Raw genomic sequence first — 57,671 nt, 5'->3', positions numbered from 1 at the left:
AAGGTAAACTGAAATATCATAGACATTGGGTTTCTGTGTACAAATGGTTTCAAATGTACAGCGACACCTTTCTATATCTGTTTCAGTTTAGCGCCTAGCTTTTCAATATTAATCTAGAATATATCTATTGAACGAAAGCTTTTAATACCAAATTCGATAATGATTATTTCATATCTTTAACTAATTTTTCGTACTCTCTTACAATGTCGAAATTTGAATCTTTCGTTTCTGTGTATCCTTCATGTGAATAAACTTCGCTAATAATTTTGTGACCTTCTTTTGATTTAGCAATGTCTATAAAAGCTTTTTTCAATTTTTCTTGGAAATCTTTATCCATATCTGGTCTTACAGAAATTGTGTCATTCGGAATAGCTTGTGTTAATTTTAAAATTCGTGTGTCTTTAAATACATTTGGTTGGTCTTTTTTCACAGTATTACGTGCATCGTTAAATACAGCCGCAGCATCTACATCTCCATTTAATAATGAGATAACTGCTTGGTCATGACCTTTAACATTCACAATTTTCATATCTTTAGTTGCATTAATACCTGCTTCGTTTTTTAACATCGCAAGTGGGAATGTATATCCAGCAGTTGATGTTACATCTTGTAAGGCAATTTTCTTACCTTTTAAATCTTTCAAGCTTTTAATTTTTGAGTCTTTTTTAACAAGAATTTCTGATTTATAACTATCTACAAGTTCTTTACTTGCTGAACCATCTTCTTTTACACCAAAACGTTGTGCTTGTAATAATAAATCAGCTGCTTTTTGATCATGTGCTAATGTGTATGCCGTTGGTGGTAAGAAACCAACATCAACTTTTTTAGACTTCATAGCTTCAACAATTGTATTGTAGTTAGTTGATACAGACACTTTAACTGGAATTCCTAATTCTTTAGATAGTAATTTTTCTAATGGTTTTGCTTTAGCCTCTAATGTTCCAGCATTTTGCGAAGGTACAAATTGTACTGTTAATTCTTTAGGTTTGTATCCTCCTGATTTAGAATCCGAATCATTACTAGCGTTCTTTTGATTATCTAAAGAACTTGAGTTTCCACATGCTGCTGCAAAAACAATGACTGCTAACATTAATACAAATAAACACTTAAAATTTTTCATTTGATAACTGTCCCCTTCACATTCTTAATCGTGTAATATGTATGCAATGAAATTACACTTATAGCGTACCACATTTAAATGTGAAAAAGTATTTTATAAAAATGAATTTTAATAACTTTCTTTAAGAGTTTGATAAGATTTTGTAAACTTTTCGTTAAATTGCTCATATGCAACGAATTTTTATCCTATAATTCAAGAACAAATTTATTTTAAAAGGAGCCTCACAAAATGAAAAAAATATATAAGTCATTAACTGTCTCTGCAATTGTTGCAACGGTATCATTAAGTGCTTTACCGCAATCTTTAGCTATAACGCATGAATCGCAACCTACAAAGCAACAGCGAACGGTATTATTCGATCGTTCTCATGGTCAAACAGCTGGTGCTGCAGATTGGGTTAGTGATGGTGCATTTTCAGATTATGCGGATTCAATACAAAAACAAGGTTATGACGTTAAAGCTATTGATGGTCATTCGAACATAACAGAAGCAAGTTTGAAAAGTTCCAAAATATTTGTAATTCCTGAGGCTAACATTCCTTTCAAAGAATCAGAACAGGCAGCAATTGTTAACTATGTGAAACAAGGTGGCAATGTTGTCTTTATTTCAGATCATTACAATGCTGACCGAAATTTAAATCGTATTGATTCATCGGAGGCAATGAATGGTTATCGACGTGGAGCATATGAAGATATGTCGAAAGGTATGAATGCAGAAGAAAAAAGTTCTACTGCAATGCAAGGTGTGAAAAGTTCAGATTGGTTATCTACAAACTTTGGCGTACGTTTTCGATATAATGCACTAGGTGATTTAAATACGAGCAATATTGTTTCTTCAAAAGAAAGTTTCGGTATTACTGAAGGTGTGAAATCTGTCTCTATGCATGCCGGATCGACATTAGCAATTACTAATCCAGAGAAAGCAAAAGGTATTGTGTATACACCAGAACAATTGCCAGCGAAAAGTAAATGGTCACATGCTGTAGATCAAGGTATTTATAATGGGGGCGGTAAAGCAGAAGGCCCCTATGTAGCAATTTCTAAAGTTGGAAAAGGTAAAGCAGCATTTATCGGTGATTCATCACTTGTGGAAGATAGTTCGCCCAAATATGTAAGAGAAGATAATGGAGAAAAGAAGAAAACATATGATGGTTTTAAAGAACAAGACAACGGTAAGCTATTAAATAATATAACGGCTTGGATGTCTAAAGATAATGATGGGAAATCACTTAAGGCGAGTGGCCTAACATTAGATACAAAGACTAAGTTGCTTGATTTTGAACGACCAGAGCGTTCAACTGAGCCTGAAAAAGAGCCATGGTCACAACCGCCGAGTGGTTATAAATGGTATGATCCAACAACATTTAAAGCAGGTAGTTATGGCAGCGAAAAAGGCGCAGATCCTCAGCCAAACACACCAGATGATCATACGCCACCAAATCAGAACGAAAAAGTAACATTTGATATCCCGCAAAATGTTTCTGTAAATGAGCCATTTGAAATGACAATACATTTAAAAGGATTTGAAGCAAATCAAACACTTGAAAATCTTAGAGTTGGTATTTACAAAGAAGGCGGACGTCAAATCGGACAATTTTCAAGTAAAGATAACGATTATAACCCACCAGGTTACAGTACTTTGCCAACAGTTAAAGCAGATGAAAACGGAAATGTCACAATTAAGGTCAATGCTAAAGTACTTGAAAGTATGGAAGGTTCAAAGATTCGTTTAAAACTCGGTGACAAAACCTTGATTACAACAGACTTCAAATAAATATATAATAGAAATAAGAAAGATGTTTGTGATTGAAGGAGTGAGTGAGGATGTCAAACATAGCATTTTATGTCGTGAGTGACGTACATGGTTATATTTTCCCAACAGATTTTACGAGTAGAAATCAATATCAACCTATGGGATTGTTACTAGCGAATCATGTTATAGAACAAGACAGAAGGCAGTATGACCAAAGTTTTAAAATAGATAATGGTGATTTTTTGCAAGGGTCACCATTTTGTAATTACTTAATCGCGCATAGCGGCAGTAGCCAGCTTTTAGTTGATTTTTATAATCGAATGGCATTCGACTTTGGTACGCTTGGTAATCATGAATTTAATTATGGATTGCCATACTTAAAAGACACTTTACGCAGACTCAATTATCCAGTTTTGTGCGCTAATATATATGAAAATGATAGTACATTGACTGATAACGGTGTGAAGTATTTTCAGGTTGGAGATCAAACGGTTGGTGTGATAGGTTTAACGACACAATTTATTCCCCATTGGGAACAACCAGAGCATATTCAGTCACTTACGTTTCATAGTGCTTTTGAAATACTTCAACAATACTTACCTGAAATGAAGCGACATGCAGATATCATTGTGGTTTGTTACCATGGTGGATTTGAAAAGGATTTAGAAAGTGGTACGCCGACCGAAGTATTAACGGGTGAAAATGAAGGATATGCCATGTTAGAAGCGTTTTCTAAAGATATAGATATCTTTATTACGGGTCACCAACATCGACAAATTGCTGAAAGATTTAAGCAAACGGCTGTGATTCAACCTGGTACGAGAGGTACAACTGTAGGCAAAGTTGTCTTGAGTACTGATGAATATGAAAATGTATCCGTTGAATCATGTGAATTACTTCCTGTTATAGATGATTCCACATTTACTATTGATGAAGATGACCAACATTTACGAAAGCAGTTAGAGGACTGGTTAGATTACGAAATTACTACATTGCCATATGATATGACGATTAATCATGCATTTGAGGCACGTGTGGCACCGCATCCTTTTACTAATTTTATGAATTACGCTTTTTTAGAAAAAAGTGGTGCAGATGTTGCCTGTACAGCTTTGTTTGATTCTGCTAGTGGTTTCAAGCAAGTCGTGACGATGCGAGATGTTATTAACAATTACCCATTTCCAAATACATTTAAAGTTTTAGCTGTAAGTGGTGCCAAACTTAAAGAAGCCATTGAACGATCAGCAGAATATTTTGACGTGAAAAATGATGAAGTAAGTGTGAGCGCAGACTTCCTTGAACCCAAACCACAACACTTTAATTATGATATATATGGTGGCGTAAGTTATACCATTCATGTTGGAAGACCAAAGGGACAACGTGTGAGCAATATGATGATACAAGGTCACGCAGTTGATTTAAAACAGACATATACAATTTGTGTAAATAATTATCGTGCAGTTGGCGGTGGTCAGTATGATATGTATATCGACGCGCCAGTTGTAAAAGATATTCAAGTTGAAGGCGCACAACTACTTATTGATTTTTTATCAAATAATAAATTGATGCGCATCCCGCAAGTTGTTGATTTTAAAGTTGAAAAGTGACGGATATATGTAAAACTTACTTGATTTTAATCGGGTAAGTTTTTGTTTTTATTTAAACTAATCACTCATAAACACCAATATACTTTAAGAAAAATGTTGATTTTACAAAAAACAAGGCTTATATTTTATATAACTTAATATTATGAAGTGATTAATTTGGAAACAATTAAACAAGAAGTAAGAGAATCTATTGTTAAAGGAATTATCGCGGGATATAAGGACTATGTTAATGAGAGAAATGAAGTCAAGAAACGTATGGTGATTAGTGATGCCTATGTGTACACCAAATCTAATCATATTGAAAATCAAGTTGCTAAGCATTTGGAAAATTTTGTTAAGTATATTAAAGAAAATGCTGGACCATCATGGAAGTATTTAAAGTTTATATTTAATAAGGATGAAGAGAAAAATAATATCATGTTTATATTGAAAAATGAAGATTACTTTGATGAAAAAAATGTAAGCGTAGGGAAGAGTTTAGTTGCTGATAAAAATCCAAAAAGTAAAAACTATCTAGAGGTACTTATGGCTAAGAATACGGATATTAATTTTGATACTGTTGGAGAAGATTTTGAAATTAGGCATCAAATGACTGCAGATAGTATATTATTTAATATAAAAGAAGGCAGTAATAGAGATATTAATTCTTATTTTTTAATTATTACATATCGTATTGATAAAGAATCAAAGCAATTAGCTGCAATCAAACAATGGTTGCCAAATCCAGAAACAAATTCTGCAATTATGGTTGATGATTTGACACCATTGTTAGATAAAGTAATAGTAGAAAGAGAAGATTATCATATTGACGAAGAAGAGTTAGAAGTACTTAAAAACGATGGAGAGTTAGAACTCATAGATGTGGAACATGCATTTGGTATCAGTATCGATGAAGGTAACGATATGATTGAAAGTGAAAGGTGAAGTTAATGTTTATTGGCAAGAATTTAGAATACGTGAGAAAGCTTAATGCTCTAAGTAGAAAAGAATTATCAGAAAAAATAAATGTGAGTGAACAAGCAATTTGGCAATATGAAACAAAAAATATGATGCCAGAAATTAGTAAAATTTATGATATGACATCTATTTTTAATGTTAAATCTAGCTACTTTATTAGCGAGCAGCCCGAAGAGCTCCTAATAAATTCTGTCGATAAACATAGTATAGCTTTTAGAGCAAAAAATTATAAAGTATCTACGAAACTATTAAATAAGCAATATTATCAAGCAATGTATTTATCTAATTTAACTAGCTACTTATTTTCTTTTGTAACGATACCGGATAATATTATTTTATCTTTAATAAATAATTTAGATGAATTGTTGAATGGCAATTTAGAATCACTAAATAAAAAAGAAAGCATAAAAGAAATTGCTAAAGTTGTGAGGGCTAAAATTCTTCAAGATGAAAGCAACGAAGCACTATTATTTATACTTGAAAAAGCGGGTATAGTTATATACGAAAAGCGAATTAATGATAGCATAGACGCATATAGTTTTTGGAGTAAAGATCAGACACCTTTTATTATACTGGGTACAAATAAGGGGGTAGCAGTTAGAAGGAATTTTGATCTTGCACATGAGCTGGGACATCTCGTTCTACATCGTCATATTCAATTCGACTTATTATCTCCTGAAGAATATAAGACAATTGAACATGAGGCAGATATTTTCGCCTCTGAATTTTTACTACCTGAAGAAGCGTTTAAAAAAGACTTTGATCAAATGACCAAAAAATCAAATCCTGACTATTTAGCTGTATTGAAAGAAAAATGGTATGTTTCTATACAAGCAATTGCAATGAGAGCGTATTATCTAGGCCTAATGTCTAGTACTCAGTACAGATATTTTTGGGCATCATTAAATAAAAAAGGCTATAAAAGTAAAGAGCCTTTAGACGACGTGATTGAAATGTCACGTCCTGTCAAAATGAATAGTTTATTAAAGTTGTATTTTGATAGAAATTTACTGACACCACAAAAATTATTGAATTATTTAAAAGTCGATGAAACATTTTTGAATCATCTAGCAGGTATTAATTTAAAACTCTTTAAGGATTATGTTAATGAAAATAGAGAATATAATATAACGAATCTATATAAATAAGGCACCAATATTTAAAACTCGAGCTGAAAAGATCATCATTTCAGTTCGAGTTTTTTTGTGTAACATCTGTTGATAGGTAGCGACAAGGACCTTTTAATGTTGTGTTTTGTGCGATATAACAAGCTTTTTAGGCTATTAAAGAATATTCAGAATTAAATATATAATTATGAATAAATTATGTCATTGAAAAAATTATGATTATAAAATCATTCTAAAAACACCGAAATAACAATGATTTCATGAAAACATTTATTTTAAAATTTGATATTTGTTCAAATAATATTCGAAATTAAACTTTTTTGTATAGAATTTTCTTTATATCCTGAGAGACATGTACTATAATGTTTGTGAAATAATTCACAAAGTATAAAGGAGTGGTTGTATATGTTAACTATACCTGAAAAAGAAAATCGTGGATCGAAAGAACAAGAAGTGGCAATTATGATTGATGCTCTAGCTGACAAAGGGAAAAAAGCATTAGAAGCATTATCTAAAAAGTCACAAGAAGAAATTGATCATATTGTTCATCAAATGAGCTTAGCAGCTGTTGATCAACATATGGTGCTAGCAAAATTAGCACATGAAGAAACTGGAAGAGGTATATACGAAGATAAAGCGATTAAAAATTTATACGCTTCTGAATATATATGGAATTCAATAAAAGACAATAAGACAGTAGGGATTATTGGTGAAGATAAAGAAAAAGGATTAACGTATGTAGCGGAACCAATTGGTGTTATTTGTGGTGTTACGCCAACAACAAATCCTACGTCGACAACTATTTTTAAAGCGATGATTGCAATTAAGACAGGAAATCCAATCATTTTTGCATTCCATCCAAGTGCACAAGAATCGTCGAAGCGTGCAGCAGAAGTTGTATTAGAAGCGGCAATGAAGGCAGGTGCACCTAAAGATATTATTCAATGGATTGAAGTGCCTTCTATCGAAGCAACAAAACAATTAATGAATCACAAAGGTATTGCATTAGTTCTAGCAACTGGTGGCTCCGGCATGGTTAAATCTGCATATTCAACTGGCAAACCGGCATTAGGTGTGGGACCAGGTAACGTGCCGTCTTACATTGAAAAAACAGCACACATTAAACGTGCAGTAAATGATATCATTGGTTCAAAAACATTTGATAATGGTATGATTTGTGCTTCTGAACAAGTTGTAGTCATTGATAAAGAAATTTATAAAGATGTTACTAATGAATTTAAAGCACATCAAGCATACTTTGTTAAAAAAGATGAATTACAACGCTTAGAAAATGCAATTATGAATGAACAAAAAACAGGTATTAAGACTGATATTGTCGGTAAATCTGCAGTTGAAATAGCTGAATTAGCAGGTATACCTGTCCCCGAAAATACAAAACTTATCATAGCCGAAATTAGCGGTGTAGGTTCAGACTATCCGTTATCTCGTGAAAAATTATCTCCAGTATTAGCCTTAGTAAAAGCCCAATCTACAAAACAAGCATTTCAAATTTGTGAAGACACACTACATTTTGGTGGATTAGGACACACAGCCGTTATCCATACAGAAGATGAAACATTACAAAAAGATTTTGGACTAAGAATGAAAGCTTGTCGTGTACTTGTAAATACACCATCAGCGGTTGGAGGTATTGGTGATATGTATAACGAATTGATTCCGTCTTTAACATTAGGTTGTGGTTCGTACGGTAGAAACTCAATTTCACATAATGTTAGTGCGACAGATTTATTAAACATTAAAACGATTGCTAAACGACGTAATAATACTCAAATTTTCAAGGTGCCTGCTCAAATTTATTTTGAAGAAAATGCAATCATGAGTCTAACAACAATGGACAAGATTGAAAAAGTGATGATTGTCTGTGACCCTGGTATGGTAGAATTCGGTTATACAAAAACAGTTGAGAATGTATTAAGACAAAGAACGGAACAGCCTCAAATTAAAATATTTAGCGAAGTCGAACCGAACCCATCAACTAATACAGTATATAAAGGTCTGGAAATGATGGTTGATTTCCAACCGGATACAATCATTGCACTTGGTGGTGGTTCAGCGATGGATGCTGCAAAAGCAATGTGGATGTTCTTTGAACACCCTGAGACATCATTCTTCGGTGCTAAACAAAAGTTCCTAGACATCGGTAAACGTACTTATAAAATAGGCATGCCTGAAAATGCGACGTTCATTTGTATCCCTACGACATCAGGTACAGGTTCAGAAGTAACACCATTTGCAGTTATCACAGATAGTGAAACAAATGTAAAATATCCGTTGGCTGATTTTGCTTTAACACCTGATGTTGCAATTATTGACCCTCAATTTGTGATGAGTGTGCCAAAAAGCGTTACAGCAGATACAGGAATGGATGTACTAACGCATGCAATGGAATCATATGTATCTGTAATGGCTTCAGACTACACAAGAGGTTTGAGTCTACAAGCGATTAAATTGACGTTCGAATATTTAAAATCATCTGTTGAAAAGGGTGATAAAGTTTCAAGAGAGAAAATGCATAACGCATCAACTTTGGCTGGTATGGCATTTGCAAATGCATTCTTAGGCATTGCACACTCAATTGCACATAAAATTGGTGGCGAATATGGTATTCCGCATGGTAGAGCGAATGCGATATTACTACCGCATATTATCCGTTATAATGCCAAAGACCCGCAAAAACATGCATTATTCCCTAAATATGAGTTCTTCAGAGCAGATACAGATTATGCAGATATTGCCAAATTCTTAGGATTAAAAGGTAATACGACAGAAGCACTCGTAGAATCATTAGCTAAAGCTGTCTACGAATTAGGTCAATCAGTCGGAATTGAAATGAATTTGAAATCACAAGGTGTGTCTGAAGAAGAATTAAATGAATCAATTGATAGAATGGCAGAGCTCGCATTTGAAGATCAATGTACAACTGCTAATCCTAAAGAAGCACTAATCAGTGAAATCAAAGATATCATTCAAACATCATATGATTATAAGCAATAATCTATCTGATAATAATCATATAACTCACCTGAAATTACAAAAGTAAAAAATGCCACATAAACTTTAAGTCGATAATCATTATACGGTTATCGGCTTTTATTTATTGCCAAATCTACAGAGAGATACAAACTAGACAATCATTTTTTTAAATAAAGAAAATATTAAGATTGATACTCATTTCACAAACTATTACTACTTTAGAGTATAATTATTTTTAATTTCATATAAATAAAAAGGCGAAAATAATGCGGTTTAAAAGTAATTAATTGTTTAAACGATATGTAATATGTAAATACTATATATATAATACCAATTTTAATGAAAATTTTTAAGGGAGGTAAATAATGGAAAGTACATTAGAATTAACAAAAATTAAAGAAGTATTACAAAAAAACTTGAAGATTTTAATTATTTTACCGCTATTATTTTTAATTATTAGCGCTATTGTTACATTTTTCGTCTTATCACCTAAATATCAAGCTAATACTCAAATCTTAGTGAATCAAACTAAGGGTGACAATCCTCAGTTTATGGCACAAGAGGTTCAAAGTAATATTCAACTTGTAAATACGTATAAAGAAATTGTTAAAAGTCCTAGAATTTTAGATGAGGTGTCAAAGGACTTAAATGATAAGTATTCACCATCTAAATTGTCGAGTATGTTGACAATTACAAACCAAGAAAATACGCAACTTATCAACATCCAAGTTAAAAGTGGTCATAAACAAGATTCGGAAAAAATTGCGAATAGCTTCGCTAAAGTTACAAGTAAACAAATTCCGAAGATTATGAGTGTGGATAACGTATCAATTTTATCTAAAGCAGACGGTACAGCAGTTAAAGTCGCACCAAAAACTGTAGTGAATCTAATCGGTGCATTCTTTTTAGGATTAGTTGTCGCGCTTATATATATCTTCTTCAAAGTAATTTTCGATAAGCGAATTAAAGATGAAGAAGATGTAGAGAAAGAATTAGGATTGCCTGTATTGGGTTCAATTCAAAAATTTAATTAAGGATGGTTGCTACTTATGTCAAAAAAGGAAAATACGACAACAACACTATTTGTATATGAAAAACCAAAATCAACAATTAGTGAAAAGTTTCGAGGTATACGTTCAAACATCATGTTTTCAAAAGCAAATGGTGAAGTAAAGCGCTTATTGGTTACTTCTGAAAAGCCTGGTGCAGGTAAAAGTACAGTTGTATCGAATGTAGCGATTACTTATGCACAAGCAGGCTATAAGACATTAGTTATTGATGGCGATATGCGTAAGCCAACACAAAACTATATTTTTAATGAGCAAAATAATAATGGACTATCAAGCTTAATCATTGGTCGAACGACTATGTCAGAAGCAATTACGTCGACAGAAATTGAAAATTTAGATTTGCTAACAGCTGGTCCCGTACCTCCTAACCCATCAGAACTAATAGCTTCAGAAAGGTTCAAAGAATTAGTTGATCTGTTTAATAAACGTTACGACATTATTATTGTCGATACACCGCCAGTTAATACTGTGACTGATGCACAACTATATGCGCGTGCTATTAAAGATAGTCTGTTAGTAATTGATAGTGAAAAAAATGATAAAAATGAAGTTAAAAAAGCAAAAGCACTTATGGAAAAAGCAGGCAGTAACATTCTAGGTGTCATTTTGAACAAGACAAAGGTCGATAAATCTTCTAGTTATTATCACTATTATGGAGATGAATAAGTATGATTGATATTCATAACCATATATTGCCTAATATCGATGACGGTCCGACAAATGAAACAGAGATGCTGGATCTTTTAAAACAAGCGACAACACAAGGTGTTACAGAAATCATTGTAACATCACATCACTTACATCCTCGATATACCACACCTATAGAAAAAGTGAAATCATGTTTAAACCATATTGAAAGCTTAGAGGAAGTACAAGCACTAAATCTAAAGTTTTATTATGGTCAGGAAATAAGAATTACCGATCAAATTCTTAATGATATTGATCGAAAAGTTATTACCGGTATTAATGATTCACGCTATTTACTAATAGAATTTCCATCAAATGAAGTTCCACACTATACTGATCAATTATTTTTCGAATTACAGAGTAAAGGCTTTGTACCGATTATTGCACATCCAGAGCGGAATAAAGCAATAAGTCAAAACCTTGACATACTATACGATTTAATTAACAAAGGTGCTTTAAGTCAAGTGACAACGGCGTCATTAGCGGGTATTTCCGGTAAAAAAATTAGAAAATTAGCAATTCAAATGATTGAAAACAATCTGACACATTTCATCGGTTCAGATGCGCATAACACAGAAATCAGACCGTTCTTAATGAAAGACTTATTTAATGATAAGAAATTACGTGATTATTATGAAGATATGAACGGATTTATTAGTAATGCGAAGTTAGTTGTTGATGATAAAAAAATTCCTAAACGAATGCCACAACAAGGTTATAAACAGAAAAGATGGTTTGGGTTATAAACAGCAAATGAGGGGTTTTATGGCACATTTATCTGTGAAATTGCGGCTTTTAATACTAGCATTAATCGATTCACTGATAGTGACATTTTCAGTATTCGTAAGTTATTACATTTTAGAACCGTATTTCAAAACATATTCTGTCAAATTATTAATATTGGCAGCTATATCACTATTCATATCGCATCATATTTCAGCATTTATTTTTAATATGTATCATCGAGCGTGGGAATATGCCAGTGTGAGTGAATTGATTTTAATTGTTAAAGCTGTGACGACATCTATCGTTATTACGATGGTGGTCGTGACAATTGTTACAGGCAATAGACCGTTTTTTAGATTGTATTTAATTACTTGGATGATGCACTTGATTTTAATAGGTGGCTCAAGGTTATTTTGGCGTATTTATCGGAAATACCTTGGAGGTAAGTCATTTAATAAGAAGCCAACTTTAGTTGTTGGTGCTGGTCAAGCAGGTTCAATGCTGATTAGACAAATGTTGAAAAGTGACGAAATGAAACTTGAACCGGTATTAGCAGTCGATGATGACGAACATAAACGCAATATCACAATTACTGAGGGTGTAAAAGTCCAAGGTAAAATTGCGGATATTCCAGAACTAGTGAGGAAATATAAGATTAAAAAAATCATCATTGCAATTCCAACTATTGGTCAAGAGCGTTTGAAAGAAATTAATAATATTTGCCATATGGATGGCGTTGAGTTATTGAAAATGCCAAATATAGAAGACGTCATGTCTGGTGAGTTAGAAGTGAACCAACTTAAAAAAGTTGAAGTAGAAGATTTACTAGGCAGAGATCCTGTTGAATTAGATATGGATATGATATCAAATGAATTGACGAATAAAACTATTTTAGTTACGGGTGCAGGTGGTTCAATAGGATCAGAAATTTGTAGACAAGTTTGTAATTTCTATCCAGAACGTATTATTCTACTTGGCCATGGTGAAAACAGTATTTATTTAATCAATCGTGAATTGCGAAATCGCTTCGGAAAAAATGTTGATATCGTTCCTATTATAGCGGATGTGCAAAATAGAGCGCGTATGTTTGAAATTATGGAAACGTATAAACCATACGCAGTTTATCATGCAGCAGCACACAAGCACGTGCCGTTAATGGAAGAGAACCCTGAAGAAGCAGTACGTAATAATATTTTAGGTACGAAAAATACTGCTGAAGCTGCTAAAAATGCAGAGGTAAAGAAATTCGTTATGATTTCTACGGATAAAGCCGTTAATCCGCCTAATGTCATGGGAGCTTCAAAGCGAATTGCAGAAATGATTATTCAAAGTTTAAATGATGAAACGCATCGAACAAATTTTGTTGCAGTGAGATTTGGTAATGTACTTGGATCGAGAGGATCTGTGATTCCACTTTTCAAAAGTCAAATTGAAGAAGGTGGGCCAGTTACTGTGACACATCCTGAAATGACACGTTACTTTATGACAATTCCTGAAGCTTCTAGACTAGTTTTGCAGGCAGGGGCATTAGCAGAAGGTGGCGAAGTATTTGTGCTAGATATGGGAGAACCAGTGAAAATTGTAGATTTGGCACGTAATTTAATTAAGCTAAGTGGTAAAAAAGAAGACGACATACGCATTACTTATACAGGGATTAGACCCGGCGAAAAAATGTTTGAAGAGCTTATGAATAAAGATGAGGTTCATCCTGAACAAGTATTTGAAAAAATATATCGTGGCAAAGTACAACATATGAAATGTAATGAAGTTGAAGCGATTATTCAAGACATCGTCAATGACTTTAGTAAAGAAAAAATTATTAACTATGCCAATGGCAAAAAGGGAGATAATTATGTTCGATGACAAAATTTTATTAATTACTGGGGGCACAGGATCATTCGGTAATGCTGTTATGAAACGGTTTTTAGATTCTAATATTAAAGAAATTCGTATTTTTTCACGCGATGAGAAAAAACAAGATGACATTCGAAAAAAATATAATAATTCAAAATTAAAGTTCTACATTGGTGATGTGCGTGATAGTCAAAGTGTAGAAACAGCAATGCGAGATGTTGATTACGTATTCCATGCAGCAGCTTTAAAACAAGTGCCGTCATGTGAATTCTTTCCAGTTGAGGCAGTGAAGACAAATGTTATTGGTACAGAAAATGTCTTACAAAGTGCTATTCATCAAAATGTTAAAAAAGTCATATGTTTATCTACAGATAAGGCAGCGTATCCTATTAATGCTATGGGTATTTCAAAAGCAATGATGGAAAAAGTATTCGTAGCCAAATCAAGAAATATTCGTAGTGAACAAACGCTGATTTGTGGTACAAGATACGGTAATGTGATGGCTTCAAGAGGATCAGTAATACCTTTGTTTATCGACAAAATCAAAGCTGGAGAACCTTTAACGATTACAGATCCTGATATGACAAGATTTTTAATGAGCTTAGAAGATGCGGTAGAACTAGTTGTTCATGCATTTAAGCATGCAGAGACAGGAGATATTATGGTTCAAAAAGCACCAAGCTCAACGGTAGGGGATCTTGCGACCGCATTATTAGAATTGTTTGAAGCTGATAATGCAATTGAAATCATTGGTACGCGACATGGAGAGAAAAAAGCAGAAACATTGTTGACGAGAGAAGAATACGCACAATGTGAAGATATGGGTGATTATTTTAGAGTGCCGGCAGACTCCAGAGATTTAAATTATAGTAATTATGTTGAAACCGGTAACGAAAAGATTACGCAATCTTATGAATATAACTCCGATAATACACATATTTTAACGGTGGAAGAGATAAAAGAAAAACTTTTAACACTAGAATATGTTAGAAACGAATTGAATGATTATAAAGCTTCAATGAGATAGGAGAGATTGACGTTGAATATTGTAATTACAGGAGCAAAAGGTTTTGTAGGAAAAAACTTGAAAGCAGATTTAACATCAACGACAGATCATCATATTTTCGAAGTACATCGACAAACTAAAGAGGAAGAATTAGAGGCGGCGTTGTTGAAAGCAGACTTTGTCGTGCATTTAGCGGGAGTTAATCGACCTGAACACGACAAAGAATTCAGCTTAGGAAACGTGAGTTATTTAGATCATGTACTTGATATATTAACTAGAAATACGAAAAAGCCGGCGATATTATTATCGTCTTCAATACAAGCAACACAAGATAATCCTTATGGTGAGAGTAAGTTGCAAGGGGAACAGCTATTAAGAGAGTATGCCGAAGAGTATGGCAATACGGTTTATATTTATCGATGGCCAAATTTATTCGGTAAGTGGTGTAAGCCAAATTATAACTCAGTGATTGCAACATTTTGTTACAAAATTGCACGTAACGAAGAGATTCAAGTTAATGATCGGAATGTTGAACTGACGCTAAACTACGTGGATGATATCGTCGCTGAAATAAAACGTGCTATTGAAGGAACTCCAACGATTGAAAATGGTGTACCTACAGTACCAAATGTATTTAAAGTGACATTGGGAGAAATTGTAGATTTATTATACAAGTTCAAACAGTCACGTCTCGATCGAACATTGCCGAAATTAGATAACTTATTTGAAAAAGATTTGTATAGTACGTATTTAAGCTATCTACCTAGTACAGACTTTAGTTATCCCTTACTTATGAATGTGGATGATAGGGGTTCTTTTACAGAATTTATAAAAACACCGGATCGTGGTCAAGTTTCTGTAAATATTTCTAAGCCAGGTATTACTAAAGGTAATCACTGGCATCATACTAAAAACGAAAAATTTCTAGTTGTATCAGGTAAAGGGGTAATTCGTTTTAGACATGTTAATGATGATGAAATCATTGAATATTATGTTTCTGGCGACAAATTAGAAGTTGTAGACATACCAGTAGGATACACACATAATATTGAAAATTTAGGCGACACAGATATGGTAACTATTATGTGGGTGAATGAAATGTTTGATCCAAATCAGCCAGATACGTATTTCTTGGAGGTATAGCGCATGGAAAAACTGAAATTAATGACAATAGTTGGTACAAGGCCTGAAATCATTCGTTTATCATCAACGATTAAAGCATGTGATCAATATTTTAATCAGATATTAGTACACACTGGTCAAAATTATGATTATACATTGAATCAAATTTTCTTTGATGATTTGGAATTAAGACAACCGGACCACTACTTAGAGGCAGTTGGAAGTAACCTTGGAGAAACGATGGGGAATATTATTGCGAAGACATATGACGTTTTATTACGCGAACAACCAGATGCACTTTTAATTCTTGGTGATACAAATAGTTGTTTAGCAGCAGTATCTGCTAAACGATTAAAGATTCCTGTTTTCCACATGGAAGCGGGTAATAGATGCTTTGATCAGAATGTACCTGAAGAAATCAATCGTAAAATTGTAGACCATGTCAGTGATGTGAATCTACCTTATACGGAACATAGCAGACGTTATTTATTAGATGAAGGCTTCAATAAAGCGAATATCTTTGTGACAGGATCACCGATGACAGAAGTGATAGAAGCGCATCGAGATAAAATTAATCACAGTGACGTTTTAAATAAACTAGGATTAGAACCGCAACAATACATTTTAGTATCTGCGCATAGAGAAGAGAATATCGATAATGAAAAGAATTTTAAATCATTAATGAATGCGATAAATGATATTGCCAAAAAGTATAAAATGCCTGTGATTTATTCAACGCATCCAAGAAGTTGGAAGAAAATTGAAGAAAGTAAATTTGAATTTGATCCATTAGTTAAACAGTTAAAGCCATTTGGTTTCTTTGATTATAATGCATTGCAAAAAGATGCATTTGTTGTGCTATCAGATAGTGGAACATTGTCAGAAGAGTCGTCTATTTTGAAGTTCCCTGGTGTCCTTATTCGAACTTCCACAGAAAGACCGGAAGTACTAGATAAAGGTACGGTTATTGTAGGTGGTATTACCTATAACAATCTAATCCAATCCGTTGAACTAGCAAGAGAGATGCAAAACAATAACGAACCGATGATTGATGCTATTGATTATAAAGACACTAACGTTTCGACAAAGGTAGTTAAAATTATTCAAAGCTATAAAGATATTATCAATCGAAATACTTGGAGGAAATGACGATGAGGATAGCGATTGAAAAGATAATTGGTTTGCTGAAAAACCAGTCCTCTAAAGAATCGAATGTTAAGATTCATCGCTTGGCGTATATTACAAACTCAAAATTTGATGGCAATAACTATATAGATAGATGGTGTAAAATCAGGAATTCTCACATTGGTGAATACAGTTATATTGGATTTGGTAGTGATTTTAATAATGTAGAAGTAGGAAGATATTGTTCGATATCTTCGGATGTAAAAATTGGGTTAGGAAAACATCCTACACACTTTTTTAGCTCATCACCGATTTTTTATTCTAATAATAATCCATTTAACATAAAGCAAAAGTTTATAGACTTTAATGACCAACCAAGCCGTACAACAATTAAAAATGATGTGTGGATTGGTGCAAATGTAATTATTATGGATGGATTAACAATAAATACTGGTGCAGTCATAGCAGCCGGCTCAGTTGTTACTAAAAATGTAGGAGCATATGAGGTTGTTGGTGGGGTTCCTGCAAAAGTGATTAAGAAGCGATTTGACAATAAAACAATTGAAAAACTTTTGGAAAGCAAGTGGTGGGAGAAAACGCCTGACAAACTAAAAGGATTTTCGGTTGAATATTTAAATAAAAAGGATACTTAATGATATGAGAATTTTAAATATTGTATCGAGTAATATTGTTCAAGACCCAAGGGTACTTAAACAAATAGAAACAATTAAAGGCGTTACGAATGATTATAAAATTGTTGGAATGAATAATTCACAAGCTACTAATAAGCGATTGGAAAATTTAGATTGTAATTATCGTTTGTTAGGTAGCAAGGTAGATCCAAAAAATATTCTTTCTAAATTAATTAAGCGTATAAGATTTGCAACAGGTGTTATCCGAGAAATTAAAGCTTTTAAACCTGACGTGATTCATGCAAATGATTTCGACGTATTATTAATGGTCTATTTAAGCAATTATAAAAAAGCTAGTATTGTTTATGATGCGCATGAAATATATGCGAAAAATGCCTTTATTAATAAAGTTCCACTTATTTCAAAGTTTGTAGAAAGTATAGAAAAACACATAGTAAAACATCGTGTTAATGCCTTCGTAACAGTAAGTCATGCAGCAAAAGAATATTATCAATCTAAAGGATATAAGAAGGAAGCGAATGTTATTACGAATGCACCTATTTTAAATGATAGCAGAGAATTTAAAGAAATCGAAAACTTTAAAGAAATCGTATATCAAGGTCAAATTGTAATGGACAGAGGATATGAAGAGTTTATTATTGCTTCATCAGCTTTTAAACAAAATGCTCCTTCATTCATAATTCGAGGGTTTGGTCCGCATGAAGAAGTGATAAAAGAACTGATTAGTTATAACTCGGAAAATATTAGGTTGGATAAACCAGTTGAAGTAAGAGAATTGGTTGATAAGTTAGCAGAAAGTAATGTTGGTGTTGTCTTGACGAAACCTGTATCTATTAATTTTGAATATACAGTATCTAATAAAATTTTTGAATGTATACATGCTGGTTTACCAGTAATTTTATCGCCTGTAAAAGAGCATATTTATCTCAATGAAAAATATAAATTTGGCATTGTTCTAAAGGAAGTTACGCCGTTAGAAATTGAAAAGGCGGTTAGAAAATTAAGAGATAATCACGATTTGTTTAATCATTTACGTCAAAATGCAATTAAGGCGTCTAAAATTTTGAATTGGCAAATAGAAAGTGAACGATTAGTAGAATTATATAAATTTTAAAGAGAGGTAAACTATGAAATTTTTTGTACTTTGTGCAATTATCAGCATGAACATATTTATAGTAATCTCTACATTTACTAAAGAAGTATTAGGGTTCCCTATAGAGCCGGTGTATTACTCAACCATGGTTGGTATAGCATTAATTACCACGGTGTTTGCTATTTATAAGATAATTGTCACGCAAGAAATTCCGCGAGGGTTAATATTATTAATTGCTATATGTTTGCTTTATCTAGCTTTTTATTATTTTTCACCAGATAAGGAAGAGAAACTAGCTAAAAATAATATTCTATTCTTTTTAACATGGGCAGTTCCAGCGGCAATTAGTGGTATTTATATTAAATATATAAACAAGGCTACGGTAGAAAGATTTTTTAAATTAGTATTTTTCATATTTTCTGTTTCATTTATTTTTGTAATTTTAATACCAAAACTTACAGGTGAGATACCTAGCTATATCAATTTTGGACTTATGAACTATCAAAACGCTTCGTACCTTTCAGCATTTACTGCCGGATTAGGCATTTATTTCATTATGAAAGGTTCAGTGAAACATAAGTGGATATATGTTCTATTTACAATAATTGATATCCCTATTGTGTTTATACCAGGAGGGCGTGGAGGTGCTATTTTATTAATTCTTTACGGCTTATTTGCATTTATACTTATTACGTTTAAAAGAGGAATACCTATTGCAGTAAAAAGCATTATGTATATTTTTGCATTAAGCATATCTAGTGTATTGATTTACTTTCTTTTTACAAAAGGTTCGAATACTAGAACATTTTCATATCTACAAGGTGGAACACTTAATTTAGAAGGTACTTCTGGAAGAGGACCGATTTATGAAAAAGGTATTTACTTTATTCAACAAAGTCCGTTATTAGGCTATGGGCCATTTAACTATTATAAACTAATCGGAAATATACCACATAACATCATTATTGAGTTGATTCTATCATTTGGCTTATTAGGGTTTTTTATCATAATGATTTGCATTTTGCTACTAATTTATAAAATGATTAGGAACTATGATCCAAACACTATAGATTTACTCGTTATGTTTATAGCAATCTATCCAATCACATTATTAATGTTTAGTTCAAATTATTTAGTTGTAAGTGAATTTTGGTTTGTGTTGTTCTATTTTATTACAAAAGGACGGCGTCATCATGGTTAAGAAAGTTTTTATTATGGATAGCGTAAAGACAATAATTGGTACGTTGCTTATAGCTTTAGGATTACAATTTTTAGCTTATCCAATTATTAATCAACGAGTAGGTAATGAAGCGTTTGGTTCTATTTTAACGATTTATACAATAATAACAATCACGAGTGTTGTATTAGGCAATACGCTTAACAATATACGATTGATTAATATGAATCTATACAAATCCAATCATTACTACTGGAAATTTGTGTCGATACTTTTAATTTCAATTCTGATTGAGAGTATAGCTTTAATTATTGTATTTCTTTACTTTTTTAATTTGAACACCATCGATATTATCTTTTTAATTCTACTTAATATTTTAATGTGTTTAAGGATTTATCTGAATGTATTTTTTAGGATGACTTTAAAATATAATCAGATTTTGTATATTGCTCTTATTCAATTTTTAGGTTTGCTGATAGGACTATTTCTATATTATTTAACCCAAAACTGGATTGTTTGTTTTATTACCAGTGAATTGTTTGCAACGATATATACATTGGTTAAATTACGGGGATTAACTATAGGCGAGTATCAAAGTGAAGATAATAATGTGGTCAAAGATTATGTGATGCTACTGAGTACAAATAGCCTTAATAATTTGAATCTCTACTTAGATAGATTAATCTTATTACCAATTATAGGTGGAACAGCTGTAACTATATCATTTCTCTCAACATTTATTGGGAAAATGTTAGCTACATTTCTGTATCCGATTAATAATGTAGTACTTTCATATATTTCTGTAAATGAAAGCGACAATATAAAGAAACAATATTTGAAAACTAATCTATTTGCTATAGCTGCCCTATGTTTAGTCATGATTATATGTTATCCAATTACAATAATTATTGTCTCTTTACTGTATAACATTGATTCAAGTTTATATTCGAAGTTTATTATTTTAGGTAATATAGGTGTTTTATTCAATGCAGTGAGTATTATGATCCAAACTTTAAATACAAAACACGCATCAATAACATTACAAGCGAATTATATGACGCTTCACACGATTACATTTATATTCATAACTATTTTAATGACAATTGCGTTTGGTCTAAATGGATTCTTTTGGACAACGCTGTTCAGCAACATTATTAAGTATGTGATTTTAAATATTATAGGTTTAAAGTCTAAATTCATTAATAAAAAGGACGTCGATTAGATGAGTGAAAAAAAGATTTTGATTTTATGTCAGTATTTTTATCCGGAATATGTATCTTCTGCGACGTTACCAACTCAATTGGCGGAAGATTTAATTGCGAATCACATTAATGTCGATGGCCATATGAATATAGTAATCATAAACAGGTTTCTAAAACCGAGATGCATCGTGGTATTCGCATTCGACGTCTCAAGTATTCGAGGTTTAATAACAAAAGTAAGGTTGGAAGGATCATCAATTTCTTTAGTTTATTTTCAAAATTCGTGATTAATATACCTAAAATGTTGAAATATGATCAGATTCTTGTTTACTCTAATCCACCAATCTTGCCATTAATACCAGACGTTCTGCACAGACTGCTTAAGAAAAAATATTCTTTTGTGGTGTATGATATAGCACCTGATAATGCGATTAAGACAGGTGCAACACGTCCAGGTAGCATGATTGATAAACTGATGCGTTACATTAATAGACATGTCTACAAGAATGCTGAAAATGTCATTGTCCTTGGTACGGAAATGAAAAACTACTTACTAAATCATCAAATTTCTAAAAATGCTGACAATATCCATGTGATTCCTAACTGGTATGACATGCGTCAATTACAAGACAATCGTATCTATAATGACACATTTAAAGCTTACCGTGAGCAATACGACAAAATTTTATTGTATAGCGGTAATATGGGGCAGTTACAGGATATGGAGACACTTATCTCATTTTTAAAATTAAATAAGGATCAGCCTCAAACGTTAACAATACTTTGTGGTCATGGTAAGAAATTTGCAGATGTCAAAACGGCAATAGAAGACCATCGTATTGAAAATGTTAAAATGTTTGAGTTTTTAACAGGTACAGACTATGCTGACGTATTAAAAATTGCGGATGTATGTATTGCATCGCTGATTAAAGAAGGCGTCGGTTTAGGCGTGCCGAGCAAGAATTATGGCTATCTTGCAGCTAAGAAAGCGTTGGTACTCATCATGGATAAGCAATCTGATATCGTTCAACATGTTGAACAATATGATGCGGGTATCCAAATTGATAATGGCGATGCACATGCCATTTATAACTTCATCAACACTCACTCGAGTAAGGAATTGCACGAGATGGGTGAGCGCGCACATCAACTGTTTAAAGATAAATATACGAGAGAAATTAATACTATGAAGTATTACAATCTGTTGAAGTGAGGAGATAATTATGAAGCGATTATTCGATGTAGTGAGTTCAATATATGGTTTAGTAGTTTTAAGTCCGATTCTGTTAATTACAGCATTACTAATTAAAATGGAATCACCTGGACCAGCCATTTTCAAACAAAAAAGACCGACGATTAATAATGAATTGTTTAATATTTATAAATTTAGATCAATGAAAATAGACACACCTAATGTTGCAACTGATTTAATGGATTCAACATCGTATATAACAAAGACAGGGAAGGTCATTCGTAAGACCTCTATTGATGAATTGCCACAATTATTGAATGTTTTAAAAGGAGAAATGTCAATTGTAGGTCCTAGACCAGCGCTTTATAATCAATACGAATTAATCGAAAAACGTACAAAAGCGAACGTGCATACGATTAGACCAGGTGTGACAGGACTAGCTCAAGTGATGGGGAGAGATGATATCACTGATGATCAAAAAGTAGCGTATGATCATTATTACTTAACACATCAATCTATGATGCTTGATATGTATATCATATATAAAACAATTAAAAATATCGTTACTTCAGAAGGTGTGCATCACTAATGAGAAAAAATATTTTAATTACAGGCGTACATGGATATATCGGTAATGCTTTAAAAGATAAGCTTATTGAACAAGGACATCAAGTAGATCAAATTAATGTTAGGAATCAATTATGGAAGTCGACCTCGTTCAAAGATTATGATGTTTTAATTCATACAGCAGCTTTGGTTCACAACAATTCACCTCAAGCAAGGCTATCTGATTATATGCAAGTGAATATGTTGCTGACGAAACAATTGGCACAAAAGGCTAAAGCTGAAGACGTTAAACAATTTATTTTTATGAGTACTATGGCAGTTTATGGAAAAGAAGGTCAGGTTGGTAAATCAGATCAAATTGATACACAAACACCAATGAACCCTACGACCAACTATGGTATTTCCAAAAAGTTCGCTGAACAAGCATTACAAGAGTTGATTAGTGATTCGTTTAAAGTAGCAATTGTGAGACCACCAATGATTTATGGTGCACATTGCCCAGGAAATTTCCAACGGTTAATGCAATTGTCAAAGCGACTGCCAATCATTCCCAATATTAACAATCAGCGCAGTGCATTATATATTAAACATCTGACAGCATTTATTGATCAATTAATATCATTAGAAGTGACAGGTGTGTACCATCCTCAAGATAGTTTTTACTTTGATACATCGTCAGTAATGTATGAAATACGTCGCCAATCACATCGTAAAACGGTATTGATCAACATGCCTTCAATGCTAAATAAGTATTTTAATAAGTTGTCGGTCTTTAGAAAATTATTCGGCAATTTAATATACAGCAATACGTTATATGAAAATAATAATGCACTTGAAGTTATTCCTGGAAAAATGTCACTTGTTATTGCGGACATCATGGATGAAACGACAACCAAAGATAAGGCATAAGTCATCTATTAAATAAAATCAACATACAAATCGTTTTATTTGGAGGTTATAGTATGAAGTTAACAGTAGTTGGCTTAGGTTATATTGGTTTACCAACATCAATTATGTTTGCAAAGCATGGCGTCGATGTGCTTGGTGTTGATATTAATCAGCAAACGATTGATAAGTTACAAAGTGGTCAAATTAGTATTGAAGAACCTGGATTACAAGAGATTTATGAAGAGGTTCTGTCATCGGGAAAATTGAAGGTATCTACAACGCCAGAAGCATCTGATGTTTTTATCATTGCCGTTCCGACGCCGAATAATGATGATCAGTACCGGTCATGTGACATTTCGCTAGTTATGCGTGCATTAGATAGTATTTTACCATTTTTAAAAAAAGGGAATACTATTATTGTAGAGTCGACAATTGCGCCTAAAACGATGGATGATTTTGTAAAACCAGTCATTGAAAATTTAGGGTTTACAATAGGTGAAGATATTTATTTAGTGCATTGTCCAGAACGTGTACTGCCAGGAAAAATTTTAGAAGAATTAGTTCATAACAATCGCATCATTGGCGGTGTGACTAAAGCTTGTATTGAAGCGGGTAAACGTGTCTATCGCACATTTGTTCAGGGAGAAATGATTGAAACAGATGCACGTACTGCTGAAATGAGTAAGCTAATGGAAAACACATATAGAGACGTGAACATTGCTTTAGCTAATGAATTAACAAAAATTTGCAACAACTTAAATATTAATGTATTAGATGTGATTGAAATGGCAAACAAACATCCGCGTGTTAATATCCATCAACCTGGTCCAGGTGTAGGCGGTCATTGTTTAGCTGTTGATCCGTACTTTATTATTGCTAAAGACCCTGAAAATGCAAAGTTAATTCAAACTGGACGTGAAATTAATAATTCAATGCCGGCCTATGTTGTTGATACAACGAAGCAAATCATCAAAGCGTTGAGCGGGAATAAAGTCACAGTCTTTGGTTTAACTTATAAAGGTGATGTTGATGATATAAGAGAATCACCAGCATTTGATATTTATGAGCTATTAAATCAAGAACCAGACATAGAAGTATGTGCTTATGATCCACATGTTGAATTAGATTTTGTGGAACATGATATGTCACATGCTGTCAAAGACGCATCGCTAGTATTGATTTTAAGTGACCACTCAGAATTTAAAAATTTATCGGACAGTCATTTTGATAAAATGAAGCATAAAGTGATTTTTGATACAAAAAATGTTGTGAAATCATCATTTGAAGATGTATCGTATTATAATTATGGCAATATATTTAATTTTATCGACAAATAAAATGTGTCAAACTAGGGCATACATGATTAAGGAAAGATAAGCTGTCATGTGTTTGAACTTCAGAGAGGATAATGTTATGAAAAAAATTATGGTTATTTTCGGTACGAGACCCGAAGCAATAAAAATGGCACCATTAGTAAAAGAAATTGATCATAATGGGAACTTTGAAGCGAACATTGTGATTACAGCACAACATAGAGATATGTTAGATAGTGTGTTAAGTATATTTGATATTCAAGCTGATCATGATTTAAATATTATGCAAGATCAACAAACGTTAGCGGGCCTTACGGCGAATGCGCTTGCTAAACTTGATAGCATCATTAATGAGGAACAGCCGGATATGATTTTAGTACATGGTGATACTACAACGACTTTTGTAGGAAGTTTGGCAGCATTTTATCATCAAATTCCGGTCGGACATGTAGAAGCTGGACTTCGAACACATCAGAAATACTCACCATTTCCTGAAGAGTTAAATCGAGTCATGGTAAGTAATATTGCTGAATTGAATTTTGCGCCAACAGTAATTGCAGCTAAAAATTTACTTTTTGAAAACAAAGACAAAGAGCGTATCTTAATTACTGGAAATACAGTTATTGACGCATTGTCAACAACAGTTCAAAATGATTTTGTTTCAACGATTATTAATAAACATAAAGGCAAGAAAGTTATTTTACTAACAGCGCATCGTCGTGAAAATATTGGGGAACCGATGCATCAGATTTTTAAAGCAGTAAGAGATTTGGCAGATGAATATAAAGATGTTGTCTTCATTTATCCAATGCATCGTAATCCAAAGGTAAGGGCGATTGCCGAAAAATATTTATCTGGGAGAAATCGGATTGAATTAATTGAGCCATTAGATGCGATTGAGTTCCATAATTTTACAAATCAATCGTACCTCGTGCTGACAGATTCTGGTGGTATTCAAGAGGAGGCTCCTACATTTGGAAAACCTGTGTTGGTATTAAGGAATCATACAGAGCGTCCCGAAGGCGTTGAGGCGGGAACATCGAGAGTAATTGGCACAGATTATGACAATATTGTTCGAAATGTGAAACAATTGATTGAGGATGATGAAGCGTATCAACGTATGAGTCAAGCGAATAACCCATATGGTGATGGACAAGCATCACGACGTATTTGTGAAGCAATAGAATATTATTTTGGATTGCGCTCAGACAAGCCGGATGAATTCGTACCTTTACGTCACAAATAATAAAAAACCCCTAATCATGAAGTTGGTTTAGACAACCAGCGGTGACTAGGGGTTTTTAATATGTTTATTTTTGATAGTGGTAGCCAATATCATATTTAAATACTTTATTTGATAATATTGGACTTTGCTGTCCATCGTCATCACTTTTTAAACGTACATTTTTATGAGCTTCTTTAAATACATCGGAATTCAACCAATTATTAAAGCTATCTTCAGATTCCCAAATAGTTAAGATTTTAACTTCGTCTGTATCCTCGGTATTTAATGTTTTAGTGACAAACATTTGTTGGAAGCCTTCAATAGTTTCAATACCTTGTCTATTGTAAAAACGTTCAATCGTTTCTTCCGCACTGCCTTTTTGTAATTGTAATCTATTTTCTGCCATAAACATGGGCAATCACTCCTCTATTTTATGATTTGATTTGGGTAATGTTTTTACAAATGTAAAGAGTACAGCGGTTTGTATGATAACCATTATGATTAATCCTACACGGACTGCAAGAACATCCACCATATAAATTGAAAAAGCTATTACAATGTATAAGCTAATTAAAATTTTAATTTTCTGTTGTAGCGTGTAGCCTCGATGTAAATAAAAGTTTTCTACATATTCTTTATAAATTTTTTGATTAATAAGCCAATTATAAAAGCGATCTGAACTTCGAGCAAAACAAAAAACTGCTACGAGTAAAAAAGGGGTCGTTGGCAGTAAAGGTAATACGGCACCTGCAATACCAAGCGCTGTAAATATTAAGCCAATGACGATTAAAATAAGTCGCATTGAAAAAACTCCATTCTAGTACTAATGCGCATGTAATATTGTTTTAGTAATATAACTCATGCTAAATATAATGTGTATGATAAGTGCAATGACTCAGTAAAATGAAACGTTGTTGAATTATTCTTGTCCCATTAACGCATTTTAAGCGCGACTTTCATAACAACCAAACTATTTAATGAGAATTATTCTCAAGTATTATAGTTATATTATGTGTTTTATTTTTGAAAAGTGCAATATGTTTTCGAAAATAAGATTATTTTTATGTGCAAAAACGACGCAAAAGTTTTAAAAATGAGACTTCTGTGAGCTGATTATTTTATAAAATGTAAACGCTTACTATATAATGTGAATCATATCGTTTAAAAGCATTATTAAATATGATGCTAAGAGATTTATATTATAGCCAATAAACAAAGGAGAGATAATATGGCAGTAAACGTTCGAGATTATATTGCAGAGAATTATGGTTTATTTATCAATGGGGAATTTGTTAAAGGTAGCAGTGACGAAACAATCGAAGTGACTAATCCAGCAACTGGAGAAACACTATCACATATTACAAGAGCAAAAGATAAAGATGTCGATCATGCAGTCAAAGTGGCGCAAGAGGCATTTGAATCATGGTCATTAACTTCTAAATCAGAACGTGCACAAATGTTGCGTGATATTGGTGATAAATTAATGGCACAAAAAGATAAAATTGCAATGATTGAAACATTAAATAATGGTAAACCGATTCGTGAGACAACAGCAATTGATATTCCATTTGCTGCAAGACATTTCCATTATTTCGCAAGTGTTATTGAAACAGAAGAAGGTACAGTGAATGATATCGATAAAGACACAATGAGTATCGTACGACATGAGCCGATTGGCGTCGTAGGTGCTGTTGTTGCTTGGAACTTCCCAATGCTATTAGCTGCATGGAAGATTGCGCCAGCCATTGCTGCAGGTAATACAATTGTGATTCAACCTTCGTCTTCAACACCATTAAGTTTATTGGAAGTTGCTAAAATTTTCCAAGAGGTATTACCTAAAGGTGTTGTCAATATACTAACGGGTAAAGGTTCAGAATCAGGTAATGCAATTTTCAATCATGATGGTGTAGATAAATTATCATTTACGGGCTCAACTGATGTAGGTTATCAAGTTGCCGAAGCTGCAGCAAAACATCTAGTACCCGCTACATTAGAGCTTGGTGGTAAAAGCGCCAATATCATATTAGATGATGCTAATTTAGACCTTGCAGTTGAAGGTATTCAGTTAGGTATTTTATTCAACCAAGGTGAAGTATGTAGTGCAGGTTCTCGATTATTAGTTCATGAAAAAATTTATGATCAATTGGTGCCACGTTTACAAGAGGCATTTTCAAATATTAAAGTTGGAGATCCACAAGATGAAGCTACACAAATGGGTAGTCAAACTGGTAAGGATCAATTAGATAAAATTCAATCATATATTGATGCAGCAAAAGAATCAGATGCACAAATTTTAGCAGGCGGTCATCGCTTAACTGAAAATGGATTAGATAAAGGGTTCTTCTTTGAGCCGACATTAATTGCTGTGCCAGACAATCATCACAAATTAGCACAAGAAGAAATATTTGGACCAGTGTTAACAGTTATTAAAGTGAAGGACGATAAAGAAGCAATTGATATAGCTAATGATTCTGAGTATGGTTTAGCAGGCGGTGTATTTTCTCAAAATATCACACGTGCATTAAATATTGCTAAAGCTGTACGTACAGGACGTATTTGGATTAACACTTACAACCAAGTACCAGAAGGCGCACCATTTGGTGGTTATAAAAAATCAGGTATCGGTCGAGAAACTTATAAAGGTGCGTTAAGTAACTATCAACAAGTTAAAAATATTTATATTGATACAAGCAATGCTTTAAAAGGTTTGTACTAGAATAAATATCGTTTCTGAAGCGTGTTTGTAGGCAGTCTAGCGGTAAGTCTTAGCATGTTTACGGCGTTGTTTAGATTTTAAGCGAAACAAAATATATAGGAACACGTATCATGATATTAGGATATAATGACTAAAATAATAGCAGTAGGATGGTTTTTAATTGCAAATCATCTTACTGCTGTTTTTAATTATGCTAATTTGCGATGCGGTTATTATAAGGACAGAGTTGTTTATTAATTATGGTGATTTAGAAATATGAAGTTCGATATGCAAAGTCATCGTTTGTTTTAATATGTGGAACAATCATTAAAGTTATTGTGATTTTTTGAACTTAATGAAACTAAACAATAAATTTGAGATACTTTTTTGTCATTTTTATGTAACTAACACAATAATCTCGTACATTATTAAAATTTTCTATATGATAGGGATAAAGCAAAGCGCGAGTGTGCTGTAAAAGTTTTTCCAAGGTGATATTACATAAAGATATAAAGGGTAAAGATTAATGAGTTGTCATGTAAATGACGATGATGTATAAATCATGGTTAATTACGGAAGCATTAATATTAACCTGAGAAGCTATAAAGAATTATTTTTAAAAGCGACAATATTAAATACGACGCATTTATTTAGGAGTGGCAAACGTATGAATGGGAAAAAGGCGAATACGATAAACAGATACAAATATTTTCATCATGTCAATCATCAAAAAATTCAACAAAGTTCTAAAAAGACGCTGTGGGCATCACTTATCATCACATTGTTATTTACGGTGATTGAATTTGTCGGAGGTTTAGTATCTAATTCATTGGCATTACTGTCAGATTCATTTCATATGCTTAGTGATGTATTAGCACTTGGTTTATCTATGTTGGCCATTTATTTTGCAAGTAAGAAGCCGACTGCACGATACACATTTGGATATTTAAGATTTGAGATATTAGCTGCATTTTTAAATGGTTTAGCATTAATTGTAATTTCAATCTGGATTTTATATGAAGCTATTGTACGTATTATTTATCCGCAACCAATTGAAAGTGGCATTATGTTTATGATTGCTAGTATTGGTTTACTCGTTAATATTATTTTGACAATTATCCTTGTAAGGTCTTTAAAACAAGAAGACAATATCAATATTCAAAGTGCATTATGGCATTTCATGGGAGACTTATTGAACTCTATTGGTGTCATCGTTGCAGTTGTATTGATTTACTTTACAGGATGGCGCATCATCGACCCAATCATTAGTATTGTAATTTCACTCATCATTTTACGTGGTGGTTATAAAATTACGCGTAATGCGTGGTTAATTTTAATGGAAAGTGTGCCTCAACATTTGGATACTGATCAAATTATGGCAGATATTAAAAACATAGATGGCATATTAGATGTACATGAATTTCATTTGTGGAGTATTACAACAGAGCATTATTCATTAAGTGCCCATGTTGTGTTAGATAAAAAATATGAGGGTGATGATTATCAAGCGATTGATCAAGTATCATCATTGTTGAAAGAAAAATATGGCATTGCACATTCAACGTTGCAAATTGAAAACTTGCAATTGAATCCATTAGATGAGCCATACTTCGACAAATTAACATAAATAAAACATTGTACAGGCTGGGACATAAATCAATGTTCTATGCTCTACGAAGTTATATTGGCAGTAGTTGACTGAACGAAAATGCGCTTGTAACAAGCTTTTTTCAATTCTAGTCAGGGGCCCCAACACAGAGAATTTCGAAAAGAAATTCTACAGGCAATGCAAGTTGGGGATGGGCCCCAACAAAGAGAAATTGGATTCCCAATTTCTACAGACAATGCAAGTTGGGGTGGGACAACGAAATAAATTTTGCGAAAATATCATTTCTGTCCCACTCCCACGTTTGTTTTGGATTATGTTGCATCATTTAAATGATTTTCGTCAATTTCTTTGATGCTATCTACATCTAACACGACATCTTTAGGTTTCAAAATATGAATATGTTTTTCATCATTTGTATGTAAAATGCGTTCTATGATGTATCTTTGACCGGCCATTGTTTCTACAGCAATCTTTTTGTTTCTAGCTAAACTTGCTACGACAGATTCTTTATCCATAATGATAGCCCCCTATATATATGTTTATTTACTTATACCCTAACATGATTTTTATACTCTTTGAAAATATATTTTACAGAATTTTATCTAAATATTTAAAAAAATCGCTCAATATCCTTGTAATCCGATAAGAATTATAGTAATATTTTTTCAACCATTGTTATAGGAGGTCTTATTAATGACATTATTTTTATTAGAAGCTAACAATCTTGATTTTGCATCAACGAAAGAAGAACTAGAAGCAAAGGCAGCATCACTATCTACGAAGACAATTCCAACATTAATTGAAGTACAAGCTACTGAAAATTTAACTCATGGTTATTTTATTGTGGAAGCAAATGACGAAGCAGAAGCTAAACAATTTTTAACAGAAGCAGATATTAGTATTCAATTAGTCAAAGAAGTACGCTTAGTTGGTAAAGATTTAGATGAAGTTAAAAATGGTGATGCACATGTTGATTACCTTGTAACTTGGAACATTCCGGAAGGCATTACGATGGATCAATATTTAGCACGTAAAAAGAAAAATTCTGTTCATTATGAAGAAGTGCCAGAAGTTGAATTTAAACGCACATATGTATGTGAAGATATGTCTAAATGTATTTGTTTATACAACGCACCTGATGAAGAAGCGGTACGTCGCGCGCGAAAAGCAGTTGATACACCGATTGATGGCATCGAAAAACTTTAATAAGACAACAAGTTGATGAGATATATGTATATAGGTTTGACGTGGATTTCGATTGCAGTTAATTAGAATAGCTCAATGCTATAAATGTAAGTAGTTGATATGAAGAAACTAATGAACTAAATGCAAGTATTTTCTAAAACAATCATTTTATTGAAATTTAGTAGAGCTGAAATTAATATAACGTCGTTAATTGAATAACGCTTATGTTATAAGAGCACTCATACCAAACCATAATCATCTATAGATATAACAATTCACGATATAAGGGCTGTGTTTGGCATAGCCCTTTAGATATACACTTAATTCCTATTAAAATAGTAGGGATTAAAAGGGGGCTTGTCATGATTAAAATTCAACAATTACAACATCACTTTGGATCACTTAAAGTAATTCATAACTTTAATTTGGACATTAGCAAGGGAGAAATAGTCACTTTCATAGGGAAAAGTGGTTGCGGAAAGTCTACTTTACTCAATATTATCGGTGGATTTATTCATCCATCGTCTGGTCGTGTCATTATTGATAACGAAATTAAACAACAGCCATCTCCAGATTGTTTAATGCTATTTCAACATCATAATTTGCTGCCATGGAAAACGATTAATGACAACATTAGGATTGGATTTCAACAGAAAATTAGTGATGAAGAGATTAACGCACAGCTTAAATTAGTTGATTTAGAAGGCAGGGGAAAGCATTTTCCCGAGCAACTGTCCGGGGGTATGAAACAACGTGTGGCACTATGTCGAGCGCATGTGCATAAGCCTAACGTTATATTGATGGATGAGCCATTAGGTGCATTAGATGCATTTACACGTTATAAACTTCAGGATCAACTAGTGCAACTAAAACATAAAACGCAATCAACTATTATTTTAGTGACGCATGACATTGATGAAGCTATTTATCTTTCCGACCGCATTGTTCTGTTAGGTGAAGGGTGCAATATTATTTCTCAATATGAAATTACAGCATCACATCCACGCAGTCGTAATGATAGCCACCTACTTAAGATTCGTAATGAAATTATGGAAACATTTGCATTGAATCATCATCAAGTTGAACCTGAATATTATTTATAAGGAGTGAGTGACGATGAAAAGGTTAAGCATAATCGTCATCATTGGAATCTTTATAATTATAGGATGTGATTGGCAAAGGACGTCTAAAGAACCGTCTAAAAATGCCCAAAATCAGCAAGTGATTAAAATTGGATATTTGCCGATTACACATTCAGCTAATTTGATGATGACTAAAAAATTATTATCACAATACAATCATCCGAAATATAAACTAGAATTAGTTAAATTCAATAATTGGCCAGATTTAATGGACGCATTAAACAGTGGTCGTATTGATGGTGCATCAACTTTAATAGAGCTAGCGATGAAATCAAAACAGAAGGGCTCAAATATAAAGGCTGTGGCATTGGGCCATCATGAAGGCAATGTCATTATGGGACAAAAAGGTATGCACTTAAATGAATTTAATAATAATGGCGATGATTACCATTTTGGTATACCACATCGTTATTCAACACATTATCTTTTACTTGAGGAATTACGTAAACAATTAAAGATTAAACCGGGGCATTTTAGCTATCATGAAATGTCGCCAGCAGAAATGCCAGCCGCATTGAGTGAACACAGAATTACAGGGTATTCTGTAGCCGAACCATTCGGTGCACTGGGTGAAAAGTTAGGCAAAGGTAAGACTTTGAAACATGGTGATGACGTTATACCTGATGCGTATTGCTGTGTGCTAGTACTGAGAGGGGAATTGCTTGATCAACACAAGGATGTAGCGCAAGCATTTGTACAAGATTATAAAAAGTCTGGCTTTAAAATGAATGATCGCAAGCAAAGTGTAGACATTATGACGCATCATTTTAAACAAAGTCGTGACGTTTTAACACAGTCAGCGGCATGGACATCCTATGGTGATTTAACAATTAAGCCATCCGGCTATCAAGAAATTACGACATTGGTAAAACAACATCATTTGTTTAATCCACCTGCATATGATGACTTTGTTGAACCGTCATTGTATAAGGAGGCATCGCGTTCATGACACGTCCCACAAATAACAAATTTATATTACCTATTATCACATTTATTATTTTCTTAGGCATTTGGGAAATGGTCATTATTATTGGGCATTACCAACCTGTATTGTTACCTGGTCCTGCTCTTGTAGGAAAAAGTATATGGACTTTCATTGTTACTGGAGAAATTTTCCAACATTTAGCAATTAGTTTATGGAGATTTGTAGCGGGCTTTGTTGTCGCATTGTTGGTTGCTATTCCATTGGGCTTCTTGCTTGGAAGGAATCGTTGGCTATACAACGCTATCGAACCGCTATTTCAATTGATTAGACCGATATCTCCGATAGCATGGGCACCATTTGTTGTTCTATGGTTTGGTATTGGTAGTTTGCCAGCGATTGCGATTATTTTTATCGCTGCTTTTTTCCCAATTGTGTTCAATACTATTAAAGGCGTTAGAGACATTGAACCTCAATATTTAAAAATAGCGGCAAATTTAAATTTAACTGGGTGGTCATTGTATCGCAATATATTATTTCCCGGGGCATTTAAACAAATCATGGCTGGGATACATATGGCGGTAGGAACAAGTTGGATATTTTTAGTTTCTGGTGAAATGATTGGTGCACAATCGGGATTAGGTTTTTTAATCGTTGATGCACGAAATATGTTGAACTTAGAAGATGTTTTAGCAGCAATATTCTTTATCGGATTATTTGGTTTTATTATTGATCGATTCATTAGTTATATTGAGCAGTTTATACTTAGAAGATTTGGTGAATAAGGAGAGATGATGATGACTTTAGAAACGCTTATCAAAGAACAATTAGATCCTCATTTAGTAGAAGTTGATGAAGGGACGTATTATCCGAGAACATTTATTCAACAATTATTTGTAGATGGTTATTTCGGTGAGGCGGCATTGAGAAAAAATGCTGAAGTAATCGAAGCTGTATCGCAGTCTTGTTTGACAACAGGATTTTGTTTATGGTGCCAATTAGCTTTTTCAACGTATTTAGAAAATGCCACGCAGCCACATTTAAATAATGACTTACAACAGCAATTGTTATCTGGAGAAATATTAGGTGCTACCGGATTGTCTAATCCGATGAAGTCATTTAATGATTTAGAAAAGTTGAACCTTGAACACACTTATGTTGATGGACAATTGGTTGTCAGTGGACGTATGCCAGCTGTAAGTAATATTCAAGAAGACCATTATTTTGGTGCGATTTCGAAACATGAATCATCAGATGAATTTGTCATGTTCATTCTACGTGCCAATCAAGATGGTATCACTCTCGTTGAAAAAACAAATTTTTTAGGGGTCAACGGGTCAGCAACGTATCAAATCACATTGAATCAAGTCGTAGTGCCACAATCACAAATCATCACGCATGATGCGAAGCAGTTTGCGGCAACTATTCGCCCGCAATTTATTGCTTACCAAATTCCAATAGGATTAGGCTCAATTAAAAGTTCTTTAGAGTTAATTGATGCATTTTCAAATGCGCAAAACGGAATAAATCAATATTTAGAGTATGATGTTGAAGCTTTTAAAAAACGTTATCGTCAACTTAGAGAGGAATATTATGCAATATTAGATGACGGTAACTTAACTTCACATTTAAGTGAATTAATATCATTGAAGAAGGACATTGGCTATTTATTGTTAGATGTAAATCAAGCTTCTGTTGTCAATGGTGGTTCAAGAGCGTACACACCATATTCGCCACAAGTTCGCAAGTTAAAAGAAGGATTCTTCTTCGCAGCATTAACGCCGACATTAAGACATTTAGGTAAACTTGAAGCAGAGTTGAAGGGGTAAGTGTGATAAGCTGATTTGTTGTTTAGATGCGTTTGTTGAAACATTTTTTAAAATAATATAAATCTTAGTTTATAAACATTTTCTGTTAATTTGTTATATCCTTTTAACTAGGAAAATATACATTTCGTAATAATAATAATCGTTATCATTGAAAAAGTGTTAATAAGGTGTATAATGAAAATGTGAACAATTAATGAACTTCTTATTTTAAAGAAGGTGAATACTATAGATACGCATACTAAAGAACAACAATTCTCGAATCTAGTAAGATCTTATCGTAAAGAATACGTGGGTAAAGGACCCAATAGTATTCGAGTGTCGTTTAAAGATAATTGGGCGATTGCACATATGACAGGTGTTTTGAGTAAAGTTGAGAGTTTTTACCTAAACGACAAACGCAATGAATCGATGCTCCATTATACACGCACAGAGAAGATTAAACAGATGTATAAAGAAATAGATGTAAATGAGATGGAAAGTCTTGTAGGCGCTAAGTTCGTAAAATTATTTACAGATATTGATTTGAATGATGATGAAGTCATTTCAATATTTGTTTTCGATAAGTCAATAGAATAAGTGTTGCTGGTGTAAGGTACACGGTGCTGTTTGCTAACTTCGCTTTGAATTTAACAATAATTCAAGGGGGTGGTATGTCAAACGGTGCCGTTTTTTTGTCATATTTTTAAAACAAGCAACATGCAACACGTACTTTAAGGAAGTCAAAATTTATCATTTAGGAGAGATGGATATGAAAATCGTAGCGTTATTTCCAGAAGCAGTAGAAGGTCAAGAAAATCAATTACTTAATACTAAAAAAGCATTAGGATTAAAAACATTTTTAGAGGAAAGAGGACATGAGTTCATTATATTAGCAGATAATGGTGAAGACTTAGATAAACATTTACCAGATATGGATGTGATTATTAGTGCGCCATTTTATCCTGCATATATGACTCGTGAACGTATTGAAAAAGCACCGAACTTGAAATTAGCAATTACAGCAGGTGTAGGATCTGACCATGTAGATTTAGCGGCAGCAAGTGAACACAATATTGGTGTCGTTGAAGTTACAGGAAGTAATACAGTTAGTGTGGCAGAACATGCGGTTATGGATTTATTAATACTTCTTAGAAACTATGAAGAAGGTCATCGTCAATCAGTAGAAGGTGAATGGAACTTGTCTCAAGTAGGTAATCATGCGCATGAATTACAACACAAAACAATTGGTATTTTTGGATTTGGTCGAATTGGACAACTTGTTGCTGAAAGATTAGCGCCATTTAATGTAACATTACAACACTATGATCCAATCAATCAACAAGACCATAAATTGTCTAAATTTGTAAGCTTTGATGAACTTGTTTCAACAAGTGATGCGATTACAATTCATGCACCATTAACACCAGAAACTGATAACTTATTTGATAAAGATGTTTTAAGTCGTATGAAAAAACACAGTTATTTAGTGAATACTGCACGTGGTAAAATTGTAAATCGCGATGCGTTAGTTGAAGCGTTAGCATCCGAGCATTTACAAGGATATGCTGGTGATGTTTGGTATCCACAACCTGCACCTGCTGATCATCCATGGAGAACAATGCCTAGAAATGCTATGACGGTTCACTATTCAGGTATGACTTTAGAAGCACAAAAACGTATTGAAGATGGAGTTAAAGATATTTTAGAGCGTTTCTTCAATCATGAACCTTTCCAAGATAAAGATATTATTGTTGCAAGTGGTCGTATTGCTAGTAAAAGTTATACAGCTAAATAGAATAAGGATGCTGGGCTAGCGATTAACGCTTTCAATTTTATATAAATGAATCATATAAGCACTACTGCTGTTGTAAAGATGGCAGTAGTTTTTTTATGATTACATCTAAGTATAGTCACGGCTATGTTAGGACAATGATTTAACATTTACGCACATATGTGTTCACTTACGCAATTATTGATAAATTTCATTCATTTGGAATAATATATAGTCATATAGTGCTAATTTTTTTGAGGCATTATATGCAAGATGCATTGTAAAGTCGATGCATTTGTTTGTTAAATAACTTTGTATAACTAAAAATTCTTTGTTTCAACGTATAATCTAATAATAGATTTTATATAAATGGTAGTGTGTATATATGTGGAAAGGGGTGTAGTTATTAATGAAACGCTTAAGTACGACTTTGAAAGTACGATTGATTAGCAATTTTTTACAGCTAATTATTACGACAGCATTTATACCGTTTATAGCACTATATTTAACAGATATGTTAAGTCAATCAATTGTCGGTATATATCTTGTTGGTTTAGTGGTTCTAAAATTTCCATTGTCCATTATATCTGGTTACCTTATTGAGATATTTCCGAAAAAGTTGCTAGTACTTATTTATCAAGCGACGATGGTGATAATGCTTGTGTTCATGGGCGTATTTGGGTCACATCAATTGTGGCAAATTATTGGTTTTTGTGTTGCATATGCCATATTTACAATCGTTTGGGGATTACAATTTCCAGTTATGGACACATTAATTATGGATGCAATTACCGAAGACGTGGAACATTATATTTACAAGATTAGCTATTGGATGACAAACTTATCGGTAGCTATTGGGGCATTGTTAGGTGGCTTGATGTATGGCTACAGTATGTTACTACTTTTCTTAATAGCAGCTTGTATATTTTTAATTGTACTCTTTATTTTATATATTTGGTTACCTCAAGACCGAAATCAAGTAAAGCAAAGTGATGACAAGAGGCATGCAAGTCGTTATCAAAAATTACAAATAATGAATATATTTCGCAGTTATAAATTAGTTTTGAAAGACCGTAATTATATGTTATTGATTTCGGGGTTCAGTATCATCATGATGGGTGAATTTTCAATCTCCTCATATATTGCTATTAGACTAAAGGATCAGTTTGAAACAATAAGTATAGGTTCATATGATATTACAGGTGCTAAGATGTTAGCAATCTTGCTAATGATTAATACGGTCGTCGTCATTTTACTCACGTATTCAATCTCGAAAGTTGTATTGAAAATAGATTTTAAAAAAGCTTTAATCACTGGTTTGCTGATTTATATTGTTGGCTATAGTGGTCTAACCTATCTTAATCAGTTTGGCTTATTAGTTGTTTTTATGATAATTGCGACTGTAGGTGAAATTATTTATTCGCCTATAGTTTCAGAACAACGCTTTAAAATTATTCCTAAAGCTAAAAGAGGAACATATAGTGCAGTTAATGCATTAGGTATTCATTTTTCAGAAACACTAGCTAGGTTAGGGATTGTGTTGGGTGTTTTCTTAACGTCATTACAAATGGGACTGTATATGTTTATCGTTTTAACAATTGGTGCTAGCATGCTTGTTGCTGGTGTATTTGGGGGACAAAAACAAGTGAATACAAATTGAATTTATTTAAATATTTATTTTATGCATCTTTTTATATGGAAAACCTATTAATTTGGTCGTAATTAAAATAGAGATAAATTTATTAAGAATTTGTTAAAATTTAAGGATAACAATTGTTTTATGCGAGTTGTTTGTTTAATATAAACTTGCTTCATGGATATTTTGTAACAACAATATTGAGTTTGCAATGAGATGTGAACAACAGAAAGTGATTAACGAGTTGTAGTGTGCTATTTATCGAAGATGTATGTAATTTACATTGAAAAATATACCAATTGTAACGATGATACAAGATGTATTTTAGGGTAGAATATATCGCTCATATGTTGCGAATGGTGTTTTATATTAATCATTACATAACGAGTTAATTAACATTTCGTCGGTTATCATATCATCATGCAATTTCAGTAAGTAATGAGTATTATGATATGAAAGAAGGACTTTTTATGATTATGGGTAATTTGAGATTTCAACAGGAATATTTTCGTATATACAAAAATAATACAGAATCAACGACACACCGTAATGCGTATTGGGTTAAACTCGCTAAAAATGTTGAAGCTACTAAAATGATGTATGCATTATCGACAATTGTGCAACAACATGCATCTATAAGACATTTTTTTGATGTTACTACCGATGACAATTTAACAATGATACTTCATGAATTTCTGCCTTTTATTGAGATAAAACAAGTTCCATCTTCTTCCGCAAACTATGATTTAGAAGCTTTTTTTAAGCAAGAATTAAGTACTTACCATTTTAATGATTCACCTTTATTCAAAGTTAAATTGTTTCAGTTCGCTGATGCTGCATATATACTATTAGATTTTCATGTGTCCATTTTCGATGATAGTCAAATTGATATTTTTCTTGATGATTTATGCAATGCATATCGTGGCAATACTGTTATTAACAATACTCGACAGCATGCACATATAAATAGAAATGATGATAAAGACAATCAAGATGCATCGCATATAGCATTAGACTCAAACTATTTTCGGTTAGAGAATAACTCTGACATCCATATTGATAGTTATTTTCCAATTAAGCATCCATTTGAACAAGCTTTATATCAAACGTATTTGATTGATGATATGACATCAATAGATATGGCATCGTTGGCTGTTAGTGTGTATTTAGCTAATCATATAATGAGTCAACAACATGATGTCACATTAGGTATACATGTACCATCACATTTACCAAATGATTTACACGGAAATATTGTGCCGTTAACGTTAACAATCGATGCAAAAGATGTATGTCAACGTTTTACAACAGATTTTAATAAATGTGTGTTGCAAAATATGTCGCAATTACAGTGCGCGAAGTCTTCGCTTTCACTAGAGACTATTTTTCATTGTTATCATCATATGATGTCTTGTTGTAATGATGTTATTGAGGATGTACATCAAATACATGATGCACATACATCTTTAGCGGATATTGAAATTTTTCCACATCAACACGGGTTCAAAATTATATATAACAGTGCAGCATATGATTTGCTCTCAATCGAGACGCTGAGTGACTTAGTTCGAAATATTTATTTGCAAATTACTGAAGAAAATGGAAATAAACGAACAACTGTAGATGAACTTAATTTGATGACAGAACGTGATATTCAATTATATGACGATATCAATTTAAGTTTGCCTGAGATAGATGATGCGCAAACAGTTGTTACCTTATTTGAGCAACAAGTTGAAGCAACGCCGAATCATGTCGCTGTGCAATTTGACGGAGTGTTTATAACATATCAAACATTGAATGCACGCGCGAATGATTTAGCACACCGTTTGAGAAACCAGTATGGTGTTGAACCTAATGATCGTGTCGCTGTCATAGCTGAAAAAAGTATTGAGATGATAATAGCGATGATAGGTGTGTTGAAAGCTGGTGGGGCTTACGTGCCAATTGATCCGAACTATCCAAGTGATCGTCAGGAGTACATTTTAAAAGATGTAACGCCTAAAGTTGTAATAACGTACCAAGCTTTATATGAAAATGGTAAACAAAATATTAATCACATTGATTTGAATAAGATAGCGTGGAAAAATATTGATAATCTTTCTAAATGTAACACGTTAGAAGATCATGCTTATGTTATTTACACGTCGGGGACAACTGGTAACCCTAAAGGGACACTAATTCCGCACCGAGGTATTGTTCGCTTGGTCCATCAAAATCATTATGTACCATTAAATGAAGAGACGACGATTTTGTTATCAGGAACTATAGCCTTTGATGCTGCAACATTTGAAATATATGGTGCATTGCTCAATGGTGGAAAGCTGATTGTTGCTAAAAAAGAACAATTATTAAATCCAATAGCGGTAGAACAATTAATCAATGAAAATGACGTTAATACTATGTGGTTAACCTCCTCATTATTTAATCAGATTGCTAGTGAACGAATAGAAGTATTGGTACCGTTAAAGTATTTATTAATTGGTGGAGAAGTATTGAATGCTAAGTGGGTGGATTTGCTTAATCAAAAACCGAAGCATCCTCAAATTATTAATGGTTATGGACCAACTGAAAATACAACATTTACAACGACGTATAATATACCTAACAAAGTTCCAAATCGTATTCCTATTGGTAAACCGATTCTGGGTACTCATGTTTATATCATGCAAGGCGAGCGTCGGTGTGGCGTTGGTATTCCTGGAGAATTATGTACAAGTGGCTTTGGGTTAGCTGCAGGTTATTTAAATCAGCCAGAATTGACAGCAGATAAATTTATCAAAGATTCAAATATAAATCAGCTGATGTATAGAAGTGGTGATATCGTTCGTTTGTTACCCGATGGCAACATAGATTATTTATATCGAAAGGACAAACAAGTTAAGATTCGAGGGTTTAGGATTGAGTTGTCAGAGGTTGAGCATGCGCTCGAGCGTATACAAGGTATTAATAAAGCAGTTGTTATTGTTCAAAATCATGATCAAGATCAGTATATCGTTGCTTATTATGAAGCGATGCATACATTATCACATAATAAGATTAAATCACAATTACGTATGACCTTACCGGAGTACATGATACCAGTTAATTTCATGCATATTGAGCAAATTCCTATTACTATTAATGGGAAATTAGATAAGAAGGCATTGCCTATCATGGACTATGTCGATACGGATGCCTATGTAGCACCGAGTACAGATACCGAACACTTGCTATGCCAAATTTTTGCAGATATTTTACATGTGAATCAAGTAGGTATTCATGATAATTTCTTTGAATTAGGTGGCCATTCATTAAAAGCAACGTTAGTGGTGAATCGGATAGAGGCATCTACTGGGAAACGATTACAAATTGGTGATTTATTACAAAAGCCAACTGTATTTGAACTAGCACAAGCGATTGCTAAGGTTCAAGAACAAAACTATGAAGTGATTCCAGAAACTATAGTTAAAGATGATTATGTGCTGAGCTCTGCACAAAAGCGTATGTATTTATTATGGAAATCAAACCATAAAGATACGGTGTATAACGTACCTTTTTTATGGCGGTTATCATCAGAACTTAATGTAGCTCAATTGCGACAAGCAGTGCAGCGTTTGATAGCGCGACATGAGATTTTACGAACACAATATATTGTTGTAGATGATGAGGTTCGACAACGTATTGTGGCAGATGTTGCAGTTGACTTTGAAGAAGTTAACACGCATTTTACGGATGAACAAGAAATCATGCGCCAATTTGTAGCACCTTTTAATTTGGAAAAGCCAAGTCAAATTAGAGTGAGATACATTAGAAGTCCCTTACATGCATACCTCTTTATAGATACGCATCATATCATTAATGACGGTATGAGTAATATACAATTAATGAATGATCTTAACGCACTTTATCAACATAAATTATTGTTACCACTTAAATTGCAATATAAAGACTATAGTGAGTGGATGTCGCATCGTGATATGACGAAACATAGACAATATTGGTTATCTCAATTCAAAGATGAAGTACCTATTTTAAGCTTACCGACAGACTATGTTAGACCAAATATTAAAACGACAAATGGAGCAATGATGTCATTTACAATGAATCAACAAATGAGACAGCTACTTCAAAAGTATGTAGAAAAGCATCAAATTACTGATTTTATGTTCTTTATGAGTGTGGTCATGACGTTGTTAAGCAGATATGCTCGAAAAGATGATGTTGTTGTCGGTAGTGTGATGAGTGCGCGTATGCATAAAGGCACGGAGCAAATGCTAGGCATGTTTGCTAATACGTTGGTATATAGAGGGCAACCGTCACCTGATAAAATGTGGACACAGTTTTTACAAGAGGTTAAGGAAATGAGTTTGGAGGCATACGAGCATCAAGAATACCCATTCGAATGTTTAGTAAATGACTTAGATCAATCACATGATGCCTCACGGAATCCATTATTTGATGTCATGTTAGTACTACAAAACAATGAAACGAATCATGCTCATTTTGGGCATAGTAAATTAACACACATTCAACCCAAATCAGTGACGGCGAAATTTGATTTATCTTTCATCATTGAAGAAGATCGCGATGACTATATAATCAATATCGAGTATAATACCGATTTATATCACTCAGAAACAGTTCGTCACATGGGTAATCAATGTATGATTATGATTGATTATATTTTGAAGCATCAAGATACACTACAAATTTGTGATATACCAAACGGCACGGAGGAACTTCTAAATTGGGTCAATACGCATGTTAACGATCGAATGCTTAATGTCCCGGGAAATAAATCTATCATAAGTTACTTTAATGAAGCTGTCTCACGACAAGGTAATCATGTTGCGCTAGTCATGAATGATTTGACAATTACGTATGAAACATTACGCAACTATGTGGATGCCATTGCGCACATGCTTCTATCAAATGGTGTGGGCAATGGTCAACGGGTTGCCTTGTTTACAGAACGTAGTTTTGAAATGATTGCGGCGATGTTGGCGACAGTTAAAGTAGGTGCATCTTATATACCTATCGATATTGATTTTCCGAAAAAGCGACAAGGCGCAATTTTGGAGGATGCTAAAGTAACTGCAGTCATGTCTTACGGCGTTGAAATTGAAACGACATTACCAGTCATTCAATTGGAAAATGCTAAAGGCTTTGTTGAATCAAAGGAAAATGAACAATATGATGATTTACATGGCAATCAACTTGAAAACACAGCGATGTTAGATAATGAGATGTATGCTATTTACACATCTGGTACGACCGGGATGCCTAAAGGGGTTGCCATACGACAACGAAATTTGTTGAATTTAGTGCATGCATGGTCAACTGAATTGCAATTAGGCGACAATGAAGTATTTTTGCAACATGCAAATATTGTTTTTGATGCATCAGTTATGGAGATTTATTGTTGTTTGTTAAATGGTCATACGCTTGTGATTCCAGATAGAGAGGAACGTGTTAATCCAGCACAGTTACAACAACTCATTAATAAGCATCGTGTGACGGTGGCGTCGATTCCGTTACAGATGTGTAGTGTTATGGAAGACTTTTATATTGAAAAGTTGATTACAGGCGGGGCAACTAGTACGGCATCCTTTGTTAAATATATTGAGAAGCATTGTGGCACGTATTTCAATGCCTATGGACCATCTGAGTCAACAGTCATCACATCGTATTGGTCACATCATTGTGGTGATTTGATACCTGAGACGATTCCAATTGGCAAACCCTTATCTAACATCCAAGTGTATATTATGTCAGATGGTTTGTTATGCGGTATTGGTATGCCAGGCGAGTTGTGTATTGCAGGTGATAGTTTAGCGATAGGATATATTAACCGTCCAGAATTAATGGCTGATAAATGGCAAAATAATCCATTTGGTAAAGGAAAGTTGTATCATAGTGGTGATTTAGCACGTTATACATCTGATGGTCAAATTGAATTTTTAGGAAGAATAGATAAACAAGTGAAAGTTAACGGGTACCGTATTGAACTTGATGAAATTGAAAATGCAATATTAGCTATTCGTGGTATATCTGATTGTGTTGTAACAGTAAGTCACTTTGATACGCATGATATATTGAATGCTTATTATGTCGGAGAGCAACAAATGGAGCAGGATTTGAAGCAATATTTAAATGATCATCTGCCTAAGTATATGATTCCTAAGACTATAACGCATATCGATTGTATGCCATTAACCACGAATGACAAGGTGGATACTACGCGTTTGCCAAATCCATCACCTATACAACAGTCTAATAAAGTGTATAGCGAACCATCTAATGAAATTGAGCAGACATTTGTTGATGTATTCGGAGAGGTATTGAAACAAAATGATGTCGGTGTTGACGATGATTTCTTTGAACTTGGTGGTAACTCATTAGAGGCGATGTTAGTTGTCTCGCATTTAAAACGATTTGGCCATCATATTTCAATGCAGACATTATACCAATATAAAACCGTGCGACAGATTGTTAATTATATGCACCAAAATCAACAATCATTAGTTGCATTACCGGATAATCTTTCGGAATTACAAAAGATTGTTATGTCTCGTTATAATTTGGGTGTTTTAGAGGATAGTCTAAGTTATCGACCTCTAGGAAATACACTATTGACTGGCGCTACAGGGTTTTTAGGTGCTTATCTGATTGAAGCACTACAAGGATACAGTCATCGCATTTATTGTTTCATACGTGCTGATAATGAGGAAATAGCATGGTATAAGTTGATGACGAATTTAAATGATTATTTTTCAGAAGAGACGGTTGAAATGATGTTATCAAACATTGAAGTCATTGTTGGTGATTTTGAGTGTATGGATGATGTTGTTTTACCAGAAAACATGGATACGATTATTCATGCAGGTGCTCGTACAGATCACTTTGGTGATGATGATGAATTTGAAAAAGTAAATGTTCAAGGTACTGTTGATGTCATACGTTTGGCACAACAACATCATGCAAGGTTAATATATGTGTCTACGATAAGTGTGGGAACTTATTTTGATATAGACACAGAAGATGTGACATTTTCAGAAGCGGATGTCTATAAAGGGCAACTACTAACATCACCATATACACGGAGCAAATTTTATAGTGAATTAAAAGTATTAGAAGCTGTAAATAATGGCTTAGATGGTCGGATTGTACGTGTTGGTAATTTGACGAGTCCTTACAATGGAAGATGGCATATGAGAAATATAAAGACTAACCGTTTTTCAATGGTAATGAATGATTTGTTACAACTGGATTGTATCGGGGTTAGCATGGCTGAAATGCCTGTAGATTTTTCTTTTGTGGATACGACTGCAAGACAAATTGTCGCATTAGCACAAGTCAACACACCACAAATCATTTACCATGTGCTATCACCTAATAAAATGCCGGTGAAATCTTTGTTAGAATGCGTTAAGCGCAAAGAAATTGAACTCGTCAGCGATGAATCATTTAATGAAATTTTACAGAAACAAGACATGTACGAAACGATTGGATTAACTAGTGTTGACCGTGAACAACAACTAGCAATGATAGATACAACATTAACATTAAAAATAATGAATCACATCAGTGAAAAATGGCCAACGATAACTAACAATTGGCTGTATCATTGGGCACAATATATCAAAACAATATTCAATAAGTAAGTAGGGAAAGTTATGACAGTATTTGTAATGCAATTACAGAGTAACTTGAAAAGTATTGAAGAATTAATATCACAAAGTCGTTGGTCATATAAAAAACCGCGTACAGTCAACTATAGATACAATCAAGATAAACTCATGCACAGATTGGGAGATATTTTAGTGCAATATGGAATTCAACATGACACAGGTTTATTACTACATGAATGGCATTATCACATTTCGCCACGAGGTAAGGCAGATATTGTTCAACACAATCGTGATGGACAGCCCATCTATGTGAGCTTATCATATAGTTATCCTTATATCGTGTGTGTTGTCGATAAAGAACCAGTTGGTATAGATATCGAAAAGATATCACAACGTTTAGACTGGCGTACGTTAGTGACGTGTTTCTCTACAAACGAAGCACATCAAATATGTAGTTTAAATGATTTTTATCAAATATGGACACAAAAAGAAAGTTTTACAAAATTGATTGGTGAAGGTTTAATCAAAGGATTGGACATTTATGATATGACACAATCACACTTTTATCAATCACGTGAAGTGAAGTTCAAACAATTTATTTTTGATCAGTTTATGCTACAGGTATGTTTCTTAGGACAGGCACCCTGGGGTTATAAAAAAGTGTCTGTATTTCAGTTATTGAGTAGTTAATATGACGTCTGACAGTATCATTGCGCAGTGATTTTAAACTATACTGCCTAAATGTTTACTGTTAGATGTTTTTTTATTGGAAAAATGAAAGGTGAATACACGATGGCATCATTCAAAATCATGACGAGATTAAAGTAAGTGATAAGGTGAAAATATACTGAGCAATATTGAAATTGCCAAAAATAATAGTTTGTTACGACGCATTTGAGACTTTAATGCTCACGTAAGTTGGCTGGAATCATATCATGTCAGTTAATAAAATAACGTGAGCATCAATCATCATACTCAAACGATGATTTAAAACTCACGTTAATGTTAGTCAGTGTATTAATTTAATTTATAGCGATAGACAAAATGTTGTCGCACTAATTCAATTGTCATCATCCAGACGATATGGCCAAAGAATTCTGACAGATGCTCTTGGAATGGTTGATCCCACACAGCAGGTACAGTATGCATGATTGGCATAATGATAAGGTGGAATAATACCCAAATAGCAATACCAAAAACAGCACCTTGTCCCATTGCTAAGTAAGCGTATTTTTTAACTAATATGCAGTAAATAATTGCAATGACGATAGAAAAACTAAAGTGGACAATAAAGCTTACCCAAGGCAATTCCATATTTGAAAATGTATATGTTTGATGCGTAAACTCACTACTAAATCCTAATTGTTGCAATAACTCTTGAGGTGGGTTCGTTGCATTACGTTCTGGTGTGCGAGGTGGAAACATGACCTCCCAACCTAATTTTACAATTCCAGATAACAAGCCACCGATAATTCCAGCATAAATGAATATACCCATTTGTCGTTTCGTCAACTTAAGGACTCCTCTCTATTTACTATCCTCATTATAGTATTTTGTGAAAATAATCACAATAAAAAGCTTTGCAAAACTTAAAATATTTTGATAAACAAATTTGTAAAAGGTTATTAGTTTTTTACATCTCATATTGTATCGTACTGTATTCAAAATTGTTAACGAGATGAACGGCAAATAAATGTTTTAGCGCAATGGATAATCGAACTGGAATCATCGCGTGTCAAAACTTGTTAGGTCTTAATTTCATAGTTATGAATTAAGGATTGTTGTGCCAACAAAATCATTATTGTAAATAGATTCAATGATATTTGGCTTGTTTCCTGATGCAATGATAACTTTAGGACAGCCATTTTCAATCGCATTTTTGGCATCTAGCACTTTGGGAATCATACCTCCATAAATATCACCATGTTCAATATATTGATGAATATCGACTAATGGCAATTGAGGTATAACAACATCATTGATGAGTACACCTGCAATATTACTTAATACATAAATAGGCGCTTTTAATGATGATGCAATAAAATAGGCAAGCGTGTCAGCATTAATATTGTAAAATTCTCCATCATGGTTATTGAAACCAATCGAATTGATGATAGGTACAAATTTAGTACATAAATACTGTAAAGCATCCTTATTTAAAGCGGTCGGAACACCGACATATCCATATTGTTGATCAAAAGATGTAATTTCAAACAGCTGTGCATCCAAACCACATAAGCCTATTGCAGAACATTGGTGCTGGTTAAATTGAGCTACTAATGCAGTGTTAACGTCTGCAATGAGCGTGTGTTTAGTAATGGTCATGGTTGCTTTATCAGTCACTCTTAGGCCATTAACAAAGTGTGGCTCGATTTGCTGGTTTGATAATGCATCATTAATAAATGGGCCACCGCCATGAACGATAATAGGGTAGATGTTGTTTAATCGTAAATGCTTAATATTGTTAATAATTGATGGATGCATGTCACTAAGTGTACTGCCACCAATTTTAATGACAATAAATTTCATCTAACCAACACCACCTTATGTTCGATATGATGCGTTGATACGCACATAATCATAGGATAAATCACAACCGTATGCAGTCGCTGCAGCGTTACCTAAACCAAGTTGAACGTCAATTGTGACATGTTCATGAGTTAATGTGTTCGACATAGCTTGCTCATCAAATAGTACAGCCATACCTTTATCAACGACAGGTATTTGGTTCAGTTGAACATATGTGCATTTAGGATCAATTTCACATCCGCTATAGCCAATAGCTGTAATGATTCGACCAAAATTGGCATCTTCGCCAAAAATAGCTGATTTTACTAGATTTGAACTTACGATAGTTTTACCGATTTTTCTTGCGTCTGATATTGACTTAGCGCCTGAAACATTGACACTGATTAACTTTGTTGCGCCTTCGCCATCTCTGGCTATAGCTTTAGCTAAAAATGTACAGACAAAATTGAATGCATCAACAAATGTTTCCCATTGTGGATGGTCTTGATTAAGTATTTGGTGTTCAACTTGGTGATTTGCCATGACTAATACCATGTCATTTGTACTTGTATCGCCATCAACAGTAATCATATTAAATGTATGGTCAGTCGAAGATTTTAATAATTGATGAAGTGTATTCGATTCAATCGATGCATCGGTTGTTATAAAAGCAAGCATGGTAGCCATATTTGGGTGAATCATACCTGAACCTTTGGCGCTACCACCAATTGTAACGGTTTTACCATCGATTTTTAGTGATACAGCGATATGTTTTGTACAGGTATCAGTTGTTAAAATTGCCTCGTTAAACGCACCTGGCGTTGCAAAATTAGCATCCTTAATATGTTCGGTCCCAGTCTTAATTTTATCCATAGGCAAATATTCACCAATGACCCCAGTTGAAGCAACAGCAACATGCTCAGATGGTATTTGAAGTTGTTGAGCAACCCATGTTTGTGTTTGTCGTGCATCATCGATACCTTGTTGACCGGTACAAGAATTTGCATTAGCTGAATTAACAACAAGTGCTTGTAATTTTCCTTTAGACTTTTGTAAAGTGTCTTCAGTGACAATAAGTGGTGCAGCTTTAAACTGATTTAAAGTATATACGGCAGCTGCACTTGCCAAAGACGATGAGTAAATCCACCCAAAGTCTTTTTTGTTAGCGCGTAAACCGATGTGCATACCACCAGCCGTGAAGCCTTGAGGTGTACTAATATCGCCATGTTTAATAATTGAAAAGTTATATTGTTGTGATGTCGTTTCTTGATGTTTCATTCTAACACCCCTTATGGATAAACTGGTGATTGATTTAGGCCAGTCGTCACTTCAAAATCATATAATATATTTAAATTTTGAATGGCTTGCCCACTTGCGCCTTTGACAAGGTTATCAATCACTGATACTAAAATTGCTGTTTGTGATGTTTCATCTACATAGATACCGATATCGCAGTAGTTACTACCGAGTACTTCTTTTGTGGTTGGAAAAGTCCCAATATCTCTAATTCTGACAAATGGCTGATTAGCATAATAAGAGGTCATTAATTTATGTAATGATTCAGTCGTATATTCAGATGAAAATTTGACATAAATTGTTGATAAAATACCTCGTGTCATTGGTACGAGATGTGGTGTAAATATGACTGATACATCTTGACCCGCAATGATAGATAAATATTGCTCGATTTCCGGTTTGTGTTTATGGTTTCCGATTGCATAAGCGCTTAGATTTTCATTCATTTCTGAAAAATGAACACGTTGTGATAATGAACGACCAGCACCTGACACGCCGGTCTTAGCATCAATAATAATAGATGACAAATCTACTATTTTTTCGCTAATAAGTGGATGTAATGCTAATAATGTTGCTGTAGGGAAACAGCCAGGATTAGAAATGAGCTTCGTTCCATTGTTATCAAACGATTGCCATTCTGAAATGCTGTAAATAGCATGATTCAAATCATCTTGTGCTGCAGCAGTTTCTTTGTAATATGCTTCATATATTTCACGATTCTTAATTCTAAATGCGCCAGATAAATCGATAACATGAATACCTTTTTCTACTAAGGGAGGGATACATGTTTTACTTACGGGTGCTGGTGTCGCAAAGAAAATCACATCACAGTCATTATTGTCCACTGTAAGTGCTTCGAAATGTTGCATAATATGTTGTAAATGTGGAAATGTTAATTTCAACGGTTCATCTACTTTTGAATGTGAGTAGATGTGTGCAATCGTTACATGAGGATGTGTTTGTAACAATCGAATTAATTCAATTGCGCCATAACCGCTACCGCCAACGATACCTACTTTAATCATCATGAATCCCTCCTATATCATATATAAATGATTAATTGTTAATTTTTAAAAACGTCTTGAAAAGCTGCAACAATTTGATGGATTTCCTCTTTATCAATGACTAGAGGTGGTGACAATCGAATGATAGTACGATGCGTGTCTTTGCACAAGATTCCACGTTGAATCAGTTGATCCACAAAAGGTGCAGCATCTGTGTTAAGCTCTATGCCTATAAATAAACCACGACCTCTAATTTCTTTAATACTAGGATGTTTAAGTTGTAGCAACGCTTTTAATAAAAATGAACCTAAGCGTTCTGATCGTTCAACCAGTTGTTCATCTTTAAGTACATCAAGCGCTGCCGTCGATATTGCAATGGCTAAAGGGTTACCACCAAATGTCGAACCATGTGTACCTGGTGTTAGAACACGCATGACATCATTATTTGCAAGTACAGCAGATACAGGGTATAAGCCGCCACCCAATGCCTTACCTAAAATATAAATGTCTGGAACAACTTGCTCCCATTCCATCGCAAACCATTTCCCAGTTCTACCAAGACCAACTTGAATTTCATCTGCAATCAATAATATTTGATATTTATCACATAGATGACGCACAGCTTGAATATATCCTTTCGGTGGTATATTAACGCCACCTTCACCTTGAATTGGTTCCAAAATAATTGCTGCTGTATTTGGTGAAATAGCTTGTGTTAATTGTTCAATGTCTCCAAAATCTACAGTTGTAGTGCCTTGAAGTAGGGGGTGAAATCCTGCTTTATATGCGTCGTGGTTAGATAGTGATAATGAGCCAAGTGTACGACCGTGAAAATTGTTATTCATAGCGATGATTTCAACTTGTCCGTCAGTAATGCCTTTAACTTCAGAGCCCCATTTTCTAGCAATTTTAATGGCTGCTTCAACAGCTTCAGTACCAGAGTTAAGGGGGAGTACTTTGTCTTTCTTAGCAAGATGACAAATTTTTTCTTCCCATTTCCCGAGATTGTCACTATAAAGGACACGTGAAATGATAGACAACTTTGAAGCTTGTTCTGTCATCGCTTTAACAATTGTTGGATGACAATGGCCTTGGTTTGCAACTGAAAAACCCGAAATGCAATCTATATATTGTTTGCCATCAGTATCCCAAACTTTGACACCTTTACCTTTAGAAATGACAAGCTTAAGTGGTGCATAATTATTAGAGCTATAATAATCAGTTAATTCAATGATTGAATTCATCGGTCTCCCTCCTTTATATTTATACAATTTAAAGAATTAATATTAATATATTACAGTTGTTCAATATAAGTGTCAAATGTAAATTTAATAATATAAAGATAAGGTTGTGTTTGTATTAATGTGATTTGTAAAATGAAAGTACTAATATTTTTTGTGGATAATCATTGATATGTATGTATACGATTGCAGTTTAATGTAGTATGAATAAAAAATGCCACAAGCATATGTTTAACATATGACTGTGGCATAGTATTATGCTTGTGGAATTTTACGATGCTTAATTTTATAAATAATGAAGCCGATAATGAAACCAATCAAACTGAGAACAACCCAGCCCATACCAATGTCTGATAATGGTAAATATTTTTGGCTGAAATTAATCAAAGTTTGTGAGAATGATGTGCTTGAAATGAACTCTGGACTAGCTTTTAATCCATCTACTAATGCAGCAATCATTGTAAAGAAAATGGTACATTGATAAATAATTTTTGAATGATGGAATTTGCTACTAAATAATGTTAGTACAATCAAGGCAATTGCTAATGGATATAAGAACATTAACACTGGGACTGAGTACATAATAATCTTAGTTAAGCCAACATTCGCGAATAAGAACGAAATAAAGCTTACAACTGTTGCAATCGCTAGGTAATTCATTTTAGGGAAAAGGTGTTCGAATGTTTCTGAAAATGCCGTAATCAAACCGATGGCTGTTTTTAAACAAGCAACCATAACGATAAGTGACAACAGGACGATACCGTAGTTACCTAAGTAGTATTGCGTAATTTGCGCTAAGGCAATACCACCATTTTCACTAAGTTTGAAATGACCAATACTTAATGTACCCATGATTGCTAGTAGGGTATAAATGATCCCCATCATAATGATACTGATAGTACCAGACTTAATTGTTTCTTTAGCGATATCAGTTGGATTTTCGATACCTAACTTTTTAATCGTTGCAACAATGATGATACCAAATGCCAATGACGCTAGCGCATCTAAGGTATTGTATCCATCTAAAAAGCCGTTAAATAAGGCATTTGATTGATATTGTTTACTAATAGGTGCATCAGATATGCCACCTAATGGATGGATAAAAGCAAATAATAAAATAATTGCTAATAATACTAAGAATACCGGATTTAAAAATTTACCGATATATTCTAAAATTCTTGATGGCTTTCTCGCAAAAAACCATGCAATCACAAAGAAGACGAAGCTAAAAATAAATAAATATAAAGTGATTTGCTTTGGTGATAAAAATGGCGAAAATGCAATTTCAAATGATGTAGTTGCCAGTCTAGGTAAGGCGAAAAATGGTCCGATAACTAGATATAAGGCAATCGTGAAAATGTAAGCATATGTTTTATTAACACGCGATGCAATTTCAAATAAACCAGATGTCTTTGAAATGCCAATAGCAATGATACCTAGAAATGGTAAGCCAATTGCTGTAATTAAAAATCCTAAGTTAGCGATAAAAACGTTAGAACCAGCAGCTTGCCCCAAGTGTATTGGGAAGATAAGATTGCCGGCACCAAAGAATAAACCAAATAACATAGAACCTATAAACATGTTTTCTTTAAATGTTAGTTTCTTCTTCATATATGTATTTGTTCTCCTTTTTAGAACTTATAAAAATCTACTTAATTAAGATAATATCAAAAATTAAACATAAAGTGATACATAATTTTGCAATAAATACTAAATTTTTTGAAAATTCCGGAATAAATACTGTTTTTTATGTAGTAGGGGCGTAAGTTAAGAACGATTTAACAGATATAGGCTAAGTTTATAGATAGGAGGTTAGACAACCCGACGTATTAATACTTTGTAAAATAAAGATACCCCCTTCAACATGATCGAAGGGGGTAAGTGTATGCTTAGTTCAATATATTTAGAAAGTCGTTTGTAGTTATTGTTTGTCCCATCAATGGGAATAAATTATCTATTGGGAATTGATGTAGCGTTTCGTTTTGAGCGCTCATCATGTCAGTAACAAAATACTGATCGTAGTTTAATTGATAGGCGTCTCGTGCTGTCGTATCTACACCAATATGCGTTGCGACACCACCAAGAACAATCGTATCAATTCCTCGACGTCGCAATTGTAAGTCCAAATCTGTTCCTACAAATGCACTAAAATGTCGTTTGTCTATGACAAAATCGTCATCTCTCTTGTCTAATAAATGATGGAAACGACTGTAGTCGTCGCCTTCTTTTGGTGGTAATGAGATCATTGCATTTGGTTGCAATACATCTTTACCATCATAGAAATTCACGCGAACAAAAGCGATAAAGCCATTGTTTTTTCTAAAAACATCTATTAATTTATTAGCGTTTTGAACGACATTTTCAGCTGTATGTGGCGCATAATTCATCTTAAGTATACCTTCTTGCAGGTCGATTAACACTAAAGCGGTTTTATTAAAATTAATCATCTTATATCAGAGTCCTATTCGTTTAATAAAGTATTCGCTTAAACTTATACCCTGTATACGATGAAATTATTTATTTTGTTGTGAAAAAGCTTTAGCGATATCGATCAGTTTCTTCGGTGCGTCTTCGACAGACATTTTGACTTCGACAAAATGCATCACATCGGGATGACCATTAATTGCATTAAACGTGTCTTGTAAATCTTTTGATGATTCAACGTCATGAATTTCAACATTTTTACCACCAAATACAGCTGGTAAAGCTTTATAATCCCACATGTGAATTTCATTATAAGGTTCATACATGCCGTGAATAAGTCGTTCTACCGTATAGCCGTCATTATTAATCACAAATAATACCGGTTTAATATGCTGTCTAATCATAGTTGAAATAGCTTGAACAGTTAGTTGCAATGAGCCATCACCAATTAATAATAAGTTACGACGATCTTTGTCTGCTAATTGTGAACCTAATGTTGCAGGTAATGTATAGCCGATAGAACCCCATAACGGTTGCCCTATAAAAGTATTGTTTTTGTATAATGCTAAATCATAAGCACCAAAGAATGATGTACCTTGATCAGCAATGATGACATCATTTGGTTTTAAGAAATTTTGCATCATTTTAAAATAAGTTTGTTGTGTTAATGGTTCTGTGCCAACAGTATAATCGGGTGATGTTGGACGATGATACGCAGGGAACGTTGCGTTATTCGTATATGAAATATTGGATAACTGTTTTAACAATGATGGTAGAGATATTTCATCATTTGTAACATCGTCAATTTTGATATTGTGATGATTTAACATAACGACATCATCGATATTGAATTGGTATGAAAAACCTGCTGTTGCTGAATCTGTTAATTTGGCTCCAATATTTAAAATTAAATCGCTGTTGTCCACATAATCTCGTATTTTATCTTCGGCAATTTTCCCATCGTAAATACCCATATAATATGGATTTTCCTCATTAAAAGCACCTTTTCCTAATGAAAGTTGTGCTACTGGTATCTGTGTTTGATTTACAAAATCTTCTAATTCTTGATGGAGGTGAAAACTGTTAATTTCATGTCCAGTAATGATGATAGGCTGCTTCGATTGATGCAATTTAGATGTTAATAACTCTATATATGTTGATGCATCCGTATCTTTGGCTGCCGTTACTTCAAATGGTGTCGGTATCTCAATTTCAGAGATTGCGACATCGATTGGTAAATGTAAATGAACTGGGCGTCTTTCGGCGATTGCTGTATTAATTAAACGTGGTATTTCGGTTGTTGCATTTTCAGGTGTGATATAACCTTGTGCAACGGTTATATGTGCAAACATTTTTCGGTAGTCGTCAAATGTACCTTCACCTAGTGAGTGATGTACATATTTACCGGAATGTTCAACAGCACGTGTCGGCGCACCTGTAATCGCAATGACAGGTATGCGTTCAGCATATGAACCTGCGATACCGTTGACGGCACTTAATTCGCCAACACCAAATGTAGTAACTAATGCAGCGAGTCCATTAAGACGGGCATAACCGTCCGCTGCGTAACTTGCGTTTAATTCATTTGTATTTCCTACCCAATCTACATTGGGATTGCTGATAATATCGTCTAGAAAAGCGAGATTAAAATCACCAGGAAGACCAAAAATTTTATCGACGCCTGCTCGATGAATAGCGTCAATTAAGTAAGCTCCAATGCGTTGTTTCATAAAAAAACCACCTTTTCTCTATATTTACACTTAAAATGATAGCCTCGAATATAGTGTAAGGTCAAGGAAGTTGACTTTGTTGTGAAAACGCTAACAATAGTGAACAATTAATATTTTTTTAGGAAATGAGTATGAAGGGGGGCTTTAATTGATGATCTTAAAATTCAAAATTTAAGGGGAGAGCGAACTATCAATGATGCCGCAAAATACAATAGCAAAGAAAAAACAGGCGCGTCACCTTATGAAGGTATACGCACCTGTTTATAGTAAGCATTATTTAGCTTCAAATAATTGATCGCCAAATGAAATGTTGCCATGTTCACCTTGTTTAAAATCAAGGTTTGTAATGTTTCCTTGTGTCACGATAATAGGCGTAATATCACTCTTTGCATGATTGCGGATGTAGTCTAAATCAAAGTTGATTAATAAATCACCTTGTTTAACTTCTTGACCTTCCTCAACATGTAAAGTAAAGCCTTCTCCGTTTAATTTAACAGTGTCTAAACCGATGTGGATTAATAGTTCTAAACCACTATCTGATACAAGACCAATTGCATGTTTTGTTGGGAAAATCATTTGTATTTTACCGTTGAATGGTGCACGAACTTCACCTTGTGAAGGTTTAATAGC

46 protein-coding genes and 1 pseudogene (1 of these 47 running past the window's edge) are annotated in these 57,671 nt (G+C 33.6%); 34 read left to right on the top strand and 13 right to left on the bottom strand.

Features of this window, described 5'->3' with window-relative positions; all coding sequences use genetic code 11:
• Positions 1-163 precede the first annotated feature (163 nt).
• Complete coding sequence (locus tag JQN76_RS02840) at positions 164-1,120, bottom strand: phosphate/phosphite/phosphonate ABC transporter substrate-binding protein (protein WP_000787672.1); 957 nt, start codon at positions 1,118-1,120, stop codon at positions 164-166.
• A 228-nt stretch (positions 1,121-1,348) separates the two neighbouring features.
• Between JQN76_RS02840 and JQN76_RS02835 the strand changes: the two genes are divergently transcribed.
• The 21 genes and pseudogenes from JQN76_RS02835 to cap8P all read left to right on the top strand — a co-directional run bounded on the left by JQN76_RS02835 (position 1,349) and on the right by cap8P (position 26,478).
• Entirely contained in the window at positions 1,349-2,893 is a 1,545-nt protein-coding gene (locus tag JQN76_RS02835) for a hypothetical protein (RefSeq protein ID WP_000725603.1), read from the top strand.
• Positions 2,894-2,943: 50 nt separating this feature from the next.
• A complete protein-coding gene (locus JQN76_RS02830) occupies positions 2,944-4,479 on the top strand; it encodes a bifunctional metallophosphatase/5'-nucleotidase (RefSeq protein ID WP_000065026.1) in 1,536 nt (511 codons plus the stop codon).
• Between the two features lie 156 nt (positions 4,480-4,635).
• Complete coding sequence (locus tag JQN76_RS02825) at positions 4,636-5,403, top strand: spr1630 family ClpXP-sensitive toxin (RefSeq protein ID WP_000447781.1); 768 nt, start codon at positions 4,636-4,638, stop codon at positions 5,401-5,403.
• A gap of 5 nt (positions 5,404-5,408) precedes the next feature.
• On the top strand, positions 5,409-6,584 hold the full coding sequence (locus JQN76_RS02820; protein ID WP_000469831.1) for a spr1629 family repressor/antitoxin: 1,176 nt from the start codon (positions 5,409-5,411) through the stop codon (positions 6,582-6,584).
• A 384-nt stretch (positions 6,585-6,968) separates the two neighbouring features.
• Positions 6,969-9,578: a bifunctional acetaldehyde-CoA/alcohol dehydrogenase gene (gene adhE, locus JQN76_RS02815; RefSeq protein WP_000955789.1), complete on the top strand. Its 2,610-nt coding sequence runs from the start codon at positions 6,969-6,971 to the stop codon at positions 9,576-9,578.
• Positions 9,579-9,922: 344 nt separating this feature from the next.
• The gene (gene capA, locus JQN76_RS02810) at positions 9,923-10,591 is read left to right on the top strand and encodes a capsular polysaccharide type 5/8 biosynthesis protein CapA (protein ID WP_000446299.1); all 669 of its coding nucleotides are present in this window, start codon (positions 9,923-9,925) and stop codon (positions 10,589-10,591) included.
• 15 nt (positions 10,592-10,606) lie between these two features.
• Positions 10,607-11,293 carry a type 8 capsular polysaccharide synthesis protein Cap8B gene (gene cap8B, locus JQN76_RS02805; RefSeq protein WP_000037328.1) on the top strand — a complete coding sequence of 229 codons (687 nt, stop codon included), beginning with the start codon at positions 10,607-10,609 and terminating at the stop codon, positions 11,291-11,293.
• Positions 11,294-11,295: 2 nt separating this feature from the next.
• Complete coding sequence (gene cap8C / locus JQN76_RS02800) at positions 11,296-12,060, top strand: type 8 capsular polysaccharide synthesis protein Cap8C (protein WP_000565294.1); 765 nt, start codon at positions 11,296-11,298, stop codon at positions 12,058-12,060.
• 19 nt (positions 12,061-12,079) lie between these two features.
• On the top strand, positions 12,080-13,903 hold the full coding sequence (gene cap8D, locus JQN76_RS02795; protein ID WP_000940793.1) for a type 8 capsular polysaccharide synthesis protein Cap8D: 1,824 nt from the start codon (positions 12,080-12,082) through the stop codon (positions 13,901-13,903).
• Entirely contained in the window at positions 13,893-14,921 is a 1,029-nt protein-coding gene (gene cap8E / locus JQN76_RS02790; protein ID WP_000459066.1) for a type 8 capsular polysaccharide synthesis protein Cap8E, read from the top strand. Before cap8D ends, cap8E begins: the two co-directional genes overlap by 11 nt.
• A 12-nt stretch (positions 14,922-14,933) precedes the next feature.
• Positions 14,934-16,043, top strand: a complete 1,110-nt coding sequence (gene cap8F, locus JQN76_RS02785; protein WP_001028282.1) for a type 8 capsular polysaccharide synthesis protein Cap8F — start codon at positions 14,934-14,936, stop codon at positions 16,041-16,043.
• A gap of 3 nt (positions 16,044-16,046) precedes the next feature.
• On the top strand, positions 16,047-17,171 hold the full coding sequence (gene cap8G / locus JQN76_RS02780) for a type 8 capsular polysaccharide synthesis protein Cap8G (RefSeq protein WP_000413171.1): 1,125 nt from the start codon (positions 16,047-16,049) through the stop codon (positions 17,169-17,171).
• 2 nt (positions 17,172-17,173) lie between these two features.
• Positions 17,174-17,800: a CatB-related O-acetyltransferase gene (locus JQN76_RS02775; protein WP_001216898.1), complete on the top strand. Its 627-nt coding sequence runs from the start codon at positions 17,174-17,176 to the stop codon at positions 17,798-17,800.
• A 4-nt stretch (positions 17,801-17,804) separates the two neighbouring features.
• Positions 17,805-18,914 carry a glycosyltransferase gene (locus tag JQN76_RS02770; protein WP_001221642.1) on the top strand — a complete coding sequence of 370 codons (1,110 nt, stop codon included), beginning with the start codon at positions 17,805-17,807 and terminating at the stop codon, positions 18,912-18,914.
• Between the two features lie 13 nt (positions 18,915-18,927).
• The gene (locus JQN76_RS02765) at positions 18,928-20,094 is read left to right on the top strand and encodes an O-antigen ligase family protein (protein ID WP_001836626.1); all 1,167 of its coding nucleotides are present in this window, start codon (positions 18,928-18,930) and stop codon (positions 20,092-20,094) included.
• Positions 20,087-21,292: a hypothetical protein gene (locus tag JQN76_RS02760; RefSeq protein ID WP_000239649.1), complete on the top strand. Its 1,206-nt coding sequence runs from the start codon at positions 20,087-20,089 to the stop codon at positions 21,290-21,292. Before JQN76_RS02765 ends, JQN76_RS02760 begins: the two co-directional genes overlap by 8 nt.
• Positions 21,293-22,485: pseudogene (cap8L, locus tag JQN76_RS02755) on the top strand (type 8 capsular polysaccharide synthesis protein Cap8L).
• Positions 22,486-22,495: 10 nt separating this feature from the next.
• Positions 22,496-23,053 carry a type 8 capsular polysaccharide synthesis protein Cap8M gene (gene cap8M, locus JQN76_RS02750; protein ID WP_000825098.1) on the top strand — a complete coding sequence of 186 codons (558 nt, stop codon included), beginning with the start codon at positions 22,496-22,498 and terminating at the stop codon, positions 23,051-23,053.
• Positions 23,053-23,940, top strand: a complete 888-nt coding sequence (gene capN / locus JQN76_RS02745; RefSeq protein ID WP_001230676.1) for a capsular polysaccharide type 5/8 biosynthesis epimerase CapN — start codon at positions 23,053-23,055, stop codon at positions 23,938-23,940. The genes cap8M and capN overlap by 1 nt, the downstream gene beginning before the upstream one ends.
• A gap of 53 nt (positions 23,941-23,993) precedes the next feature.
• Entirely contained in the window at positions 23,994-25,256 is a 1,263-nt protein-coding gene (gene cap8O / locus JQN76_RS02740) for a type 8 capsular polysaccharide synthesis protein Cap8O (RefSeq protein WP_000779494.1), read from the top strand.
• A 76-nt stretch (positions 25,257-25,332) separates the two neighbouring features.
• Positions 25,333-26,478: a type 8 capsular polysaccharide synthesis protein Cap8P gene (gene cap8P, locus JQN76_RS02735; protein ID WP_000723455.1), complete on the top strand. Its 1,146-nt coding sequence runs from the start codon at positions 25,333-25,335 to the stop codon at positions 26,476-26,478.
• 64 nt (positions 26,479-26,542) lie between these two features.
• On the opposite strand, the gene isdI is transcribed toward cap8P, so the two are convergent.
• Positions 26,543-26,869, bottom strand: a complete 327-nt coding sequence (gene isdI, locus JQN76_RS02730) for a staphylobilin-forming heme oxygenase IsdI (protein ID WP_000480603.1) — start codon at positions 26,867-26,869, stop codon at positions 26,543-26,545.
• A gap of 6 nt (positions 26,870-26,875) precedes the next feature.
• Positions 26,876-27,259 (bottom strand): YbaN family protein, encoded by a 384-nt coding sequence (locus JQN76_RS02725; protein ID WP_001236999.1) that lies wholly within the window; start codon positions 27,257-27,259, stop codon positions 26,876-26,878.
• 426 nt (positions 27,260-27,685) lie between these two features.
• On the opposite strand from JQN76_RS02725, the gene JQN76_RS02720 reads away from it, so the two are divergent.
• The gene (locus JQN76_RS02720; protein WP_000290396.1) at positions 27,686-29,173 is read left to right on the top strand and encodes an aldehyde dehydrogenase family protein; all 1,488 of its coding nucleotides are present in this window, start codon (positions 27,686-27,688) and stop codon (positions 29,171-29,173) included.
• 646 nt (positions 29,174-29,819) lie between these two features.
• Positions 29,820-30,779 (top strand): cation diffusion facilitator family transporter, encoded by a 960-nt coding sequence (locus JQN76_RS02715; protein ID WP_001013481.1) that lies wholly within the window; start codon positions 29,820-29,822, stop codon positions 30,777-30,779.
• Between the two features lie 293 nt (positions 30,780-31,072).
• Here the strand turns inward: JQN76_RS02715 and JQN76_RS02710 are convergent, their stop codons facing one another.
• Complete coding sequence (locus JQN76_RS02710; RefSeq protein WP_000356963.1) at positions 31,073-31,276, bottom strand: hypothetical protein; 204 nt, start codon at positions 31,274-31,276, stop codon at positions 31,073-31,075.
• Between the two features lie 178 nt (positions 31,277-31,454).
• Here JQN76_RS02710 and JQN76_RS02705 point away from each other — a divergent pair, with 178 nt between their 5' ends.
• From JQN76_RS02705 to ausB, 10 genes are all read left to right on the top strand, one after another.
• Positions 31,455-31,967 (top strand): DUF4242 domain-containing protein, encoded by a 513-nt coding sequence (locus JQN76_RS02705; RefSeq protein WP_000171919.1) that lies wholly within the window; start codon positions 31,455-31,457, stop codon positions 31,965-31,967.
• A 341-nt stretch (positions 31,968-32,308) separates the two neighbouring features.
• A complete protein-coding gene (locus JQN76_RS02700) occupies positions 32,309-33,049 on the top strand; it encodes an ABC transporter ATP-binding protein (RefSeq protein WP_000590860.1) in 741 nt (246 codons plus the stop codon).
• A 13-nt stretch (positions 33,050-33,062) separates the two neighbouring features.
• Positions 33,063-34,037, top strand: a complete 975-nt coding sequence (locus tag JQN76_RS02695) for an ABC transporter substrate-binding protein (RefSeq protein ID WP_000826655.1) — start codon at positions 33,063-33,065, stop codon at positions 34,035-34,037.
• On the top strand, positions 34,034-34,795 hold the full coding sequence (locus tag JQN76_RS02690; RefSeq protein ID WP_000197961.1) for an ABC transporter permease: 762 nt from the start codon (positions 34,034-34,036) through the stop codon (positions 34,793-34,795). The genes JQN76_RS02695 and JQN76_RS02690 overlap by 4 nt, the downstream gene beginning before the upstream one ends.
• Before the next feature lie 12 nt (positions 34,796-34,807).
• Positions 34,808-35,839: an acyl-CoA/acyl-ACP dehydrogenase gene (locus JQN76_RS02685; protein ID WP_000171645.1), complete on the top strand. Its 1,032-nt coding sequence runs from the start codon at positions 34,808-34,810 to the stop codon at positions 35,837-35,839.
• A gap of 216 nt (positions 35,840-36,055) precedes the next feature.
• Positions 36,056-36,415: a Na-translocating system protein MpsC family protein gene (locus JQN76_RS02680; RefSeq protein WP_001092004.1), complete on the top strand. Its 360-nt coding sequence runs from the start codon at positions 36,056-36,058 to the stop codon at positions 36,413-36,415.
• A gap of 172 nt (positions 36,416-36,587) precedes the next feature.
• Positions 36,588-37,613: an NAD-dependent formate dehydrogenase gene (locus JQN76_RS02675; RefSeq protein ID WP_000706137.1), complete on the top strand. Its 1,026-nt coding sequence runs from the start codon at positions 36,588-36,590 to the stop codon at positions 37,611-37,613.
• Positions 37,614-37,998: 385 nt separating this feature from the next.
• Positions 37,999-39,249: an MDR family MFS transporter gene (locus JQN76_RS02670; RefSeq protein ID WP_000826862.1), complete on the top strand. Its 1,251-nt coding sequence runs from the start codon at positions 37,999-38,001 to the stop codon at positions 39,247-39,249.
• 446 nt (positions 39,250-39,695) lie between these two features.
• Positions 39,696-46,871, top strand: a complete 7,176-nt coding sequence (gene ausA / locus JQN76_RS02665) for an aureusimine non-ribosomal peptide synthetase AusA (RefSeq protein WP_205397786.1) — start codon at positions 39,696-39,698, stop codon at positions 46,869-46,871.
• Between the two features lie 12 nt (positions 46,872-46,883).
• The gene (gene ausB / locus JQN76_RS02660; protein WP_001836748.1) at positions 46,884-47,528 is read left to right on the top strand and encodes an aureusimine biosynthesis 4'-phosphopantetheinyl transferase AusB; all 645 of its coding nucleotides are present in this window, start codon (positions 46,884-46,886) and stop codon (positions 47,526-47,528) included.
• Positions 47,529-47,855: 327 nt separating this feature from the next.
• On the opposite strand, the gene JQN76_RS02655 is transcribed toward ausB, so the two are convergent.
• From JQN76_RS02655 to JQN76_RS02620, 8 genes are all read right to left on the bottom strand, one after another.
• A complete protein-coding gene (locus JQN76_RS02655) occupies positions 47,856-48,335 on the bottom strand; it encodes a YagU family protein (protein WP_001802886.1) in 480 nt (159 codons plus the stop codon).
• 267 nt (positions 48,336-48,602) lie between these two features.
• Positions 48,603-49,367, bottom strand: a complete 765-nt coding sequence (gene argB, locus JQN76_RS02650) for an acetylglutamate kinase (RefSeq protein ID WP_000668882.1) — start codon at positions 49,365-49,367, stop codon at positions 48,603-48,605.
• Positions 49,368-49,382: 15 nt separating this feature from the next.
• Positions 49,383-50,624, bottom strand: coding sequence for a bifunctional glutamate N-acetyltransferase/amino-acid acetyltransferase ArgJ (gene argJ / locus JQN76_RS02645; protein ID WP_000682606.1), 1,242 nt, complete (start codon positions 50,622-50,624; stop codon positions 49,383-49,385).
• Positions 50,625-50,635: 11 nt separating this feature from the next.
• Positions 50,636-51,667: an N-acetyl-gamma-glutamyl-phosphate reductase gene (gene argC, locus JQN76_RS02640; RefSeq protein WP_000598481.1), complete on the bottom strand. Its 1,032-nt coding sequence runs from the start codon at positions 51,665-51,667 to the stop codon at positions 50,636-50,638.
• Between the two features lie 38 nt (positions 51,668-51,705).
• Positions 51,706-52,890: an ornithine--oxo-acid transaminase gene (gene rocD, locus JQN76_RS02635; protein ID WP_001084434.1), complete on the bottom strand. Its 1,185-nt coding sequence runs from the start codon at positions 52,888-52,890 to the stop codon at positions 51,706-51,708.
• Between the two features lie 252 nt (positions 52,891-53,142).
• Positions 53,143-54,498 (bottom strand): branched-chain amino acid transport system II carrier protein BrnQ1, encoded by a 1,356-nt coding sequence (gene brnQ1, locus JQN76_RS02630; protein ID WP_000728178.1) that lies wholly within the window; start codon positions 54,496-54,498, stop codon positions 53,143-53,145.
• A gap of 278 nt (positions 54,499-54,776) precedes the next feature.
• Positions 54,777-55,334: an isochorismatase family protein gene (locus JQN76_RS02625; RefSeq protein WP_001815518.1), complete on the bottom strand. Its 558-nt coding sequence runs from the start codon at positions 55,332-55,334 to the stop codon at positions 54,777-54,779.
• Positions 55,335-55,400: 66 nt separating this feature from the next.
• Positions 55,401-57,041, bottom strand: a complete 1,641-nt coding sequence (locus tag JQN76_RS02620; RefSeq protein WP_001836742.1) for an alpha-keto acid decarboxylase family protein — start codon at positions 57,039-57,041, stop codon at positions 55,401-55,403.
• 193 nt (positions 57,042-57,234) lie between these two features.
• Between JQN76_RS02620 and JQN76_RS02615 the strand changes: the two genes are divergently transcribed.
• Positions 57,235-57,336: a hypothetical protein gene (locus tag JQN76_RS02615; protein ID WP_000982808.1), complete on the top strand. Its 102-nt coding sequence runs from the start codon at positions 57,235-57,237 to the stop codon at positions 57,334-57,336.
• On the opposite strand, the gene ptsG is transcribed toward JQN76_RS02615, so the two are convergent.
• Positions 57,315-57,671 carry the 3' portion of a glucose-specific PTS transporter subunit IIBC gene (gene ptsG / locus JQN76_RS02610; protein ID WP_001227723.1) on the bottom strand. The gene runs 1,689 nt beyond the window's last position, so the window shows 357 of its 2,046 coding nt (coding positions 1,690-2,046); its start codon lies beyond the right edge, outside the window — the gene reads right to left on this strand; it ends in the stop codon at positions 57,315-57,317. The two genes, JQN76_RS02615 and ptsG, sit on opposite strands and share 22 nt — an antisense overlap.

This window comes from Staphylococcus sp. SM3655 (assembly GCF_016917315.1).
GTDB classification, from domain to species: Bacteria; Bacillota; Bacilli; order Staphylococcales; family Staphylococcaceae; genus Staphylococcus; species Staphylococcus aureus.
This window is presented reverse-complemented; position numbering and strand designations above follow the sequence as displayed.

Coding starts and splice junctions, on each gene's coding strand:
- JQN76_RS02840 (WP_000787672.1), bottom strand. CDS start 1,120: ATGAAAAATTTTAAGTGTTTATTTGTATTAATGTTAGCAGTCATTGTT.
- rocD (WP_001084434.1), bottom strand. CDS start 52,890: ATGAATTCAATCATTGAATTAACTGATTATTATAGCTCTAATAATTAT.
- JQN76_RS02775 (WP_001216898.1), top strand. CDS start 17,174: ATGAGGATAGCGATTGAAAAGATAATTGGTTTGCTGAAAAACCAGTCC.
- ausB (WP_001836748.1), top strand. CDS start 46,884: ATGACAGTATTTGTAATGCAATTACAGAGTAACTTGAAAAGTATTGAA.
- cap8G (WP_000413171.1), top strand. CDS start 16,047: ATGGAAAAACTGAAATTAATGACAATAGTTGGTACAAGGCCTGAAATC.
- adhE (WP_000955789.1), top strand. CDS start 6,969: ATGTTAACTATACCTGAAAAAGAAAATCGTGGATCGAAAGAACAAGAA.
- JQN76_RS02820 (WP_000469831.1), top strand. CDS start 5,409: ATGTTTATTGGCAAGAATTTAGAATACGTGAGAAAGCTTAATGCTCTA.
- isdI (WP_000480603.1), bottom strand. CDS start 26,869: ATGTTTATGGCAGAAAATAGATTACAATTACAAAAAGGCAGTGCGGAA.
- JQN76_RS02700 (WP_000590860.1), top strand. CDS start 32,309: ATGATTAAAATTCAACAATTACAACATCACTTTGGATCACTTAAAGTA.
- JQN76_RS02760 (WP_000239649.1), top strand. CDS start 20,087: ATGGTTAAGAAAGTTTTTATTATGGATAGCGTAAAGACAATAATTGGT.
- JQN76_RS02710 (WP_000356963.1), bottom strand. CDS start 31,276: ATGGATAAAGAATCTGTCGTAGCAAGTTTAGCTAGAAACAAAAAGATT.
- cap8D (WP_000940793.1), top strand. CDS start 12,080: ATGGCACATTTATCTGTGAAATTGCGGCTTTTAATACTAGCATTAATC.
- JQN76_RS02830 (WP_000065026.1), top strand. CDS start 2,944: ATGTCAAACATAGCATTTTATGTCGTGAGTGACGTACATGGTTATATT.
- JQN76_RS02765 (WP_001836626.1), top strand. CDS start 18,928: ATGAAATTTTTTGTACTTTGTGCAATTATCAGCATGAACATATTTATA.
- brnQ1 (WP_000728178.1), bottom strand. CDS start 54,498: ATGAAGAAGAAACTAACATTTAAAGAAAACATGTTTATAGGTTCTATG.
- JQN76_RS02770 (WP_001221642.1), top strand. CDS start 17,805: ATGAGAATTTTAAATATTGTATCGAGTAATATTGTTCAAGACCCAAGG.
- capN (WP_001230676.1), top strand. CDS start 23,053: ATGAGAAAAAATATTTTAATTACAGGCGTACATGGATATATCGGTAAT.
- cap8B (WP_000037328.1), top strand. CDS start 10,607: ATGTCAAAAAAGGAAAATACGACAACAACACTATTTGTATATGAAAAA.
- capA (WP_000446299.1), top strand. CDS start 9,923: ATGGAAAGTACATTAGAATTAACAAAAATTAAAGAAGTATTACAAAAA.
- JQN76_RS02655 (WP_001802886.1), bottom strand. CDS start 48,335: ATGGGTATATTCATTTATGCTGGAATTATCGGTGGCTTGTTATCTGGA.
- JQN76_RS02690 (WP_000197961.1), top strand. CDS start 34,034: ATGACACGTCCCACAAATAACAAATTTATATTACCTATTATCACATTT.
- cap8M (WP_000825098.1), top strand. CDS start 22,496: ATGAAGCGATTATTCGATGTAGTGAGTTCAATATATGGTTTAGTAGTT.
- JQN76_RS02725 (WP_001236999.1), bottom strand. CDS start 27,259: ATGCGACTTATTTTAATCGTCATTGGCTTAATATTTACAGCGCTTGGT.
- JQN76_RS02705 (WP_000171919.1), top strand. CDS start 31,455: ATGACATTATTTTTATTAGAAGCTAACAATCTTGATTTTGCATCAACG.
- argJ (WP_000682606.1), bottom strand. CDS start 50,624: ATGAAACATCAAGAAACGACATCACAACAATATAACTTTTCAATTATT.
- JQN76_RS02835 (WP_000725603.1), top strand. CDS start 1,349: ATGAAAAAAATATATAAGTCATTAACTGTCTCTGCAATTGTTGCAACG.
- JQN76_RS02620 (WP_001836742.1), bottom strand. CDS start 57,041: ATGAAACAACGCATTGGAGCTTACTTAATTGACGCTATTCATCGAGCA.
- cap8O (WP_000779494.1), top strand. CDS start 23,994: ATGAAGTTAACAGTAGTTGGCTTAGGTTATATTGGTTTACCAACATCA.
- cap8E (WP_000459066.1), top strand. CDS start 13,893: ATGTTCGATGACAAAATTTTATTAATTACTGGGGGCACAGGATCATTC.
- JQN76_RS02720 (WP_000290396.1), top strand. CDS start 27,686: ATGGCAGTAAACGTTCGAGATTATATTGCAGAGAATTATGGTTTATTT.
- JQN76_RS02715 (WP_001013481.1), top strand. CDS start 29,820: ATGAATGGGAAAAAGGCGAATACGATAAACAGATACAAATATTTTCAT.
- JQN76_RS02675 (WP_000706137.1), top strand. CDS start 36,588: ATGAAAATCGTAGCGTTATTTCCAGAAGCAGTAGAAGGTCAAGAAAAT.
- cap8C (WP_000565294.1), top strand. CDS start 11,296: ATGATTGATATTCATAACCATATATTGCCTAATATCGATGACGGTCCG.
- JQN76_RS02625 (WP_001815518.1), bottom strand. CDS start 55,334: ATGATTAATTTTAATAAAACCGCTTTAGTGTTAATCGACCTGCAAGAA.
- cap8P (WP_000723455.1), top strand. CDS start 25,333: ATGAAAAAAATTATGGTTATTTTCGGTACGAGACCCGAAGCAATAAAA.
- JQN76_RS02670 (WP_000826862.1), top strand. CDS start 37,999: ATGAAACGCTTAAGTACGACTTTGAAAGTACGATTGATTAGCAATTTT.
- JQN76_RS02695 (WP_000826655.1), top strand. CDS start 33,063: ATGAAAAGGTTAAGCATAATCGTCATCATTGGAATCTTTATAATTATA.
- ausA (WP_205397786.1), top strand. CDS start 39,696: ATGATTATGGGTAATTTGAGATTTCAACAGGAATATTTTCGTATATAC.
- argB (WP_000668882.1), bottom strand. CDS start 49,367: ATGAAATTTATTGTCATTAAAATTGGTGGCAGTACACTTAGTGACATG.
- JQN76_RS02685 (WP_000171645.1), top strand. CDS start 34,808: ATGACTTTAGAAACGCTTATCAAAGAACAATTAGATCCTCATTTAGTA.
- JQN76_RS02615 (WP_000982808.1), top strand. CDS start 57,235: ATGATGCCGCAAAATACAATAGCAAAGAAAAAACAGGCGCGTCACCTT.
- argC (WP_000598481.1), bottom strand. CDS start 51,667: ATGATTAAAGTAGGTATCGTTGGCGGTAGCGGTTATGGCGCAATTGAA.